This is a genomic window from Microbacterium yannicii PS01 (genome assembly GCF_000304335.1).
Lineage (GTDB): Bacteria > Actinomycetota > Actinomycetes > Actinomycetales > Microbacteriaceae > Microbacterium > Microbacterium yannicii_A.
Map to the genome: position 1 here is coordinate 1 of NZ_CAJF01000004.1, position 56,464 is coordinate 56,464.

Annotated in this window: 50 protein-coding genes and 2 riboswitches (1 of these 52 cut by a window edge); of the genes, 24 read left to right on the forward strand and 26 right to left on the reverse strand. The window is 70.7% G+C overall.

Annotated features, from left to right (window positions below; all coding sequences use genetic code 11):
• The 3 genes from WYM_RS20965 to WYM_RS03155 form a co-directional block, all read right to left on the reverse strand.
• Positions 1–1,874 (reverse strand): sigma-70 family RNA polymerase sigma factor (locus tag WYM_RS20965; RefSeq protein ID WP_019179373.1); only part of this gene is annotated, 1,874 nt, incomplete at its 3' end.
• Positions 1,875–2,125: 251 nt separating this feature from the next.
• A complete protein-coding gene (gene nagA / locus WYM_RS03150; RefSeq protein WP_019179374.1) occupies positions 2,126–3,271 on the reverse strand; it encodes an N-acetylglucosamine-6-phosphate deacetylase in 1,146 nt (381 codons plus the stop codon).
• A complete protein-coding gene (locus tag WYM_RS03155) occupies positions 3,268–4,806 on the reverse strand; it encodes a beta-N-acetylhexosaminidase (protein ID WP_019179375.1) in 1,539 nt (512 codons plus the stop codon). The genes nagA and WYM_RS03155 overlap by 4 nt, the downstream gene beginning before the upstream one ends.
• Before the next feature lie 82 nt (positions 4,807–4,888).
• A riboswitch (ZMP/ZTP riboswitch) is annotated at positions 4,889–4,973 on the forward strand.
• 51 nt (positions 4,974–5,024) lie between these two features.
• Here WYM_RS03155 and glyA point away from each other — a divergent pair.
• Together glyA and WYM_RS03165 are read left to right on the forward strand one after the other, a co-directional pair.
• The gene (gene glyA / locus WYM_RS03160) at positions 5,025–6,299 is read left to right on the forward strand and encodes a serine hydroxymethyltransferase (protein ID WP_019179376.1); all 1,275 of its coding nucleotides are present in this window, start codon (positions 5,025–5,027) and stop codon (positions 6,297–6,299) included.
• A 131-nt stretch (positions 6,300–6,430) separates the two neighbouring features.
• A complete protein-coding gene (locus tag WYM_RS03165) occupies positions 6,431–7,312 on the forward strand; it encodes a bifunctional methylenetetrahydrofolate dehydrogenase/methenyltetrahydrofolate cyclohydrolase (protein ID WP_019179377.1) in 882 nt (293 codons plus the stop codon).
• 14 nt (positions 7,313–7,326) lie between these two features.
• Here WYM_RS03165 and WYM_RS03170 read toward each other — a convergent pair whose 3' ends face one another.
• From WYM_RS03170 to WYM_RS03215, 10 genes are all read right to left on the reverse strand, one after another.
• Entirely contained in the window at positions 7,327–8,400 is a 1,074-nt protein-coding gene (locus tag WYM_RS03170; protein ID WP_019179378.1) for an RNA polymerase sigma factor, read from the reverse strand.
• A complete protein-coding gene (locus tag WYM_RS03175; protein WP_019179379.1) occupies positions 8,379–8,759 on the reverse strand; it encodes a YciI family protein in 381 nt (126 codons plus the stop codon). The genes WYM_RS03170 and WYM_RS03175 overlap by 22 nt, the downstream gene beginning before the upstream one ends.
• Positions 8,760–8,833: 74 nt before the next feature.
• Complete coding sequence (locus WYM_RS03180; protein ID WP_019179380.1) at positions 8,834–9,403, reverse strand: hypothetical protein; 570 nt, start codon at positions 9,401–9,403, stop codon at positions 8,834–8,836.
• Positions 9,404–9,470: 67 nt separating this feature from the next.
• A complete protein-coding gene (locus WYM_RS03185; RefSeq protein WP_019179381.1) occupies positions 9,471–10,268 on the reverse strand; it encodes a transglutaminase-like domain-containing protein in 798 nt (265 codons plus the stop codon).
• A gap of 71 nt (positions 10,269–10,339) precedes the next feature.
• On the reverse strand, positions 10,340–11,161 hold the full coding sequence (locus tag WYM_RS03190) for an HpcH/HpaI aldolase family protein (RefSeq protein WP_019179382.1): 822 nt from the start codon (positions 11,159–11,161) through the stop codon (positions 10,340–10,342).
• Positions 11,146–11,931, reverse strand: coding sequence for a 2-keto-4-pentenoate hydratase (locus WYM_RS03195; RefSeq protein ID WP_019179383.1), 786 nt, complete (start codon positions 11,929–11,931; stop codon positions 11,146–11,148). The genes WYM_RS03190 and WYM_RS03195 overlap by 16 nt, the downstream gene beginning before the upstream one ends.
• A 99-nt stretch (positions 11,932–12,030) precedes the next feature.
• Complete coding sequence (gene hpaD / locus WYM_RS03200; protein ID WP_019179384.1) at positions 12,031–13,197, reverse strand: 3,4-dihydroxyphenylacetate 2,3-dioxygenase; 1,167 nt, start codon at positions 13,195–13,197, stop codon at positions 12,031–12,033.
• A gap of 126 nt (positions 13,198–13,323) precedes the next feature.
• The gene (gene hpaE, locus WYM_RS03205; RefSeq protein ID WP_019179385.1) at positions 13,324–14,907 is read right to left on the reverse strand and encodes a 5-carboxymethyl-2-hydroxymuconate semialdehyde dehydrogenase; all 1,584 of its coding nucleotides are present in this window, start codon (positions 14,905–14,907) and stop codon (positions 13,324–13,326) included.
• 25 nt (positions 14,908–14,932) lie between these two features.
• A complete protein-coding gene (locus WYM_RS03210; protein WP_019179386.1) occupies positions 14,933–15,616 on the reverse strand; it encodes a GntR family transcriptional regulator in 684 nt (227 codons plus the stop codon).
• Positions 15,609–17,192, reverse strand: a complete 1,584-nt coding sequence (locus tag WYM_RS03215; RefSeq protein ID WP_019179387.1) for a fumarylacetoacetate hydrolase family protein — start codon at positions 17,190–17,192, stop codon at positions 15,609–15,611. The genes WYM_RS03210 and WYM_RS03215 overlap by 8 nt, the downstream gene beginning before the upstream one ends.
• A gap of 178 nt (positions 17,193–17,370) precedes the next feature.
• Between WYM_RS03215 and WYM_RS03220 the strand changes: the two genes are divergently transcribed.
• Together WYM_RS03220 and WYM_RS03225 are read left to right on the forward strand one after the other, a co-directional pair.
• Positions 17,371–18,765: an MFS transporter gene (locus WYM_RS03220; protein WP_019179388.1), complete on the forward strand. Its 1,395-nt coding sequence runs from the start codon at positions 17,371–17,373 to the stop codon at positions 18,763–18,765.
• A 188-nt stretch (positions 18,766–18,953) separates the two neighbouring features.
• The gene (locus tag WYM_RS03225) at positions 18,954–19,232 is read left to right on the forward strand and encodes a DUF3253 domain-containing protein (RefSeq protein WP_019179389.1); all 279 of its coding nucleotides are present in this window, start codon (positions 18,954–18,956) and stop codon (positions 19,230–19,232) included.
• A gap of 61 nt (positions 19,233–19,293) precedes the next feature.
• Here WYM_RS03225 and WYM_RS03230 read toward each other — a convergent pair whose 3' ends face one another.
• Positions 19,294–19,914, reverse strand: coding sequence for a TetR/AcrR family transcriptional regulator (locus tag WYM_RS03230; RefSeq protein ID WP_019179390.1), 621 nt, complete (start codon positions 19,912–19,914; stop codon positions 19,294–19,296).
• 98 nt (positions 19,915–20,012) lie between these two features.
• Here WYM_RS03230 and WYM_RS03235 point away from each other — a divergent pair, with 98 nt between their 5' ends.
• From WYM_RS03235 to WYM_RS03280, 10 genes are all read left to right on the forward strand, one after another.
• Positions 20,013–20,750 (forward strand): enoyl-CoA hydratase/isomerase family protein, encoded by a 738-nt coding sequence (locus WYM_RS03235; protein ID WP_019179391.1) that lies wholly within the window; start codon positions 20,013–20,015, stop codon positions 20,748–20,750.
• Entirely contained in the window at positions 20,747–21,658 is a 912-nt protein-coding gene (locus tag WYM_RS03240) for a 3-hydroxyacyl-CoA dehydrogenase family protein (protein ID WP_019179392.1), read from the forward strand. Before WYM_RS03235 ends, WYM_RS03240 begins: the two co-directional genes overlap by 4 nt.
• A 17-nt stretch (positions 21,659–21,675) precedes the next feature.
• Positions 21,676–23,790 carry a phenylacetic acid degradation bifunctional protein PaaZ gene (gene paaZ, locus WYM_RS03245; protein ID WP_019179393.1) on the forward strand — a complete coding sequence of 705 codons (2,115 nt, stop codon included), beginning with the start codon at positions 21,676–21,678 and terminating at the stop codon, positions 23,788–23,790.
• Positions 23,787–24,215, forward strand: a complete 429-nt coding sequence (gene paaI / locus WYM_RS03250; RefSeq protein WP_019179394.1) for a hydroxyphenylacetyl-CoA thioesterase PaaI — start codon at positions 23,787–23,789, stop codon at positions 24,213–24,215. The genes paaZ and paaI overlap by 4 nt, the downstream gene beginning before the upstream one ends.
• 100 nt (positions 24,216–24,315) lie before the next feature.
• Complete coding sequence (gene paaA, locus WYM_RS03255; protein ID WP_019179395.1) at positions 24,316–25,329, forward strand: 1,2-phenylacetyl-CoA epoxidase subunit PaaA; 1,014 nt, start codon at positions 24,316–24,318, stop codon at positions 25,327–25,329.
• Positions 25,329–25,652, forward strand: a complete 324-nt coding sequence (gene paaB, locus WYM_RS03260; protein ID WP_019179396.1) for a 1,2-phenylacetyl-CoA epoxidase subunit PaaB — start codon at positions 25,329–25,331, stop codon at positions 25,650–25,652. The genes paaA and paaB overlap by 1 nt, the downstream gene beginning before the upstream one ends.
• The gene (gene paaC, locus WYM_RS03265) at positions 25,649–26,563 is read left to right on the forward strand and encodes a 1,2-phenylacetyl-CoA epoxidase subunit PaaC (RefSeq protein ID WP_019179397.1); all 915 of its coding nucleotides are present in this window, start codon (positions 25,649–25,651) and stop codon (positions 26,561–26,563) included. The genes paaB and paaC overlap by 4 nt, the downstream gene beginning before the upstream one ends.
• Positions 26,557–27,111, forward strand: a complete 555-nt coding sequence (gene paaD, locus WYM_RS03270; RefSeq protein WP_019179398.1) for a 1,2-phenylacetyl-CoA epoxidase subunit PaaD — start codon at positions 26,557–26,559, stop codon at positions 27,109–27,111. Before paaC ends, paaD begins: the two co-directional genes overlap by 7 nt.
• Positions 27,111–28,334: a 1,2-phenylacetyl-CoA epoxidase subunit PaaE gene (gene paaE / locus WYM_RS03275; protein WP_019179399.1), complete on the forward strand. Its 1,224-nt coding sequence runs from the start codon at positions 27,111–27,113 to the stop codon at positions 28,332–28,334. The genes paaD and paaE overlap by 1 nt, the downstream gene beginning before the upstream one ends.
• Before the next feature lie 10 nt (positions 28,335–28,344).
• Positions 28,345–29,106, forward strand: coding sequence for an enoyl-CoA hydratase/isomerase family protein (locus WYM_RS03280; RefSeq protein ID WP_019179400.1), 762 nt, complete (start codon positions 28,345–28,347; stop codon positions 29,104–29,106).
• Positions 29,107–29,124: 18 nt separating this feature from the next.
• Here the strand turns inward: WYM_RS03280 and WYM_RS03285 are convergent, their stop codons facing one another.
• Positions 29,125–30,777, reverse strand: coding sequence for a thiamine pyrophosphate-binding protein (locus WYM_RS03285; RefSeq protein ID WP_019179401.1), 1,653 nt, complete (start codon positions 30,775–30,777; stop codon positions 29,125–29,127).
• Positions 30,778–30,920: 143 nt separating this feature from the next.
• Between WYM_RS03285 and WYM_RS03290 the strand changes: the two genes are divergently transcribed.
• Positions 30,921–31,229, forward strand: a complete 309-nt coding sequence (locus tag WYM_RS03290; protein WP_019179402.1) for a hypothetical protein — start codon at positions 30,921–30,923, stop codon at positions 31,227–31,229.
• A gap of 47 nt (positions 31,230–31,276) precedes the next feature.
• Here WYM_RS03290 and WYM_RS03295 read toward each other — a convergent pair whose 3' ends face one another.
• The gene (locus WYM_RS03295) at positions 31,277–31,987 is read right to left on the reverse strand and encodes an IclR family transcriptional regulator (RefSeq protein ID WP_019179403.1); all 711 of its coding nucleotides are present in this window, start codon (positions 31,985–31,987) and stop codon (positions 31,277–31,279) included.
• A gap of 127 nt (positions 31,988–32,114) precedes the next feature.
• Between WYM_RS03295 and WYM_RS03300 the strand changes: the two genes are divergently transcribed.
• The 3 genes from WYM_RS03300 (at position 32,115) to WYM_RS03310 (ending at position 36,986) form a co-directional block, all read left to right on the forward strand.
• Positions 32,115–34,028, forward strand: a complete 1,914-nt coding sequence (locus WYM_RS03300) for an FAD-binding monooxygenase (RefSeq protein ID WP_019179404.1) — start codon at positions 32,115–32,117, stop codon at positions 34,026–34,028.
• A gap of 147 nt (positions 34,029–34,175) precedes the next feature.
• Positions 34,176–35,660, forward strand: coding sequence for an NAD-dependent succinate-semialdehyde dehydrogenase (locus tag WYM_RS03305; protein ID WP_019179405.1), 1,485 nt, complete (start codon positions 34,176–34,178; stop codon positions 35,658–35,660).
• An 84-nt stretch (positions 35,661–35,744) separates the two neighbouring features.
• Positions 35,745–36,986: a maltokinase N-terminal cap-like domain-containing protein gene (locus WYM_RS03310; RefSeq protein WP_026059506.1), complete on the forward strand. Its 1,242-nt coding sequence runs from the start codon at positions 35,745–35,747 to the stop codon at positions 36,984–36,986.
• Between the two features lie 21 nt (positions 36,987–37,007).
• Here the strand turns inward: WYM_RS03310 and treS are convergent, their stop codons facing one another.
• Positions 37,008–39,320: a maltose alpha-D-glucosyltransferase gene (treS, locus tag WYM_RS03315; protein ID WP_019179407.1), complete on the reverse strand. Its 2,313-nt coding sequence runs from the start codon at positions 39,318–39,320 to the stop codon at positions 37,008–37,010.
• A gap of 134 nt (positions 39,321–39,454) precedes the next feature.
• On the opposite strand from treS, the gene WYM_RS03320 reads away from it, so the two are divergent.
• On the forward strand, positions 39,455–40,534 hold the full coding sequence (locus tag WYM_RS03320; protein WP_019179408.1) for a winged helix DNA-binding domain-containing protein: 1,080 nt from the start codon (positions 39,455–39,457) through the stop codon (positions 40,532–40,534).
• A 52-nt stretch (positions 40,535–40,586) separates the two neighbouring features.
• Here the strand turns inward: WYM_RS03320 and WYM_RS03325 are convergent, their stop codons facing one another.
• Positions 40,587–42,023: an XRE family transcriptional regulator gene (locus WYM_RS03325; protein WP_019179409.1), complete on the reverse strand. Its 1,437-nt coding sequence runs from the start codon at positions 42,021–42,023 to the stop codon at positions 40,587–40,589.
• Between the two features lie 115 nt (positions 42,024–42,138).
• Between WYM_RS03325 and WYM_RS03330 the strand changes: the two genes are divergently transcribed.
• Positions 42,139–44,019 (forward strand): phosphoenolpyruvate carboxykinase (GTP), encoded by a 1,881-nt coding sequence (locus tag WYM_RS03330; RefSeq protein WP_019179410.1) that lies wholly within the window; start codon positions 42,139–42,141, stop codon positions 44,017–44,019.
• Positions 44,020–44,116: 97 nt separating this feature from the next.
• Here the strand turns inward: WYM_RS03330 and WYM_RS03335 are convergent, their stop codons facing one another.
• The gene (locus WYM_RS03335; protein ID WP_019179411.1) at positions 44,117–46,135 is read right to left on the reverse strand and encodes an ABC transporter ATP-binding protein; all 2,019 of its coding nucleotides are present in this window, start codon (positions 46,133–46,135) and stop codon (positions 44,117–44,119) included.
• Between the two features lie 25 nt (positions 46,136–46,160).
• The gene (locus WYM_RS03340; protein ID WP_040569010.1) at positions 46,161–46,376 is read right to left on the reverse strand and encodes a transcriptional regulator; all 216 of its coding nucleotides are present in this window, start codon (positions 46,374–46,376) and stop codon (positions 46,161–46,163) included.
• Positions 46,377–46,508: 132 nt separating this feature from the next.
• Here WYM_RS03340 and WYM_RS03345 point away from each other — a divergent pair, with 132 nt between their 5' ends.
• Genes WYM_RS03345 through WYM_RS03355 form a run of 3 tightly spaced genes read left to right on the forward strand, consistent with a single transcriptional unit; the run spans position 46,509 to position 49,164 of the window.
• Positions 46,509–47,450 carry an ABC transporter ATP-binding protein gene (locus tag WYM_RS03345; protein WP_019179413.1) on the forward strand — a complete coding sequence of 314 codons (942 nt, stop codon included), beginning with the start codon at positions 46,509–46,511 and terminating at the stop codon, positions 47,448–47,450.
• A complete protein-coding gene (locus tag WYM_RS03350) occupies positions 47,447–48,331 on the forward strand; it encodes an ABC transporter permease (protein ID WP_019179414.1) in 885 nt (294 codons plus the stop codon). The genes WYM_RS03345 and WYM_RS03350 overlap by 4 nt, the downstream gene beginning before the upstream one ends.
• Positions 48,328–49,164, forward strand: coding sequence for an ABC transporter permease (locus WYM_RS03355; protein ID WP_019179415.1), 837 nt, complete (start codon positions 48,328–48,330; stop codon positions 49,162–49,164). Before WYM_RS03350 ends, WYM_RS03355 begins: the two co-directional genes overlap by 4 nt.
• Positions 49,165–49,233: 69 nt before the next feature.
• Here the strand turns inward: WYM_RS03355 and WYM_RS03360 are convergent, their stop codons facing one another.
• The 6 genes from WYM_RS03360 to ribD form a co-directional block, all read right to left on the reverse strand.
• Positions 49,234–50,706, reverse strand: coding sequence for an MFS transporter (locus WYM_RS03360; protein WP_019179416.1), 1,473 nt, complete (start codon positions 50,704–50,706; stop codon positions 49,234–49,236).
• A gap of 153 nt (positions 50,707–50,859) precedes the next feature.
• Positions 50,860–51,210 (reverse strand): hypothetical protein, encoded by a 351-nt coding sequence (locus WYM_RS03365; protein WP_019179417.1) that lies wholly within the window; start codon positions 51,208–51,210, stop codon positions 50,860–50,862.
• Between the two features lie 116 nt (positions 51,211–51,326).
• Positions 51,327–51,809 (reverse strand): 6,7-dimethyl-8-ribityllumazine synthase, encoded by a 483-nt coding sequence (ribH, locus tag WYM_RS03370; RefSeq protein WP_019179418.1) that lies wholly within the window; start codon positions 51,807–51,809, stop codon positions 51,327–51,329.
• Positions 51,806–53,098: a bifunctional 3,4-dihydroxy-2-butanone-4-phosphate synthase/GTP cyclohydrolase II gene (locus WYM_RS03375; protein WP_019179419.1), complete on the reverse strand. Its 1,293-nt coding sequence runs from the start codon at positions 53,096–53,098 to the stop codon at positions 51,806–51,808. Before WYM_RS03375 ends, ribH begins: the two co-directional genes overlap by 4 nt.
• Complete coding sequence (locus tag WYM_RS03380) at positions 53,095–53,781, reverse strand: riboflavin synthase (protein ID WP_019179420.1); 687 nt, start codon at positions 53,779–53,781, stop codon at positions 53,095–53,097. The genes WYM_RS03375 and WYM_RS03380 overlap by 4 nt, the downstream gene beginning before the upstream one ends.
• The gene (gene ribD / locus WYM_RS03385) at positions 53,781–54,845 is read right to left on the reverse strand and encodes a bifunctional diaminohydroxyphosphoribosylaminopyrimidine deaminase/5-amino-6-(5-phosphoribosylamino)uracil reductase RibD (protein WP_019179421.1); all 1,065 of its coding nucleotides are present in this window, start codon (positions 54,843–54,845) and stop codon (positions 53,781–53,783) included. The genes WYM_RS03380 and ribD overlap by 1 nt, the downstream gene beginning before the upstream one ends.
• 79 nt (positions 54,846–54,924) lie before the next feature.
• Positions 54,925–55,098: riboswitch (FMN riboswitch) on the reverse strand.
• Between the two features lie 139 nt (positions 55,099–55,237).
• On the opposite strand from ribD, the gene WYM_RS03390 reads away from it, so the two are divergent.
• A protein-coding gene (locus WYM_RS03390; RefSeq protein WP_019179422.1) for a glycerol-3-phosphate dehydrogenase/oxidase crosses the window boundary here: on the forward strand, positions 55,238–56,464 show its 5' portion. Its footprint extends 510 nt past the window's final position; only the first 1,227 of its 1,737 coding nucleotides appear in the window; the start codon lies at positions 55,238–55,240; its stop codon lies off the right edge, out of view.

A 56,464-nucleotide genomic window follows, 5' to 3' on the forward strand; every position in this document is an offset into this window, starting at 1 on the left:
GGGGTTGCGCCGTTGCCGTTGCTGTTGCCGGCTCCGCTTCCGTTCCCGGCGCCGCTTCCGTTGCCGTTGCCGACGACGGGGTTAGCGCCGTTGCCGTTGCCGTTGCCGGCGCCGCTTCCGTTGCCGGGGTTCGCTCCGCCTCCGCTGCCGTTGCTGGGGTTCGCCCCGCCGCCGCTGCCGTTGCCGACGCCGGCGTTCGCGCCCGGCCCGTTGCCGTTGCCCACGCCGGCAGGGGTGGTGCCAGGCCCGTTGCCGGTCGTTACGGTCCCGGAGCCGGCGGAATCCGGTCGGGCTGCCCCGCCCGCCGCGCCGGTGGCGGTCGCTCTGCTCCCGTCGGGACCGCGGAGGTTCCCAGCACCGAGACCGTTCGCGCCGCTGCTGCCCCCGCTGATGCCGTTGCCCGATGCGCCGGTCGTGCCCGGATCGGCTGCCCCGCGCCCGCTCTCGCCGCCGGCCTGGCCGCCGCCGGGTTCAGCGAGAGCCTCGTAGGGGAGCGTGGGGAGGTCGGCAGGCCCGGGTCCGGACCGCGTGTTCAAGACCGGCAGGTCGCCGGCCACGGCCCCTGCTTCCCGGCCGGAATGCGAGGGCACCGATTCCGATTTCGGCGAGTCATCGACGCTCGCCGGCGTGGATCCGATGTCTGGGAGGACGACGGCTGCCGCGACCACGGTGCCGGCCACCACCAGTCCCGCAGCGGCGAGTCCGACGGCGCTGACGGTCGCCGTCGCCGACCCCGCCGCGGCGGTCACGGCCAGCGTGGACGCGGCGACGGCGCCGGCACCGGCGCCGAGCGTGCCGGCGGTGGCTCCCGCCACCGCTGCCGACGTCGACGTGCCGGCCGCCATGCCGGCTCCGGCCCCTCCGGCCGAGCTCGCACCGAGGAAGCCGACCGTTCCCGCTGCGCTGACCGTCCCGGCTGTGCCCACGGTTCCCCCTGAGACTGCCGCCATCACGCAGGACGGCATCGCCGCGACCGCGACGGCAGGGGCGCTCGCGCCGTGCAGGGCCGCGAGGTAGCCGGCGGTGCCGGTGGCGCCGATGGCCAGCGGCAGGAGCACGAGGGCGAGGCGGTTCGATACCTCGCGAGCCTCACTGGCGACGATCCCGCATCGCGCGCACGTCGCGAGGTGCCGTTCGACCTTGCCGCCGTCGCGGCGACCCAGGTTGTGCCGGGCGAACGCCGCCAGACGCTCGATCGTCCACTGGCACTCGGAACCGTCGGCGACCGACCGCAGATGCGCCTGAACCCATGCCTCTCGAAGCCCTTCGCGGGCGCGGAAGGTCAGCTGGGCCACCGCCGTCGGCCTCATGGCGAGCAGCGGCGCGATCTCGGCAGGCTTCATCCCCTCGATCTCGGAGTACCAGAGCACCTCCTGCCAGCGCGCCGGAAGGCTGCGGAAGGCCTGATAGGTCAGGCTCCTGTCGAGCGCGGCGTCGGTCGCGTCCTCCCGTGTCGCCGGGTCCTCGAGCTCTTCCAGCTCCTCGTAGGCGGTCTCGCGGCGCGCCCGTCCCCACGTGGCCGCGGTGTTGCGGATGCTCGTGAACAGATACGCGCGGAACGATCCGGTGGGGCCGCGTCCGGTGACGATCGACTGGTATATGCGCGTGTACGCCTCCTGCACCAGGTCGTCGGCGTCGAAGCTCGACGTGATGTTGCGCGCCACGGTGACCCCGGCCCGGTAGTGGCGCCGCCAGAGCTCGCCGAACGCGGCGGCGTCGCCGGAGCGCGTTCGCAGGATGAGATCGGCGTCGGCGAGTTCGACGGCGTCGGCCTCGCGCACTTCTTCGTGGTCCATCTCTCCCTCAGGCGGTGCCGGATGCGGCTCGATGATCACCGCATCCCGTGCGGCCAGCCGGCCGACACGTCGCTTCATTCTCGCTCCGGTTGTCCGGTTTGGCCAAGGGGAGCGGGCGGGCCCCCGGGCTCCGTGACCTTTCCTGCGATCTCGCGTAATAGACCGCTGTACCCGGTGTCTCTCAGTTCAGAGTGGCACCGCTCGTGCGTGGGGCATGGCGGCGGAGCCGCCGCGGCATCGCCGCGGACCAGGCGGGGCTCGGAGGGAACTCGGGGGAGGGACCTCCGGCCCCGCCTTCACCCTTCGCCCGGTTCGCCCGGTGTGGAGGTTCAGGCGGTGACGCCCTCGATCCACACCGATCGGACGCGCAGCAGCGGATCGAGCAGCACGGCATCGGCGACGCCGCCGAGGTCGAGCCTGCCGAGGTCGGGCCGCCCGATGGCACGCGCGGGTACGGAGGTCACGGCCGCCACCGCGGCAGCCAGGGGCACTCCGGCGTCCACCACGCGCCGCAGAGCCGCATCCTGCGTGAGCGTCGAGCCGGCGATGGAGTCTCCGATCTCGAGGCGGGCGACGCCGTCGGTGACGATCACGCCCAGGCTGCCCAGTTCGTAACGGCCGTCCAGGTGGGATCCGGCGGCCGCCATCGCGTCGGTGACCAGTGCGATGCGATTCCCGGCGGCGGCGAACATAGTGGCGATCAGGTCGATGTCGACGTGCACCCCGTCGGCGATCACCTCGAGCGTCACGCGGTCGTCGCGCAGCGCGGCGACGACCGGACCGGGCGCCCGGTGGTGGATGCCGGGCATCGCGTTGAAGGCGTGGGTGAGCATCGTCGCGCCGGCGTCGAACGCGCGCCGAGCCGTGGCGGCGTCCGCATCGGTGTGACCCACCGCGACGGTGACCCCCGTACCCGTGAACCGGCGGATCGCCTCCTCGGCGCCCGGCAGCTCGGGTGCGAGCGTCACCTGGCGGATCGTCCCGCGTCCCGCCTCGATGAGACGGTCGACGGATGCCGCGTCCGGCGTCCGCAGGAGCGCCTCGTTGTGCGCGCCCTTGTGGCCCGGATCTAGGAAGGGGCCCTCGAGATGCGAACCGAGGATCGTGCCGTCGACCTCCGCGAGGTCGGCGACCATCGCGGCGCGGGCGGCGAGGACGTCGATGGACGCGGTCACCAGGGAGATCACCGCCCGTGTGGTTCCGTGCTCGCGATGCAGCGCCCGCGCGATCCGGATCGCGTCCGGTCCGTCGTCGTAGGCGGCGCCGCCGCCGCCGTGCCCGTGGATGTCGACGAAGCCGGGCACGAGGCATCCGCCCTCGCCGTCGATGATGTCGCGCGCCTGCGGCCGGCCGCGTCCGCTCCCGAGCGCGGTGATGCGACCGCCGTCGAACAGCGCCCACCCCTCCGCGGAGTCGGCAGCCGGGTGGACCGCGGACGAACCGAGGATGCGGACGGAATGGACCAGAGTGCTCATTCGGTGACCCACGGGATCTCGTCAGAGCGATGGAAGCCGATGCCGAGCCGGGTCCACAGCGGTCCGAGGCTCGCGACCCGCGCGCGGAACGACTCCCATGTTCGCAGGTCGCTCGTTCCGGTCGCCGGGGACCAGGCCGCCTCGGCAGCCGCAGCGATGCGGGGAAAGGCCATCGTGTCGATGTCGTCGGGGGTGCGGATGGTCTCGGTCCACAGCGGCGCCTCGACACCGAGGACGTCGTCCTCGTCGATGCCGGCGACCACGTCGGAGGGCTCCCATGCGTACGCGCGCTCGACGCTGGTGGGGCCGTTCGCCCACGTCAGCCCGAGCTGCCGCCCCGCCGGAGTGCTCGGGTCGAGGGGATACTTCATGTCGAGGTAGATCGCATCGGCAGGGGAGAGGATCACCTGCCCGCCGTGGGCGACGAAGGCGCGCGCGCGGTCGTCCGCGCCGTCCGTCGGAGCGACGTACCCCCAGTACTGGCCGACCGTGGAGTCGGCGATGCCGTCGGCGGCGCCGGCCTCGTGCCAGGCGATCGGGATCTTGCCGAGGTCGGAGATGATCGCGGTGGCCCGCGCGACGAACAGCGCGAAGTCCTCCGGCGCCGTGCCGAGGGCCTCGTCGCCCCCCAGGTGCAGGTACGGACCCGGCGTCATTCCGGCGAGCTCGCCGAACACATCGGCCACGAAGTCGTACGTGGCCTCGTCGTGGATCTTCAGCGACGAGAAGCCCACCGCCATCCCCTCGTAGGCCGTCCCCGCCGTGGGCAGCCCGCCGCCGTACTCGTGGGCGACCTGGCGGATGCTGTCGCTCAGCACCGGCTCCTCGGCCAGCTCCGGATAGGCGAGACCGACGGCGTGCGTGTGACCGGGCATGTCGAGCTCGGGGACCACGATCATGTGGCGGGATGCCGCGTACTCGACGATCTCGCGATAGTCGGCCTTCGTGTAGAAGCCTCCCGGGTCTGCGCCGACGGCCGTCGCGCTCGCCACCTCGGTGAGCCGCGGGCGCGAGTGCAGCTCGATGCGCCAGCCCTGGTCGTCGCTCAGATGGAGATGCAGCACGTTGAACTTCAACGAGGCGGCTCGGTCGATGTATCCCTTGACGGTCGGCACGGGGTGGAAGTGCCGCGCGACGTCGAGCATCACGCCGCGGTAGGCGAAGCGCGGCGCGTCCTGCGCCGTGACCGCGGGAATCATCCACCCGTCGCCGTCGCGCGCGATCAGCTGTCCGAGCGTCTGAACGCCGTAGAACAGCCCGGCTGCGTCGGCGCCGGTGACGGTCACGGTCTCCGCGTCGACGACGAGCCGGTACGACTCCGGTGCTCCGCGATCGGCGCGCGCCTCGACCCCCAGGATGACTCGGCGCGCTGCCTCGGGGCCGGCGTCGAGCATCAGCCCGGTGCGGGCCTCGATCACACGGCGCAGCGCGACCGCGGCATCCGGATCGCCGTCGATCGCCGTCGCCGGAACCAGCGGGAACGAACCGGCCGAGGGCTCGATCGAGGCGGGTGCGGGGACGACGGGCAGCGACACGGTGACTCCATTCCGTCGCCTCCGGCGACGACACATGTAAAGCGTCCTAACAAAAGCGGCGAGGCCAGCTTATCCGTTATGCTCGGACGGTCGCGACTGGCGTTGAGGTGGGCCACCACCGGGGAGCGACCGACAACGGCATTCGACCGCACGCCTGGGCCGATGTGAATCCCGGCACCCCCGTGCCGCACCCGAAAGCCGTTAGTCAGGAGATCGTCATGACCGATCAGTTCTTCAACGCCCCGCTCTCCGAGGTTGATCCCGAGATCGCTCAGGTCCTGGAGCGCGAGCTCGAGCGTCAGCGCGGCTACCTCGAGATGATCGCCTCCGAGAACTTCGTGCCGGTCTCGATCCTGCAGTCGCAGGGCTCCGTGCTGACGAACAAGTACGCCGAGGGCTACCCCGGCCGGCGCTACTACGGCGGCTGTGAAGAGGTCGACGTCGCAGAGGAGCTGGCGATCCAGCGCGCGAAGTCCCTCTTCGGGGCCGAGTTCGCCAACGTCCAGCCGCACTCGGGCGCCACGGCCAACGCCGCGGTGCTGCACGCCATCGCGCGGCCGGGCGACACGCTGCTCGGGCTGTCGCTCGACCAGGGCGGCCACCTCACCCACGGCATGAAGATCAACTTCTCGGGTCGCCTCTACAACATCGTCGCGTACGGCGTTGACCCCGAGACCTCCACGGTCGACATGGACGAGGTCGCGCGCCTGGCCCGCGAGCACCAGCCCAAGGTCATCATCGCCGGATGGTCGGCGTATCCCCGGCAGCTGGACTTCGCGCGCTTCCGTGAGATCGCCGACGAGGTCGGCGCCTACCTCTGGGTCGACATGGCGCACTTCGCCGGCCTGGTGGCGGCGGGCCTGCACCCGAACCCGGTGCCGCACGCGCACGTCGTGTCGTCCACCGTGCACAAGACGATCGGCGGCCCGCGTTCGGGCTTCATCCTGACCAACGACGCCGACCTCGCGAAGAAGATCAACACGGCGGTCTTCCCGGGCCAGCAGGGCGGGCCCCTGATGCACGTGATCGCCGCGAAGGCCACCGCGTTCAAGCTCGCCGCGACACCCAAGTTCGCCGAGCGCCAGGAGCGCGTCCTGAGCGGCGCCCGCATCATCGCGGAGCGCCTGTCGCAGCAGGATGTGAAGGATGCCGGCATCGCGGTCCGCTCGGGCGGCACGGACGTGCACCTCGTGCTCGTCGACCTGCGCAACGCCGAGATCGACGGCAAGCAGGCCGAGGACCTGCTCCACGACATCCACATCACCGTCAACCGCAACGCCGTCCCCAACGACCCGCGACCGCCGATGGTGACATCGGGTCTTCGCATCGGCACGCCTGCGCTCGCGACCCGTGGCTTCGGGGACGCGGAGTTCACCGAGGTCGCGGACGTGATCGCCCGTGCCCTGCTTCCCGGCGCCGACGTGCCCGCGCTGCGAGAGCGCGTCGCGGCGCTGACCGCCGCGTTCCCGCTCTACCCCGGCCTCACCCACTGAGCGGAAACCCCGCCACACCCGCCCCGCCCTTTCGACGAGACTGCAACGGAGCGCCGAGCCGGCGATGACTCACCGCTGTCCCGGCCTCCGATGAGGTCTCGCGGAAGAGGCAGTGAACAGGAGACGCACCCATGACCGCACAGAAGCTCGATGGGAAGGCGGCTGCGGCCGCGATCAAAGAAGAGCTGCGCGCCCGTGTCGCGGCGCTCGCCGAACGCGGCATCACCCCCGGCATCGCCACGGTGCTGGTGGGAGCCGATCCCGCTTCGCAGCTCTACGTGGGCATGAAGCACAAGCAGTCCGAGGCGATCGGGATGAACTCGATCCAGCGCGAGCTGCCGGCCGACGCGACGCAGGAGCAGGTCGAGCAGCTGATCGACGAGCTCAACGCCGACCCGGCCTGCCACGGGTACATCGTGCAGCTGCCGCTGCCGGGGCACCTCGACACCGACGCGATCCTCGAGCGCATCGATCCCGACAAGGACGCCGACGGCCTGCACCCCACGAACCTCGGGCGTCTGGTGCTGAACGTCAACACCCCGATCACCTCGCCCCTGCCCTGCACACCCCGCGGGGTCATCGAGCTGCTGCTGCGCAACGGCTACGACCTCAAGGGCAAGCACGTCGTCATCGTCGGGCGGGGCGTCACGATCGGCCGCTCGATCGGCCTGCTGCTCACGCGTCGCGAGTACAACGCGACGGTGACGCTGACCCACACCGGCACGACCGACCTCGCACATCACCTGCGCCAGGCCGATGTCGTCGTGGCCGCAGCGGGCGTCAAGCACATCGTCCGCGCCGAGGACCTCAAGCCCGGCGCCGCCGTGCTCGATGTCGGGGTGACGCGCGAAGACGACCCCGAGACCGGCGCATCCAGGGTCTTCGGCGACGTGCACCCCGACGTCGCCGAGGTGGCGGGCTGGCTCTCGCCCAACCCGGGCGGTGTCGGGCCGATGACGGTCGCGCTCCTGATGACGAACGTCGTCGAAGCCGCGGAGCGGCAGGCGGGCTGAGGCACCCGGCGGTCTCAGGCCAGACGCGCCTCGGCCGCGGCGAGGGCCGCACGCGCGCCCTCGGTCGGGGCGATCGCGACGAGCCCGCGGTACAGCTTGACCAGCGCCGCGGCGTCGAGCCGGCCGGTGCGGGCGCGGTCGCAGTGCACCGCCTGGATCGCCGCCTCGAGCTGGAACCTGCCTATCGGACGGCCGAGCGCCGAGGCGCGGCGCAGGAGCGCGGCGGCCTCGGTGATGAGGGCCCGGTCCCACAGCCCCGGGTCCTGCTCGTCGAGCGGCGGCCACGGCCGCGCGGCGCGCGCCGGCGCGCGGGACTGAGCATAGGTCAGCAGCGCCGCGAGACCCCACGCCTCGGGCTCGTCCTCCAGAAGGGAGGCGAGCAGGACGGCGAGCCAGCGGGCCTCATCGGCGATCGACTCGCGCGGCTCGTCGCCCTGATCCAGCCATCCGATCGCGTACGCGCCGTAGATCGCCTCGAGCACCGCCGGCAGACGATCGGGCATGTCGGCGCGGGTCGGCACGCGGAACGGGATGCCGGCGTCGCGGATGCGGCGTTTTGCGCGCACCAGGCGCTGCGCCATCGTGGCCGGTGCGAGCCCGAACGCCCGAGCGATGTCGGCGGCCTCGAAGCCCAGCACCGTCTGCAGCATGAGCGGCGTGCGGACGCCTGCGTCGATCGCGGGGTGCGCGCACGTGAAGAGCAGCTCGAGGCGCTTGTCGGGAATGGCTTCGCGCCGTTCCAGCACATCGGCCGCATCGAGCCGGTCGGACTCGGCGAGCGTCGCCTCGAGGGCGTCGTCGAGGGGCACGCCGGTGCGATGCGCGGCCGAGCGCAGGATGTCGCGCAGGCGGTTGCGGGCCACGGTGAACAGCCAGCCTTCCGGATTGACGGGGATGCCGGCATCCGGCCACGTCACGAGCGCTCGCTCGAACGCGTCGCCGAGGGCGTCCTCGGCGAGCGCCACGTCGCCGGTCGATGAGGCGACGAAGGCCAGGATGCGGCCGTACGATGTGCGGGCGGCGAACTCGGCCGCCGCCCGCACATCGCCCGGCGCGACAGGTGGCATCAGCCCGCGAAGGCCGTCCACGCGCCATCGAGGAAACGCGTCATGGTGGGGCGGATCTCGACGTGGCCCCAGCTCACCGAAGGCGCCTTGCCGGCCCAGCCGATCGCGGCGTCGAGATCCGAGACCTCGATCACGAAGGTGCCGCCGATCTGCTCCCTGGTGTCTGCGAACGGCCCGTCCTGCACCCGGAGCGTGCCGTCGGGCGCGCTCACCGTGGTCGTGGCCGACGAAGGCTGCAGCACCTCGGCAGAGACGAGCACGCCCGCCTCGTCGAGCGCCGCCGCGTACTCGTCGAACTCGCGCATGCCTTCCGCGAGCGCCTCCGGGCTGAGGTCGTCCGGGAGCATCTCGGGGTAGTGAAGCAGAAGCGTGTATCGCATGATGTGTCCTTTCGTCGAGGAGGTGACACTTCCCTGACGATCCGACTGCCGTCCGATCGACAGCCCGGCCCGGATCAGCCCTTGCCGAGCTCGTCGAGCATGCGCCGCTGCTCGTCGGTGAGCCCGTCGCCCCGTTCGCCGCGACCGGCCGATGGGTCGCGCTGCGGCACCGGCGGCGTCGAGCTCGACGAGACCGCATCGGCGTTGCGTGCGCGCGTCGCCCGGTCGTAGAGCGCGCCGGCGTGCGACTCGACCCGGTCGTCGACGGCGGCGTAGACGGCCCAGCCGATGAGGAGGATGCCTGGCGGGATGACGTAGCCCCAGAAGGAGCCGAGCAGTCCGCCGCCGATGTGGACCCCCGACAGGACCACGGTGGCGATCCAGACGAGGAAAGCCACCGCGAGCGCGAGCAGGAACTCGACGACCTTCTCGCCCGCCCGCGTGCGCCGGTTCGCCGACCGAGCGGCCATCGACCGGAACCACTTCTCCACGAACGGTTTCACCCAGATGACGAGGGCCGTCATGACGATCCCCGCCCACAGGGCGGCCCAGCCGACCCTGGCTGGGGTGAGGAAGCCGACGAGAAGCAGCACGACGATGTTGAAGACCAGCAGCGACACGAACCGCACGACCCACTTCTTCATGCCCTCACTTTGCCACGACGAGCAGGGGGCCACAGACCCACCGCGCTGCGCAGCCGGGCGCCGCGGGTCAGGTCAGCGACACGAGCTGAGTGATGTCGTCGTCGGGAAGGGCGTCGGCCGTCGCGGTCACGGTCAGCTCGACGAGGTCGGCACGACCCGACGCGACCGTGAGGAACGCGGTGTCGGCGGCATCTCGACCCGTGGCGATGCGCACGAGCGTCGAGCGCGGTGCGAGGGTGGTCGCGTCGACCACGCGCCACGCGTCGCCGATCCAGGCCTCGGCGACGGCGTGGAAGTCCATCGGCGTGAGCCCGGGCGCGTACGCAGATGTCATGCGCGCGGGGATGTTGAGACCGCGCAGCAGGGCGACGCTCAGGTGGACGTAGTCGCGGCACACCCCCTGGCGAGCCAGGAGCGTTCGTGTCGCGCCGTCGGTGGGCAGCGACGACCCCGAGACGTACTGCAGCCTTGTGCCGACCCACGACGAGACGGATGCCAGAAGCTCCGCGGGGTCGTTGATGCCTTGGAACTCCGCCCACGCGGTCGGGCCGAGGGCGTCCGACTCGGCGTAGCGGCTCGGCCGCGTGTAGACGAGGAGGTCGCTCTCCGTTGCTGGGAGCGGCTGCGCCTGACCCGTCACGGTCGCCGAGTACTCAGCGATGAGGCGCCCGGTTCCCGTGCTGACGCGGTGCAGCCGCGTGCCGTGCGCGTCCGACACGACGTGCCAGTCGAGCGACGTGCCGTCGAGCGTGGCCGTGAAGATCTCCTGCGACGGCTCGTACTGGTCGGCCGCGGCGATCGCGAAGATCAGGTCGGCGGGCTCGGTGATATCGAGGACGATCCGGCTGGAGACATCTCGCTGCATGGGTCGAGCGTGTCACGCCTCACGGGCGTCGGCGACCACTTGACACCATTGCGCGCGAGGGGAGCGGCCGCTCAGTACGACCCGCGCGTCCGCGAGTCGCCGGGGCCGCCGCCGAATCGGGCGGCGAGGGCCTCCGATCCACGCGCGAGCAGGGCCGTGTCGGCACCCACGATCACGAACGACGCGCCCGCGGCGAGGTAGTCGTCGGCTGCCGACGGATCGAACGCGTTCACGCCGACCGGCTTGCCCGCCGCGCGCACCGCCTCGAAGGTGCGCAGCGCCGCGGCCACGACATCCGGGTGCGTCTGCTGCCCGAGCAGGCCCATCGACGCCGCCAGGTCGCTCGGCCCGACGAACACGCCGTCGACCCCGTCCACCGCGGCGATCTCGCCCGCCGCTTCGACCCCCGCAGTCGTCTCGATCTGGACGAACAGCGACACGTGCTCCTCGGCGTCGGACAGATAGTCGTCGACGCGGTTCCAGCGGGCCGACCTCGCGAGCGCGGAGCCGACGCCACGGGTGCCGCGCGGGGGGTAGCGCACGGCAGCGACGGCGGCCTCGGCATCCGCCCGTGTCGACACCATCGGCACGAGCAGGTTCTGGGCTCCGAGATCGAGAACCTGCTTGATGGTGACCACGTCGCCGATCGGCACGCGCACGACGGGAGTCACGGGGTATGCCGCGACGGCCTGCAGCTGGGCCAGCACGGATTCGAGACTGTAGGGGGAGTGCTCCATGTCGATGAGCACCCAGTCCAGGCCCGAGCCGGCGCAGATCTCTGCGACCAGGGGCGATCCGGAGCAGACCCACATCCCGGCGAGGGCCCCTTCGTCCGGGCTCAGGGCCCGGGCGGCCAGCGCGTGGCGGAAGGTCGGTGTCAGACGAAGCGGCATGTGATCTTTCCCATCGGTCCGTAGTCGCACAGCACCTCGTCGCCGCGCTGCACCCACATCGGCCGGGTGAACGAGCCGGCGAGGATGATCTCGCCGGCTTCGAGCCGTGCGCCGTGCTGGTGGAACTTGTTGGCCAGCCATGCGACGCCGGTCGCGGGGTGGCCGAGGACGCCGGCAGCGACCCCCGTCTCTTCGATCTCGCCGTTGCGCGAGAGCACCCCGGGCACCCAGCGCAGGTCGATCTCGTCGGGGCGCTTGCGGACGTCGCCGAGCACCATCGCTCCGTACGCGGCGTTGTCGGCGATCGTGTCGACGATCGTGCGGCCCTCGAGCTCGATGTGCGAGTTCAGCACTTCGAGCGCCGGAACCGCGTGATCGATCGCGGCGAGGGCATCGTCGAGCGTGCAGTCGGGACCTTCGAGCGGGCTCTTCAGCACGAACGCCAGCTCGACCTCGATCCGCACGTTCGAGAAGCGATCGACCGCGATCTCGGCGCCGGACGAGTACACCGTGTCGTCGAACATGACGCCGTAATCGGGCTCGCTGATGCCCGTCGCCTGCTGCATGGCCTTCGACGTGAGCCCGATCTTGCGCCCGACGAGCCGCCGGCCCGAGGCGAGCATTCCATCGCGCCACCGGCCCTGGATCGCGTACGAGTCCTCGACGGTCGCCTCCGGGTGGCGGGCGGTGATCCTCGGGATCACGCCATGCGTGCGGTCTGCCTCGGCGAGCTCGTCGGCGAGCTGAGCGATCACTTCGGGTGACAGCATCCGTCTGTCCTCTCTTTCCTCCGGGCCTTCACCGTCTACGGATGGAACACGCCCTGGGCGAGCGCTGGACTCGCGGCGTGTCTCGTCCGTGAACGGACGCTAGAGCTGGTTGCCGAGCTTGTACTCGCCCTGCTTCCAGCTGGGCAGCTGCTCGTCCTTGTCGTCGGGGCGAGTGTACGAGAAGCCGTCGGCGCCGATGGTGACCGCCATCTCCGACTCATCGGTGCGGGCGACGACCTGCTGCGGCTTGCCGTCGAGGTCGAGGACGACGGATGCCTCGGTGTACCAGGAGGGGACCACCGGGTTCCCCCACCAGTCGCGGCGCTGGTTGTCGTGGACGTCCCATGTGACCACCGGGTTGTCGGGGTCGCCGGTGTAGTAGTCCTGGGTGTAGATCTCGACGCGGTGGTCGTCCGGGTCGCGCAGGTACAGGTAGAACGCGTTGCTCACGCCGTGACGGCCGGGACCGCGCTCGATCGCGTCCGAGCGGCGCAGCGCCCCGAGCTTGTCGCAGATCGCGAGGATGTTGTGCTTCTCGTGCGTCGAGAACGCGACGTGGTGCATGCGCGGCCCGTCGCCGCCGGTCATCGCGGTGTCGTGCACGGTGGGCTTGCGCCGCATCCACGCCGCGTACACGGTGCCCTGCTCGTCCTGGATGTCTTCGGTCACGCGGAAGCCCAGGCTCTGCATGAAGTTCACCGCGCGAGGCACATCGGGGGTGACCTGGTTGAAGTGATCCAGCCGCACGAGCGCGCCCGGCGTGTACAGGTCGTACCGCCACGCCAGCCGCTCGACGTGCTCGACATCGTGGAAGAACTCGTACGGGAACCCGAGCGGGTCGACGACGCGCACCGAGTCGCCGATGCCCTTGGTGTAGCCGTCGGGGTTGCGGCGCACCTCGCAGCCGAGCTCCTCGTAGAACGCGACCGCCGTGTCGAGGTCTTCGGGAGTCCGCACCCGGTACGAGAACGCGGCGACGGCGGCGACCGGCCCCTGGCGCAGCACCAGGTTGTGGTGGATGAACTCCTCCATCGACCGCAGGTACACGGTGCTCTCGTCCTCCTCGGTCACGACGAGGTCGAGGACGTCGACGTAGAAGGCGCGGGATGCCGCGAGGTCCGTCACGACGAGTTCCATGTACGCGCACCGCAGGATGTCGGGCGGCGGGCTCGTCGGCGTCGGGACGGGGTTGTCGGTCCGGATCGGCGCCTCCTGGCTGACGTAGAAGCCGGAGGAGGTGAGTGTCATGTCATCGCGGTGGGTCATGTCGTGTCCTTGTCGTCTGTCGTGGGCCGGCGGTCTCGAGCCGTCGGATGCGGCCGGGTGCGCCACGCTGCTGCGGCCATGTGCGACGGGTGGGCGAGGATCGCGCGGAGGTGGGATGCCGGGGGCTCAGGCCTGCACCTTCGCCGCGGCGTCCGCCTGCTCGGCCGCGTCGGTCCCTGAGCTCGCCGAAGGGTCGGCCTTGCCGAACGTCGGGTTGTGCGCGGGACCGAGCGTGATGTGCACGGCCTGCTGGTCGGTGTAGAAGTCGATCGAGCGGTAGCCGCCCTCGTGCCCGAGTCCGGAGGCCTTCACGCCGCCGAACGGGGTGCGCAGGTCGCGCACGTTGTTCGAGTTGAGCCACACCATGCCGGCCTCGATGGCCTGCGAGAAGTTGTGCGCGCGTCGCAGGTCGTTCGTCCACACGTACGCGGCGAGGCCGTACTTCACGCCGTTGGCGAGCCTCAGCGCCTCATCGTCGGTGTCGAAGGGGGTGATCGCGACGACGGGTCCGAAGATCTCCTCCTGGAAGATGCGGGCGTCGGGGGCGACGTCGGCGAACACCGTCGGACGCACGAAGTTCCCGCCCTCGAATCCGTCGGGTCGCCCGCCGCCGGCGACGAGGCGCGCCTCGCTCTTGCCGATCTCGATGTACGACATCACCTTGTCGTAGTGCTCGGGGTGCACGAGCGCGCCGACCTCGGTCTTCGGGTCGTGCGGGTAGCCGACGACGACGCGCTCGGCCTGCGCCGCGTAGCGCTGGACGAACTCGTCGTAGACCGATCGCTCGACGAGGATGCGCGAGCCGGCGGTGCAGCGCTCGCCGTTGAGGGAGAAGACGCCGAAGATCGTCGCGTCGATCGCCGCGTCGAGGTCGGCGTCGGCGAAGACGACCGCCGGGCTCTTGCCGCCGAGCTCCATCGACAGGCCCTTGAGGAAGGGTGCGGCGTTGCCGAAGATGATCTGCCCGGTGCGGCTCTCGCCGGTGAAGGAGATGAGCGGAACCTCGGGGTGCTTCACCAGCGCATCCCCGGCATCCTCTCCCAGGCCGTTCACGAGGTTGAAGACGCCCTGCGGCAGCCCCGCCTCCTCGAAGATGCCCGCCCACAGCGACGCCGACAGCGGCGTGAACTCCGCGGGCTTGAGCACCACGGTGTTGCCGGTGGCCAGCGCCGGGCCGAGCTTCCACGACTCCAGCATGAAGGGCGTGTTCCACGGCGTGATGAGGCCCGCGACGCCGATCGGCTTGCGGTTGACGTAGTTCATCTGGCGGCCGGGCACCTTGTAGGCGTCATCGGCCTGCGCCACGATCAGGTCGGCGAAGAAGCGGAAGTTCTCTGCCGCCCTCCGGGCCTGGCCGAGCGCCTGGGTGATCGGCAGCCCCGAGTCGAACGACTCGAGCTCGGCGAGCCGGGCGTCGCGCGACTCGACGATGTCGGCGATGCGGTGCAGCACGCGCGAGCGCTCCCGCGGCAGCATGCGCGGCCACGGTCCCTCGGTGAACGCACGGCGCGCGGCGGCGACGGCGCGATCGATGTCGGCCTTCTTGCCCGCGGCGGCACGGACGTACGTCTCGTTCGTCACCGGGTCGAGCACGTCGAAGGTATCGCCGTCGACCGAGTCGACGAACGCGCCGTCGATGTAGTGCTGGATGTGCTCCGGCAGGTCGGCGGGCACGTGGCGCACGTCGACGGCGATGCTCGTGTCTGTCATGGGTGTGCTCCTTCGCGGGAGAGGGTCAGAAGGCGGGCAGCCCGAGGGCTTCGTCGGGATGCTCGTGGATCATGTAGGCGTCGAGGGTCGCCGACCGGTGACGGCGGGCGGCCTTCTCGATCTCGCCGAGCGGGGCGCCGGACTCGATGAGCTGCAGGATGTTCTCGTGCTCGTGCACCGACTCCTGCGCACGACCGGGAACGAAGCTGAAGGTCGAGTCGCGCAGGTGCCCCAGGCGCGCCCACTCGGCGTTCACGAGCTCGAGCATGCGCGGGTTGGCGCACTTCATGAACAGCGCCGCGTGGAACTCCTGGTTCAGCGCGGTGAAGGCACGCGGGTCGAAGTGCCCGAGCGTCTCGATCATGAGGTCGTTGATGCGGCGGGCATTGCGGATGTCGTCGGGGGTGAGCCTGCGGGCGGCCAGCGCCGTCGCGGCTCCCTCGAGGATCGACAGCGCCTGCATGCTGTGCCGGTACTGCGAGTCGTCGACCATCGACACGCGCGCCCCGACGTTGCGCTCGAACATCACCAGGCCCTCGGCCTCGAGCTGGCGGATCGCCTCGCGCACCGGCACCACGCTCATGTCGAGGTCGGTCGCGATCGAGCTCAGCACGAGGCGGTAGCCGGGCGTGAACTCCTGCCGCGCGATGCGCTCCTTGATCCAGTGGTACGCGCGCTGCGACTTGCTCTGCGTGTCGAGGTCAGCCACGGTCGTCTCCCGCCTGCGCGGCCTCGTAGCGGGCGCGCCACTCGGCATTCATCGGGAAGAGGCCGTCGACGGGGTGTCCCTCGGCGACGCGCGCGGCGATCCAGGCGTCTTCGTCCTCCTGCGCGAGCGCGGCATCCACCACTTCTTCGGCGATCGCGACGGGGATGACGACGACCCCGTCGGCATCGCCCACGATGACGTCGCCCGGCTGCACGGTCGCTCCGCCGCACGCGATGGTCAGGTCGATGTCCCACGGGACGTGCCTGCGGCCGAGGACGGCCGGGTGCGCGCCGGCGGCGAAGACCGGCAGCCCGACGGCGGCGACGGCCGCGGCATCCCGCACCCCTCCGTCGGTCACGATCCCGGCAGCGCCGCGCGCGTGGGCGCGGATCGCGAGGACGTCCCCGAGGGTGCCCGACCCGGCCTCGCCGCGCGCCTCGATGACGATGACCTCGCCCTCACGGACCGCGTCGAACGCGCGCTTCTGGGCGTTGTAGCCGCCGCCGTGCGAAGCGAAGAGGTCTTCGCGGTTCGGGACGAATCGCAGCGTGCGCGCGGTGCCCACGAGCTTGGGGGCGCCATCCGAAGACGACGGCTGCAGCGACTTCACCGCGTCGATGTGCACGTTGTTCAGTCCGCGCTTGCGCAGCTGCGCCGACAGGCCGGCCACCGGCGCCGCCTCGAGCTTGGCGCGGAGCTCGTCGCCCAGAACAGGTGTTCCGCCGGAGACAGGGGAATCGACGTCGGATGATCCTGCGTGCGCCGGAACACCTGTTCCGGGCGAGACCGGCGCGGGCGCGGACCCGTCGTCGCGCGGCAGCCCGGCGGCCTCGCGCGAACCCCACGCCTCGGCGCGCTGCAGGTCGTCGACCGCAGGGAGCGAGCCGAGCTCCGGGTCGAAGGGAGCTCCACCCTGCACGACCGTCGTCACGAGCCGCCCCGAGGTGGGCCCTCCGGGCGCGTCGACCTCGACCTCGACGACATCGCCCGGCGCGGCCACCGACGAGCCGGCCGGCGTGCCGGTGAGGATCACGTCGCCGGGCTCGAGAGTGAAGTGCTGCGACAGGTCGGCGACGAGCTGCGCGAGCGGGAAGATCATTCCGGCCGAGCTGTCGTCCTGGACGAGCTCGCCGTTGAGCCAGGTGCGCACGCGGAGGCCGCTCGGGTCGACCTGCCGGGCGTCGATGAGCGCGGGTCCGAGCGGCGTGTAGCCGTCTCCGCCCTTGGAGCGGACGTTCGAGCCCTTGTCGCTCGCGCGCAGGTCGTAGAGCCCGAAGTCGTTGGCGGCGGTCACCGCGGCGACGTGCGACCAGGCCCGGGTGAGCGGCACCCGCCGCGCAGGGGCCCCGATCACGAGCGCGATCTCGCCTTCGAATGCGAGCAGCTCGGTGCCGGCGGGGCGCTCGATCGTGCTTCCGGATGCCGCGACCGAGCTCGACGGCTTGAAGAAGTAGGACGGGTGCTGCGGCCGGCGTCCGCGCTGGTCGGCGCGTGAGGCGTAGCTCAGGTGGATCGCGATGATCTTGCCCGGTCGGCTGGGGAGGGCCGCGAACCGCGGGTCTGCGGCATCCGTCATCTCTGGCATGAGCTTCCTCACTCGTTCGACCTGTTGCGTCGTATCCGAAATCGTATATGATCGTCCACACTCCGGCAACCACCCTCGAAAAGTCGCCGCGGCCGACGACCTCGACATGGACGCGTCGGCACCAGAGCACCAGCACTACGGCATCAGCACCAGACAAAGGAGTCACGCAATGAGCGCTTCGCAGCCATCCCGGCCCCATCCCGGCGGGTTCACGCCGACCGGCACGATCGCGGCCTCGACCGATCGGCGCCGGGTCGTCTTCGCGACCGTCGTCGGCACCACCGTCGAGTGGTACGACTTCTTCATCTACGCCACCGCGGTCGGCCTGGTCTTCGGTGAGCTGTTCTTCGCGCCGCTCGGCGCCAACAGCGCGCTCATCGCGTTCGCGACCGTCGGCGTGAGCTTCCTCTTCCGGCCTCTCGGCGCGTTCCTCGCGGGCCACTTCGGCGACAAGTACGGGCGCAAGGTCGTGCTCATGTGGACGCTCATCCTCATGGGTGCCGCCACCGCCCTCATCGGCGTGCTGCCCACCTATGAGGCGATCGGCATCGCCGCGCCGATCCTGCTGGTGCTGCTGCGCATCCTGCAGGGCATCTCGGCCGGCGGCGAGTGGGGCGGGGCGGTGCTCATGGCCGTCGAGCACGCACCGAAGTCGCGACGCGGGGCCTTCGGCGCCTCGCCGCAGATCGGCGTGCCGCTCGGCCTGCTGCTCGCGTCGGGAGTCATGGCGCTCATGACCGTGATCGCTCCGGGCGACCAGTTCCTCGCGTGGGGCTGGCGCATCCCGTTCCTGCTCAGCGTCGTGCTGATCCTCGTCGGCTACTACGTGCGGCGCCGCGTCGAAGAGAGCCCCGTGTTCGCCGAGCTCGCCGAGCGCAAGGAGAAGGCGCGGATGCCGATCGTCACGCTCTTCCGCAAGCACGCCCTCCTCGTGCTCATCGCCGCCCTCGTCTTCGCCGGCAACAACGCCGTCGGGTACATGACGACCGGCGGCTACATCCAGGGCTACTCGACCAACCCCGAGGGGCCCCTCGCGCTCGAGCGCGGACCCGTGCTGTGGGCGGTCACCGGCTCGGCCGTGACCTGGCTGCTGTCGACCCTTGCGGCCGGCTTCATCTCCGATCGCATCGGGCGCCGCACGACCTACATCATCGGCTGGATCCTGCAGCTCATCGGTGTGTTCACGCTCTTCCCGCTCGTGAACACCGGCAACATCTGGCTGCTCTTCCTGGGTCTCGCGATCCTGACGATCGGCCTCGGGTTCACCTACGGGCCGCAGGCGGCGCTGTACTCCGAGCTGTTCCCCGCCTCGATCCGCTTCTCGGGCGTCTCGATCTCGTACGCGATCGGCGCGATCCTCGGCGGGGCGTTCGCCCCCACCATCGCGACGGCGCTCGTGCAGGCCACCGGCTCGACCATGGCGGTGACGTGGTACCTCGCCGGCATGACGATGCTCGGCCTCATCGCGACGCTGCTGCTGCGCGACCGCAGCGGCATCCCCCTCGGCCCCGACCACGAGGCCGAGCAGTCGGTCAGCCCGATCTACGGAGTCGCCAGGGTCTGAGGCATCCGCCTCGTCCACACGATCGGAGATCGTCGGCGGCACGCCGCGTCGCGAGCGCGCGGCCCGGCGTGTCCGCCCCGATCTCCGATCGTGTGCACGCGTGAAGCAGGAACGTCTGGCGCGGCACCAGCGCGATGCCCGGGTGCGGACGCGCCCGGCTCGGGGTGAGGCGGGTGCAGACTGAGGGGATGACGGCTGCCGGGGCGGGGGAGGAGTCGGCGGATCGCCGCCTCGAAGCGGCGATCCTCGACCTGCTGGATCGCCGCGCGGCGTCGTCGTCGATCTGCCCGTCCGACGCGGCCCGCGCCGTGGCCGCAGAGGGAGACTGGCGCCCGCTCATGGAACCGGCGCGGCAGGCTGCTCAGCGGCTCGTGCAATCCGGAGACGTCGAGATCACGCAGGGCGGCGACGTCGTCGAGCTCTCGGACGTGCGTGGACCCATCCGCATCCGCCGCCGCCGGAGGTGACGCCGAGGCGTTCGCGACAGAGCGACCGCGCCGCGGCCCTGACCGGCGTCCGCTTCCTCGCTCAGCGCGTGCGCATGCCGTCGACCGCGATCGCGACGACGTCGTGCGCGAGGCGGTCGCGGTCGGCGGGGCCGCCGACGCGATACCACTCGACGAGCGAGTTGACCATGCCGAAGACGAGCCGCGTCGCGACCGCGCCGTCGATGTCGTCCCGCACCTGCCCCGCGCGCTGCGCCTCGACGACCAGCGCCGTCACCCGATGGTCGAACGCGCGCCGTCGCTCGAGAGCGGTGCGCTCGACGTCGCTGTTCCCGCGCACGCGCAGAAGGAGGGTGACGTAGGGAAGCTTGTCGACGAGCACCTCGACCGCGCCACGCAGCACCGCGGCGAGCCTTTCGGCGGGGCTGCCCTCCGAGGCGTCAGGTCGCTCCAGCACGTTCTCCAGCCCGTCGAGGGCCTCATCAAGGGCGAGCGAGAGCAGCTCCTCCTTCGAGGCGAAGTGGTGGTAGAGCGCCGACTTCGTCAGTCCCAGCCGGCTCGCCAGATCCGAGACCGACGTGGCGTCGTACCCCTGCTCGTTGAAGAGCGTCACTGCCACCTCGAGCACCTGGGCGCGATCGTAACCGGGGCGTCCGCGCCGCGGCGCAGACCGCACCGGCTCGGAGCCCGTGGTGGTCGACATGGCCCCCAGTCTGGCACCTGAGGCTCCCGCTCCTCGCATTACTGAACGATCGGTCGCTAATATGGTTCGGGCGCACTGAGGCGGACAGGAGGACCACGATGACGGAGCCGCTGCTCGTCGATCGTCGGCCCGACCGTGTGGTCGTGACGCTCTCCCGACCCGAGGTGCGCAACGCCATCGACCAGGCGATGATCGATCGTCTGCACGAGCTCTGCGACGAGCTCGAGAGACAGCCGCGCACGCTCATCCTGATCGGCAGCGACGGGGTCTTCGCCTCGGGTGCCGATATCGCGCAGCTGCGCGAGCGGCGCGCCGACGACGCCCGGCGCGGCATCAACACCCGGGCGTTCCAGCGCATCCGAGCGCTGCCGATGCCCGTGATCGCCGCGATCGACGGCTATGCCCTCGGCGGCGGCGCCGAGCTCGCCTACGCCGCCGACCTTCGCATCGCGACGCCCCGTGCCCGCATCGGCAATCCCGAGACCGGGCTCGGGATCATCGCGGCCGCCGGCGCGACGTGGCGCCTGCCGCAGATCGTCGGCGAGGCCCGGGCAGCCGAACTGCTGCTCACCGGGCGGACCCTGGATGCCGGGACCGCGCTGGCCTGGGGGCTCGTGTCGGCGCTGCACGAGCCCGATGACCTCCTTCCCGCGGCTCACGCGCTCGCGGATCGCATCGCCGCGAACGATCCCCGCGCGACGCAGCACACCAAGGCCGCGCTGCTCGCGCCGCCGGCGGCGCATCCCGACCTCGAGCTCGAGCTGCAGGCCGAGCTCTTCGACAGCCCCGAGAAGGAGCTACGGATGACCGCGTTCCTCGACAGGAAGCGGCGATGACCGCCGGCGTCCCCGCGCGGGTGGGCGTGATCGGCGGCGGCCGCATGGGCGCCGGCATCGCGCATGCCTTCGTGCTCGCCGGCGCTGAGGTCGTCGTCGTCGAACGCGACGCCGACGCGGCAGCCGCGGCATCCGCTCGCCTCGTCGAGAGCCTGCGGCGCAGTGTCGAGCGCTCCGCGACCGAACGGCCCCTCGCCGACCTCGAGCGGGCAGTGACGATCACCACGGCCTCTGCCCGCAGCGTGGGCGCGGCGCGGGGAGCGTCTGAGCTCGAGCCCCCTGGCTCCGCCCTTGCCGGCTGCTCACTCGTGATCGAGGCGGTTCCCGAGCAGCGCGAGCTGAAGCACGCTGCGCTCGCCCACGCCGAAGAAGTGCTCGACGACGCTGCGGTGCTGGCGACCAACACCTCTTCCATCCCGATCAGCGACCTGGCCGCTGCGCTCGCGCGCCCCGAGCGATTCCTCGGGCTGCACTTCTTCAATCCCGTGCCCGCCTCGCAGCTGGTCGAGATCGTCGTCGGCGAGGCGACGGACCCCGCCCTGGTGGACCGGGCCCGCGGCTGGGTGACGGCGATCGGAAAGACGCCCGTCGTGGTGCGCGACAGCCCCGGGTTCGCCTCGAGCCGGCTCGGCGTCGCGCTGGGCCTCGAGGCCATCCGCATGGTCGAAGAGGGCGTCGCCTCGCCGGCCGACATCGACGCGGCGATGGAGCTCGGATATCGGCATCCGGTCGGCCCCCTGCGCACGACGGACCTCGTCGGCCTGGATGTGCGCCTCGGCATCGCCGAGCAGCTGCACGCACGGCTCGGCGACCGGTTCGCACCGCCGCAGCTGCTGCGCCGGATGGTCGCCGACGGACGGCTGGGCCGCAAGAGCGGCCGCGGCTTCTACGAGTGGAGCGAACAGTGACGATGGATCGGGCAGTGATGACGGACCCCACAGTGACGACGGACCAGGCAGCGACGACGGACCAGACAGGCGGCGGCCTCCTCCCCAGCTACGTCCTCGACCGATGGTGGACGCCGGTGGGCGACGCCGAGGCGATCACCGTGCGCGACGCGTCGACGGGCGAGCCGGTCACCCGGGTGAGCACCGCCGGGCTCGACATCGGCGAGGTGCTCGCATTCGCGCGCGAAACCGGTCAGCGCAGCCTCGGTGCGCTCACCTTCCACCAGCGGGCGGTGCTGCTCAAGCAGTTCGCGACGGCGCTCACCGAGCGCAAGCAGGAGCTCTACGATCTCTCCAAGCGGGCGGGAGCGACCGAACGCGATTCGCTCAACGATGTCGACGGCGGCATCGGCGTGCTCTTCACCTACTCGTCGAAGGGCCGCCGCGAGCTGCCGAACGGTCAGGTGTACCTCGACGGGCCGATCGAGCCGCTGTCGAAGGACGGCTCGTTCCTCGGCCGTCATGTCTACACCCGGCTGCCCGGCGTGGCCGTGCAGATCAACGCGTTCAACTTCCCGATGTGGGGCGCTCTCGAGAAGTTCGCTCCCGCCTTCCTCGCCGGCGTGCCGAGTGTCGTCAAGCCTGCGACGCCGACCGGCTACGTCGCCGAGGCCTGGGTGCGCATCCTCGTCGAGACGGGCCTGCTCCCCGCCGGTGCGCTGCAGCTGGTGAGCGGGAGCGTTCCGGGGCTCTTCGAGCACCTGGGCCTGGGCGACCTCGTGGGCTTCACCGGCAGCGCATCGACGGCCGAGCGGCTGCGGGCGCAGGCCGCCGCCGGCGTGCGCTTCACGACCGAGACCGACTCCATCAACGCCTCGGTGCTCGGTCCCGATGTGGCACCCGGCACGCCGGAATTCGACGCCTACGTCAAACAGCTCATGGTCGAGCTCACCACGAAGGCCGGTCAGAAGTGCACCGCGATCCGCCGCGCGATCGTCCCCCAGGGAACGGTCGACGCGCTGGTCGAGGCGGTGCGCGCCAAGATCGCCGAACGCGTCGTGCTCGGCGATCCGCACGCCGCCGGTGTCACGATGGGACCGCTCGTCTCACTCGATCAGCGCGACGAGGTGCTGCGCGCGGTGGCCGAACTGCGAGCGGCCGGTGGCCGGGTGCTGCTCGGCTCGACCGACGCCCCTGAGGTCACCCTTGCCGACGGGTCTGTCGGCGTCGCCGGCGACGGCGCGTTCGTCGAGCCGCTGCTGATCGGCTTCACCGATGCCTCGGCCGCCGCCGTCCACGACGTCGAGGCCTTCGGGCCGGTCGCCAGCGTGCTGGCCTACCGGACGGTCGACGAGGCCGCCGACCTCGTCGCCCGCGGCGGAGGGTCGCTCGTGACGAGCGTGGCGACGAGCGATCCGGCCGTCGCCACGACGCTGCTCTCGCGCATCGCGGCCTTCAACGGGCGACTGCTCTTCCTCGACCGCGACGATGCGCGCTCGTCCACGGGCCACGGGGCGCCGGTGCCGCACCTCGTCCACGGCGGGCCCGGACGCGCCGGCGGCGGCGAGGAGCTCGGGGGCATCCGCGCCGTGCTCCACCACATGCAGCGCACGGCGGTGCAGGGCTCGCCCGAGATGCTCACGGCGCTGACCGGCGTCTGGCATCAGGGCGCGGCGTCCCGCAGCGACCGTCATCCGTTCCGCAAGTCGCTCGCCGAGCTGGCGATCGGGGATCAGGTGGTGTCGGCGTCGCGGGTCGTCACCCTCGACGACATCGAGACCTTCGCGCAGTTCACCGGCGACACCTTCTACGCGCACACCGACGAGGAGGCCGCGGCGGCGAACCCGTTCTTTCCCGGACGCGTCGCCCACGGGTATCTTCTGGTCTCGTGGGCGGCGGGCCTGTTCGTCGACCCGGACCCGGGCCCCGTGCTCGCCAACTACGGGCTCGAGAATCTGCGCTTCGTCACGCCGGTCTCGCCGGGCGACGAGATCCGGGTGGTGCTCACCGCGAAGCAGATCACCCCGCGCGAGACCGACGAGTACGGCGAGGTGCGCTGGGACGCCGTGATCCGCAACCAGCGGGATGAGCTCGTGGCGACCTACGACGTCCTCACGCTGGTCGCGAAGACCGTCGCCGAGGTGGTTGTGTGATCGACCCGGCTGCGCATTTCGCGGGCGAGCGCGCGATGCTGCAGCGCGACCACGCGTCGGCGGCGCTCGGCATGGTCGTGCAGCGCGACGAGCCGGGAGAGGCGATCGTGTCGATGCCCGTGCGCGTCGACATGACCAACGGGTTCGGCCTCACCCACGGCGGGCTGGTGTTCGCTCTCGCCGACACCGCGTTCGCGATGGTGTGCAACGACGGCGACGCGGTCACCGTGGCTTCTGGAGCCGACATCTCGTTCCTGAAGGCGACCCGCGCGGGCCAGACGCTGACAGCTCACGCGCGGCGGCGGTCGGCATCGGGGCGGACGGGCCTCTGCGACGTCACCGTCACCGACGAGGCCGGCGATGTCGTGGCCGAGTTCCGCGGCCGATCGTTCACGACGAGTCGCCCCCACTCCTCTCCCGGGTGACCTCCTCTGTCGAGGTACGGACTTCTTGCCGAGGCATCCGCCCGGGCTTAGACTTACTGAACGAACGGTCTGTAAATAGGTCCGTACCAAGGAGTCGACGATGACCACCGCACACGCCTTGAGACCGGCTCACGATCCCGGGACGGCCGCGGACGACGAGAACGACGAGCAGGCGGCGTTCGATGCGCTGATCGAAGCCGATCAGCGCATCGAGCCACGGGACTGGATGCCGGCTGCGTATCGCAAGACGCTCGTCCGCCAGATCTCGCAGCACGCGCACTCCGAGATCATCGGCATGCAGCCCGAGGGCGCCTGGATCACCCGCGCGCCGAGCCTGAAGCGCAAGGCGATCCTGCTGGCGAAGGTGCAGGACGAAGCCGGTCACGGGCTCTACCTCTACTCGGCCGCCCAGACGCTGGGGATCACCCGCGACGAGATGACCGAGCAGCTCATCGACGGCCGCGCCAAGTACTCGTCGATCTTCAACTATCCGGCGCCGACGTGGGCCGACATGGGGGCGATCGGCTGGCTGGTCGACGGCGCCGCCATCTGCAACCAGGTGCCGCTGTGCCGCGCCTCGTACGGCCCCTACGGACGGGCCATGGTGCGCATCTGCAAGGAGGAGTCGTTCCACCAGCGGCAGGGGTTCGAGATCCTGCTGTCGCTGATGCGGGGCACCCCGGCGCAGCAGAAGATGGCTCAGGATGCCGTCGACCGCTGGTACTGGCCGAGCCTGATGATGTTCGGGCCACCCGATGACCAGTCGCCCAACTCGGCGCAGTCGATGGCCTGGAAGATCAAGCGGTTCTCGAACGACGAGCTGCGTCAGCGCTTCATCGGCATGCTCGTGCCGCAGGCCGAGGTGCTGGGCGTCACGCTGCCCGACCCCGAGCTGCGGTGGGACGAGGAGGCGGGCCGCTGGCACACCAGCCCCATCGACTGGAGCGAGCTGCAGGCGGTGATCTCGGGCCACGGACCGCTGAACTCCGAACGCATCCGTCACCGTCGCGATGCGCACGAGGCCGGCGCGTGGGTGCGCGAGGCCGCGACCGAATACGCCCGCAAGCAGGCGGCCGCGCAGTCCCGGTCCCTGAACCCGTCGAAGGTGGCGTGATGACTGCTCCGGGCGGTTCGACAGGCTCACCGACCGAGCGGCGCGAGTCGTGGCCGCTGTGGGAGGTCTTCGTGCGTGCGAGCCGCGGCCTCAGCCACGTGCACGCCGGCTCGCTGCACGCACCCGACGCCGAGATGGCGCTGCGCAACGCGCGCGACCTCTACACGCGACGGGGCGAGGGAACGTCGGTGTGGGTCGTGCCCGCCGACGCCATCACGACGAGTGATCCCGACGCCAAGGGCGCCTTCTTCGAAAGCCCCGCCGGCAAGAACTATCGTCACGCGGTGTACTACACCGCCTCCGAGGGGGTGCCGCACCTGTGACCGCGACGTCGGCGCCGGGCTCCGGACGGAATCCGTCCGGTGGGGCGCATCTCTCGGGCCCCGCCGGCGCGAACGATCCCGGAACCGCGGAGGCAGCCGATCCGCACGGCGACGTCACCGTCGAGCGGGTGAAGCTGTCGGCCGAGCTCGCGGGTGCGGAAGGGCGTGCGGCGACCGCCGATGTGGCCGAGTACGCGCTGTGGCTGGGCGACGACGCGCTCATCCTGTCCCAGCAGCTGGGCGCGTGGGTGGCGCGCGCCCCCGAGATCGAGGAGGACGTCGCGCTCGCCAACATCGCGCTCGACCTGCTCGGCCACGCTCGATCGCTGCTGCGGTACGCCGGCACGTTCGACGGTCGCAGCGAGGACGACCTCGCCTACTGGCGCGATGAGCCGCAGTTCCGCTGCGCGTGGCTGTTCGCCCAGCCCAACGGCGACTTCGCCCAGACGATCGCGCGAGCGCTCGCGGCATCCGTCTACCACTTCGAGCTCTACTCCGCTCTGCAGGAATCGTCCGACCCGACACTGGCCGCGATCGCGGCGAAGGCCGTGAAAGAGGTCGAGTACCACCGCGACCACGCCGTGCAGTGGACGCTGCGACTCGCCGACGGCACCGACGAGTCGCGGCGGCGGATGATCCGCGCGGTGCGCGACGTGTGGCCGTATGTCAACGAGCTGTTCCGCGACGAGCCGCTCATCGACCGCCTCGATGGCGTGGCCGTGCGACCGTCGACGCTGCGGTCCGGCTTCGACGCCGTCGTCACCGCGGTGTTCGCCGAGGCCGACCTCGAGGTGCCGGAGGCCGCCGTGTCATCGGGCGGGGGCCGCCGCGGCGTCCACTTCCCCGCACTGGGGTTCCTCCTCGCCGAGATGCAGGTGCTCGCCCGCCAGCACGAGGGGGCGACATGGTGATGCTTCGACAGGCTCAGCAACCGGTGGGCGAGGCTCAGCAACCGGTGGGCGAGGCTCAGCAACCGGAGGGGGCTGCCGCCGTGCGGGCGTGGGAGGTCGCGGCAGCCGTTCCCGACCCCGAGGTCCCCGTGCTCACGATCGAGGACCTCGGTGTGCTGCGCGAGGTCACGGTCGAGGGGGAGCGCGCGGTGGTCACCATCACGCCGACTTACTCGGGGTGCCCGGCGATGGACGCCATTCACGACGACGTGGTGCTCGCGCTGACGGCCGCGGGCTTCGCCGAGGTCGAGGTGCGGCTGACGCTCGCGCCCGCGTGGACGACGGACTGGATGACGGATGCCGGCAAGCAGAAGCTCCGTGCGTACGGCATCGCCCCGCCGACAGGGCGTGCCGCCGCCGGTCCGATCCGGCTGCAGCTGGCGGTGAAGTGCCCGCGATGCGGCTCGCTCGACACGCGTGAGCTGGCGCGGTTCGGGTCGACATCCTGCAAGGCGCTGTACGAGTGTCGCGCATGCCTCGAGCCCTTCGACCACTTCAAGGTGCACTGATGCGGCCGGAGGAGGCGCTTCGACAGACTCAGGGACCGGGAAGACCGGATCCGACGACGCAGCGCGTCGCCGAGACGCTGCTCTCCACGGCCGTCGGCGGCCCTCGGGAGCGCAAGCGGCGTGCGCGCTTCCACACCCTGCGCGTCGCGGCCGTGCGGGCGCTCACCGATTCGTCCATCGAGGTGACGTTCGCCATCCCCGAACAGGTGCGGGGCGAGTTCGACTACCTCGCCGGTCAGCACGTGGCACTTCGGACCGAGCTCGACGGTGCGGAGGTCCGCCGTTCGTACTCGCTGTGCCGCGCGGTGGATGCCGGCGGCGGCGGCGACGGGCCGCGCACCATCAGCGTGGCCATCAAGCGGGACGAGGGCGGACGCTTCTCGACGTGGGCGCAGACCGAGCTGCGGCCGGGCGACGAGATCGACGTCATGAGCCCGCAGGGCTCGTTCACATCGGCGCTGGCCGAGCTCGACGGCGCGCATGTCGCCGGCATCGCCGCGGGTTCGGGAATCACCCCGCTGATGGCGCTCGCCGCAACGGTGCTCGGGCGCTCCGAGACCTCGAGGTTCACCCTGGTGTACACGAACCGCTCGACGACGGACGTCATGTTCCTCGAGGACCTCGCCGACCTGAAGGACCGTTACCCGGCGCGGGTGGCGCTGCACCATGTGCTCTCGCGCGAGCAGCGCGCGGCGCCGCTGCTGTCGGGCCGCATCGACGAGGACCGGCTGCGGCGCATCCTCGACGCGCTCGTGCTTCCCGAGACGATCGACGAGTGGTTCCTATGCGGGCCGTTCGAGCTGGTGCAGCTGTGCCGCGACACCCTCGCCGACATCGGCGTCGACCCTGCGCACGTCCGCTACGAGCTGTTCACGACGGGTGAGGACGGGCGCGCCGAGCCCGCCGCCGGACGCCCGGTCGTCGTGCGCGACGACGAGCCGGTGCGGGCCATCGAGTTCACCCTCGACGGCCAGTCGGCGACGGTGCGGAGTCCGGTCGCCGCGAACGAGTCGATCCTCAACGCCGCGCTGCGCGTGCGGTCGGACGTGCCCTTCGCGTGCGCTGGCGGTGTGTGCGGCACCTGCCGCGCGCGGCTCGTCGAGGGTGCCGTCTCGATGACCGAGAACTACGCGCTCGAGCCCGACGAGCTGGACCGCGGCTACGTCCTGACGTGCCAATCGCATCCCACGACCGACCGCGTCGTGGTCGACTACGACGTGTGAGGAGGATCGCATGATCGAGCTGTCCGTTCACGGCGACGTGGCCGAGGTCGTTCTCAACGCGCCCGAGAAGCTCAATGCCCTCTCGCTGCGCGAGCTGGGGGAGATGGATGCCGCGTACCGCAGCGCGGAAGAGGCGGGGGTGCGGGCGCTCGTGCTGCGCGGCGAGGGGCGCGCCTTCTGCGCGGGCCGCGACATCGCCGGCGTAGACCCGGTGACCGACGACGTCCCGGAGTACCTCGCCGGTGTCGAGACGCTGATGCGGCGCATCGCCGCCTTTCCGGCGCCGACGTTCGCCGCCGTGCACGGCGCATGCCTCGGTGTGGGTCTCGGCCTCGCGATCGCCACCGACGTCGTCTATGTCGCCGACGACGCCAAGATCGGCTCACCGTTCGCCAGTCTCGGCGCGATGCTGGACTCGGGCGGCCATGCGCTTCTCTACGAGCGCCTCGGCGCACACCGCGCGCTCGATCTCATCTACACCGGAGAGCTCATGTCGGGCGCCGAGGCCGTCGCCGCCGGGCTGTTCAGCCGCGCGATGCCGGTCGAGAGGGTGTTCGACTTCACCGAGCAACGGGCGTCGGTCGCGGCATCCGGCCCCACCGCTGCCTTCGTCGCCTCGAAGCGCCTCATCGCCCGCCTGCGCGGCGAGCGGCTATGGGAAGCCGTGACCGAAGAGGCGCGCGGGCAGGAGGCACTGCGTGCGACGGCGGACTACCGCGAGGGATTCGCCGCGTTCCAGCAGAAGCGCCGGCCGGACTTCAAGGGCGAGTGACGCCGCAGAGGTCGCCGATCAAGAGTTCACGCGGATGATCTCGCGCTGGTAGGGCGCGACGACCGTGCCCGAGATCCGGCAGTCGAGCACCAGGAAGCGACGGGATGCCGCGGGCTCGGCGTTCCATGAAGCCAGACGGTCCAGATCGGCCAGGCTGCGGACGACGACGCCCTCGGCCCCGACGCCCTCGCCGAGCGCAGCGAAGTCGACCTCCGGGATGAGCATCGGCTCCTGTGCGAGTCCCTTGAGCCCGTAGAGGTTGACCTCGGCACCGTACGCCGCGTCGTTCCAGACGACGGCCATGCCCCGACCGGCGGCGACACGGACCGCGGACTCGAGGTCTGCGAGTGCCATGAGCCCGCCGCCGTCGCCCGTGGTGAGCACGACCGTCGACGACGGTCTCGCCAGCGCGGCGCCCGGCACCGACGGCCAGCCGAGGCCGATCGACTGGAACGCCGTGCCGACCATCATCATGCGATCGGGGGACGCGACGGGCCAGTACATGTTCGCCCAGCCGATGAAATGACCGCCGTCCGAGACGACGACGCGGTCCTCGGGCAGCAGCTCGCCGATGCGTCCCGCGACCGAGCGGGGGTCGAGGCGGCCGTCCGGCGCGAGGGCGCCCCCGGTGTCCTGCCGGCGCGCCTGGGGCACGTCGACCGACTGGCGCCAGTCGCTGGGCCCCGCCGCGATCGCGCGGACGTCATGGGCGATCGCCTCGGCGACCAGGCGCGCATCGCCGCGCACGTAGCCGGCGACGTGGGGATGGGTCGCCGTGGGCGCGATGTCGATCTGGAACACCCGCGTGCCCGGGGCGAACAGGTCGCCGAAGCGCATCGTGAACTGGTTGAGGGATGCCCCGAAGACCACGGCGACATCGGCATCGCGCACGAGCTCCATCGCGCGCTCGGCGCCGAAGCCGCCGGTCACGCCGAGGTCGAACTCGGCTCTCGGGAAGACGCCGCGACCGAGTGCGGTCGACGCCGTCAGCGCACCGGTGGCGTCGGCGAGGGCGCCGAGCGCGTCGCCGGCTCCCGAGATCCAGGCGCCGCGACCCGCCAGCAGGAACGGCCGCCGGGCACCCGACAGCGCCTGGGCGATCTCGCCCACGGTGGCGCGGGAGAACTCCCCGGCCGGCGCGAGCGGCTCGGGCAGGCGCGGGTCGGGGGCGTCGGGCACCGGGCCGGCGTCGCGCGACGCCACGTCGTAGGGGATCGCGAGCACGGTGGGCACGCGGTAGGTGAGCGCGTGCTCGATGGCGATGACGGTCGTGGCCGCGGCATCCGCTCGTCCTACGGTGTAGGTGCGCGCGCCGACCGCCGATGCGAGCGCGATCTGGTCCACGTCCCAGGGGCGCGGCCCCGACGTCGGCTCGTCGCCGACGACGAGCACCAGGGGGACGTGGGCCTGCACCGCCTCGGCGAGGGCCGTGATCGTGTTGGTGAAGCCGGCGCCGTACGTCGCGGTGGCCGCGGCGAGGCGACCGGACGCGCGGTGGAACGCATCGGCGGCGACGACGCCGCCCGCCTCGTGCCGCACGGCGGTGAAGTGCACATCGGTGGAGCGCTCGAGCGCATCGAGGAAGTAGGCGTTGCCGTTGCCCATCACACCGAAGACGTGGTCGATGTGGCGGGCGAGGGTGAGGGCGACGTGGGCGGAGACGGTGGGCATGACGAACCCCTGGAGACTTCAGACGGAGAAAGGCCGTATGTGTCTCGCGCGTGCGCGCGGCGTGCCCTTTTTTCGAGCACCGGCGGGCTCGTTCCCACCGGACGAGAACGAGTATAGGCACGCGATCACGGCATGATGGAGCGATGAAGACGATCCAGTTGCGCCGGTACACGCTCGTCGAGGGGGAGTACGACGCGTTCGTGGCGTGGTGGAAGGGCTGCATGCCGCGCGTGCGCCCCGCCGCCGGCTTCACGATCGAGTTCGCCTACGGACTTCCCGAGACCAGCGAGTTCGTGTGGGCCGTGAGCGCTGAGGGCGACGAAGAGGCATTCCTCGCGCTCGAGAAGGAGTACATGGCCTCGGACGCCCGCGCCGAGGTCTTCGCAGGCGTGCCGCAGCGGGTGGCCGAGTACAACATCCGCTTCGTCGAGGACGCCGCGCGCGCCTCGTAGCGCCCCAGGCCCCCTTGTCTTCGCTTGGATGAAACGAGGCCCCGGCGTCAGCCGCCGAGCGCCTCGCGGATCGCTGCCGCGGAGGACCTGAGCCGCGCGGCGATCTCGGCGTCGTCGTGCGAGCTGGCGACGTAGACCACCGCGAGTGCGGCAGGTTCGCGGCCGCGCAGTGCAAGGGGCACCGCGACGGCGCGCAGGGTGGGGATGACCTCGTCGTGGCTCGTCGCGTAGCCGCGAGCGGCGGCATCCCTCACCTCGTCGGCCAGCACGGCAGACACGTCAGCCGGCCACGACGCCTCGGCGAGCAGTGACAGGATCGCCTTGCCGGGAGCGCCGCGGGTGACCGGATGCCGGGTGCCCGGCCTCTGCGCGACCGACGCCACGGCGTGCCGGGGCTCCACGGACGCGAGGGTCACGCACTCGTCGTGGTCGCGCACGGCGAGGAAGCACGTCATCCCGAGCTCGTTGGCGAGGGCGGTCAGCTCGGGGAGCGCCTCGGCCTGCAGATCGTGCGCCACCCCGGCGGCCAGCGCCGCGAGCCGGGCGCCCAGCTGCACGCGACCCGCCGTATCGCGGATGACCAGGCCGTGGTCCTCGAGCGTGCGCAGCAGCCGGTACGCGACCGATCGGTGCACGCCCAGGCGCTCGGCGAGGTCGTCGATCGAAAGCGGCCCGCGGGCATCGGCGAGGACCTCGAGGATCCGGATGCCGCGACTCAGGGTCTGCGAGGCGGGTGCGGTGGTGGCAGCGGCTGGCATCGATCCTCGAGTCTTGCCCGCGCACGGGCGGTCGTATACGATCTGTTCAATAGTAGAACGGTGTGTTCGAATATAGAACATACCGATCAACACCGCAAGGACCCGACGCCGCTGTCCAGGAGGACCGATGCAGTTCCACCACCACGGGTACGTCTCCGGCGAACCCCGCATCCAGGGCGCCGCCGGCACCGGCATCGACCGCCCCGCGGATCTTCCGGACGAGATGGATGTGCTCATCGTCGGGTCGGGACCCGCCGGCATGCTGCTGGCGGCGCAGATGTCGCAGTTCCCGGGTGTGACGACACGCATCATCGAGCGGCGGGACGGACGCCTGGTGCTGGGCCAGGCCGACGGCATCCAGCCTCGCAGCGTCGAGACGTTCCAGGCCTTCGGCTTCGCCGAGCGAATCGTCGCCGAGGCCTACAACATCGCCTACATGAACTTCTGGGGCCCCGACCCCGAGAACCCCCGAAACATCGTCCGCAAGACCCGCACCGAGGACTACGCGCTCAAGATCAGCGAGTTCCCGCACCTCATCGTCAATCAGGCGCGCGTCCTCGACTACTTCGCCGAGTCGGCGGCGCACGGCCCGGGCCGCATCGTCCCCGACTACGGCATCGAGTTCGCGGGACTCACTGTGCAGCAGGACGGCGACCACCCGGTCGAGGTGCGGGTGCGGTACGTCGCGGGGGAGCGTGCCGGCGAAGAGCGCACCGTGCGTGCGAAGTACGTCGTCGGCTCCGACGGCGCGCGGAGCGGAGTCCGCGAGGCGATCGGACGCCGGCACGTCGGGCAGTTCGCCTCCCACGCGTGGGGTGTCATGGACGTGCTGGTCAACACCGACTTCCCGGACTGGCGCACCAAGTGCGCGATCAACTCCGAAGCGGGCAACATCCTGCACATCCCTCGAGAGGGCGGCTACCTCAGCCGCATGTACATCGACCTCGGCGAGGTCGCCCCCGATGACGACCACCGCGTGCGGCAGACGCCGATCGAGGAGGTCATCCGCCGGGCCAACGAGATCCTCCACCCGTACTCGATCGACGTGAAGCAGGTCGCCTGGCACAGCGTGTACGAGGTGGGGCACCGTGTGACCGACAAGTTCGACGACGTCGATGTCGACCAGAGCCATGATCCGCGGGTGTTCCTCACCGGCGATGCGTGCCATACGCACAGCGCCAAGGCCGGTCAGGGCATGAACGTCTCCATGCAGGACGGCTTCAATCTCGGCTGGAAGCTCGGTCATGTCCTCTCCGGCCTCAGCCCCGCCTCTCTTCTGGCGACGTACTCCGCCGAGCGGCAGCCGGTCGCCCAGCAGCTGATCGACTTCGATCGCGAGTGGTCGGCGCTCATGGCGCGCAAGCCCGACGAGATCTCGGACCCGCACGATCTCGCGACCTACTACCTCGCGACCGCCGAGTTCCCGTCGGGGTTCATGACTCAGTACGGTCCCTCGATGATCGTGACGGACGCCGCGCACCAGGCGCTTGCCGAGGGGTTCCCCCTCGGCAAGCGCTTCGCATCCGCCGAGGTGGTCCGCGTGTGCGACGGCAACGTCGTGCATCTGGGACACCACGCGAAGGCCGACGGGCGCTGGCGCATCTACGCGTTCGCCGACGCCCCCGCCGCCGGGGAGCCGTCCGGACTGGCATCGTGGGCCGAGTGGCTGGGGTCGCCGGATTCCCCGGTCGCGCGCTTCACGCCGCCCGGCGCCGACCTCGACGCGGTGTTCGACGTGAAGGCGATCTATCAGCAGCGCTTCGAAGACGTCGACATCGCGCGTGTGCCCGAAGTCTTCCTTCCCCGGACCGGCCCCCTGGGGCTGACGGACTGGGAGAAGGTGTACGCGGCGGCCCCCAGCGCGTGGAGCGACGTCGACATCTTCGACGAGCGGAACCTGTCGCGCGATGGCGTGGTCGTCGTGGTGCGACCCGACCAGTACGTCGCCGCGGTGCTGCCCCTGGAGGCGACCGACGAGCTCGCCGCGTTCTTCGCGCAGAGCATGACCCCGCAGCGGGAGCCGTCAGGCGTCCTCCGCTGAACCCGTCCTCGCCGGCGAATCGGAGCGCATAGGTGTACAACGCGTATATCCGTGACACCGGCCGACGGCGGGCAGAATGGCCCCGAACAGATCGACACGACGGGATGCCGCGAGGCGCGGCATCCCGAACCCACGAGGGAGTCCCGCATGACGGACATCGCAGTGACCCAGAACCGTGAGACCGAGCTGCTGGCCTCCGTTCCGGACGGACTGTTCATCGGCGGACAGTGGCGCCCGGCGTCGGGCGAGAAGACGCTCAAGGTCTACGACCCGTCCAACGGCGAAGTCGTCAAAGAGATCGCGAACGCCTCGCCCGAGGACGGCAAGGCGGCGCTGGACGCGGCGGTCGAGACGTTCCCGGCGTGGGCGGCGACTCCGGCGCGGGAGCGGGCCGAGATCCTCCGTCGTGCGTTCGAGCTGCTGCAGGAGCGCAAGGAGGACTTCGCGCTTCTCATGACGATCGAGATGGGCAAGCCGCTGGCCGAAGCGCGCGGTGAGGTCGCCTACGGCGGCGAGTTCCTTCGCTGGTTCAGCGAGGAGACCGCGCGCGTGCAGGGCCGGTACGGCGCGAACCCCGAAGGCACCGGCCGGATGATCGTGTCGCAGCACCCGGTGGGTCCCTGCTTCCTGATCACCCCCTGGAACTTCCCCCTCGCGATGGCGACCCGCAAGATCGCTCCGGCGCTCGCCGCCGGCTGCACCGTCGTCATCAAGCCGGCCGAGCTCACACCGCTGACCACGCTCGCGTTCGCGAAGCTGCTGGAGGACGCCGGTCTGCCGGCCGGCGTGGTGAACGTGTTCACGACCTCGACCTCGGGCGCCGTGTCGGAGCCGATCATCCGCGACCCGCGGCTGCGCAAGCTCTCGTTCACCGGCTCGACGCAGGTGGGGCAGCGGCTGCTCGAGCAGGCGGCGCAGGGCGTGCTGCGCACCTCGATGGAGCTCGGCGGCAATGCGCCGTTCGTGGTGTTCGACGACGCCGACCTCGACAAGGCGGTCGACGGCGCGATGCTTGCGAAGTTCCGCAATATCGGCCAGGCGTGCACCGCCGCGAACCGGTTCATCGTGCACCGCTCCGTGCAGGACGAGTTCGCCCGCCGGGTCACCGAGCGCGTGCAGGCCATGAAGATCGGGCGGGGGACCGAAGAAGGCGTGAGCATCGGCCCGCTCATCGACGACCGTGCGGTCGAGAAGGCCTCGACTCTGGTGCAGGATGCCGTCGACCGCGGCGCGTCCGTCGCCACCGGCGGCAAGGCGCTGGACGGCCCCGGCACGTTCTACGAGCCGACCGTCGTGACCGACGTGCGGCCGGGGTCCGACATCCTGCGCGAGGAGATCTTCGGACCGGTCCTCGCGATCATCCCCTTCGACACCGAGGACGACGCCGTTCGCCTCGCGAACGACACCGAGTACGGCCTGGTGTCCTACGTGTTCACCGAGAGCCTCTCGCGCGGACAGCGCATGATCGAGCGGCTCGAGACCGGGATGATGGGCCTGAACGTCGGCGTCGTCTCCAACGCGGCGGCTCCCTTCGGCGGGTGGAAGATGTCGGGTCTGGGGCGCGAGGGCGGCGCCGAGGGCATCCACGAGTACCTGCAGACGAAGTACACGCTCACCGCCAACCCGTTCTGACGCGAGCCGGATCCGGGCCTTACGCCTTTCGTGTTCGCGCGTCCAGCCCTTTTCTCCGGGTGCCTGAACCCGACAAGGTGAAGTGTGAGCTTCACGGATGATCTGGGCGCCTGGGTGGCGCGGCAACGGTGGTATGCGGGGAAGAGCCACGCTCCAAGGTTCAGGGTCCTCGATGCCCAGCCGGTGCCGGAGGCCACGCGCTACCTGCTGATGGACGACGCGGGAACGCGCCCTGCGCTCTACCACGTGCCCCTCGCGGTGGTCGCCGAACCCGTCGAGCCGCAGGCCGTCGTCGGGCGCGACGGCGCCGGCTATGTGATCGACGCGACCCGGCACCCGGGTTTCGCCACCGGCATGCTGGCGGAGATGGGAGTCGACGTCAGCCGGGTCACCGGCTCGCGGATGCTCACGGGCGAGCAGTCCAATACGTCCATCGTGTTCGACCAGGACGGCGAGCCGACGATCATCCTGAAGCTCTTCCGCACCCTCCACCACGGCGAGAACCCCGACGTGACGGTCCAGCGCGCGCTGAGCGACGCGGGGTCGCCGTACGTGCCGCGATTCCTCGGGAGCATCGACGCCGAGTGGCCCGACATCGGTCGCCGTGCCGGCGTCGCGCACGGGACGGTGGCGTTCGCGCAGGAGTTCCTTCCCGGTGTGCGGGACGGGTGGGCCGTCGCTCTCGAGGCTGCGGCGGATCAGCGGGACTTCACGCAGGCCGCACGCGATCTCGGAACCGCCGTCGCCGGCGTGCATGGCGCTCTCGGCGCGGCGCTGGAGACGGCGGATGCCGGAGCCGACGCGGTCGCGGCGACCGCGGCGGCCTGGCGACGACGGCTCGGGATCGCCGCCGCCGAAGTGCCGGCGGTCGCGGATCGCGTCTCGGCGATCGACGCCGTGTACCGCACGGCGCTGGAGCGCCCCTGGCCGCGGCTGCAGCGCATCCACGGCGACCTTCATCTCGGTCAGGTGCTCGCCGTACCCGCCCGCGGGTGGCGCATCGTCGACTTCGAAGGCGAGCCCCTCCGGCCGATGGAGGAACGTGCCGTGCCCGATCTGCCTCCCCGCGATGTCGCCGGGATGCTGCGGTCGTTCGACTACGCGAGCGCCGTCGCCGGCGCACCCGATGCACGGGCCTGGGCGGCGGCGTGTCACGCGGCGTTCATCGACTCCTACGCCGCCGCTCCCGGCTCCGTGCCGCTCGATCCCGCGCTGCTGCAGGCGCTCGTGCTCGACAAGGCGGTCTACGAGTCGATCTACGAGGCGCGCAATCGCCCGGACTGGCTCCCGGTGCCCCTGGCGGGCATCGACGCCGCCCTTGCCTGAGTAGCTCGGCGGGGGCCGACCCTACTCGCCGGCGGGCTGCTCGGTCTCCGTCTCGGGGGATCGCAGCAGCAGGAACATCGCTCCGTAGGCCGCCAGCGAGACGGAGAAGCTCCGCAGGTCGTCGACGTACCCCACCGTCTCGCCCGAGGCGGCGTCGACCACCTCGCTTCCCGGAACGAGCTGCTCCGAGCGCACGGTGCCTTCGGTCGACTCGTGCGAGAAGTTCAGCACCGTCACCTGTGTCGGTGCGTCGGCGTGCGGGTCGCCGTCGTCGAGGCGATGGACGAGGACGAGCATCCCGGCGTGCGCGACCTCGGGGATGTCGATCTGCGACGCCGTGGCGATGCCGAACTCCCGCCGAAGCTCGAGGATGCCGGCCAGGCGCGAGGCGAACGACTCCGGATCGTCCAGCTGGGCGGGAAGAGCGCCGTAGAGCGCGCGGCCGCGGGGCATCCCGGCCGCGGAGCGCGTCGCGTCCGGATCGACGTCGAGCAGATCGTGCGCGCCGCGCTCGATCCACCGGGTGTCGCCGGCTGCGATCAAGTCGGCGACCTGGGTGGCGGGGACGGTCAGCATGCCGGTGAGGTCCCATCCGGAGAGCGCGAAGACACCCGGCTGCCACGCGTTGTAGGCGCACAGCAGAAGGTGCGCATCGCGGATGGCGGGCAGGTCCTCTTCGCCGATGTCGTCGAGTCGTGCGATGCCCCGCGTCGCGGCGATGAGCGAGGCCGTCGTGCACGCGATGCCGTTCTGTGTGAACACGCGGTTGTAGTCGGCCGTGCCGGTGAGGCCCTCGGTGAGATCGGCGCGCACCTCCTCGGCGAGCTGCGAGCCCGAGATCTCGCGGCCGCGGAAGCGGAACAGTTCGTCACCGTGCCGGGTCGCCCAGTGGACGAGCTCGTAGGTGAGCTCGTCGTGGTTCTGCATCCCGTGGACGAGCTGCACGGGCTGCACCCCGAGCTGGAGCGAGGTCGTGAGTGCGAGCCGCAGGAACTCCGTCTGTCCCGTCGCGAGGGCGTGGTGGTAGCCCGGGCGTCCGATGAAGTCGTACGAGAGATCGGCTCCGACCGCCCCGGTGTCGCGGATGTCCTCGATCGTGAGGTTCAGCTCCTGGAACGTGAAGCCGCCGACCTTACGCACCATCCCGGCGATGATGTGGTTCGCCGCGTGCGAGAGCGGATGACCCTCCGACCAGGCCGGAAGGCCCTCGGCGCTCTTCTCGACGCCGAGGAATCCGTTCGCGTCCAGGCGCAGCGCGCTCGTGCCGAGCTCGCCGAGCGAGTGCAGCGCGTCGCCGATGACCAGGCGCATCCCGGCGAAGGTCGGGTCGAGCCAGTTGATCGAAGGCTGCCCCTGCTTGAAGTAGTGGAGGTAGACCCAGCGACGCGTGATGCCGTCGGGGCCGATCACGGGAGCGGTCGCACTCCAGTTCGTCTCCTTCACGCCGGGGGTGTAGAAGATGACGCGCTGGAGCGCGCCGATGATGTAGCCGTGCCCCGCGAGCTCGTGCTCGGTCGCGGGGTCGAGGTTCACGCTGTCGGCGCCCTCGGGCACGTCGGGAAGGAGCGACCAGTCCTCCGGCGGGATCTCGATCATGTGGTAGATCCCGGGGTAGTCCTTGAACCCCATCTCGGCGAGGCGGAAGTCCGCACCCTTGCCGGTATGGCCGGGAACGATGTCGTCGATGATGCTTCCGCCGTGGGCGTCCGCGACGTCGCAGAGGGAGCGGAACTCGTCCTCGGCCCCGAAGGCCGGGTCGATCTGGGTGCTGATGCGATCGAAGTGCCCGTCGACGCTCGGGGTCTCGAGCCATCCGGCGATCCCGCCCGCTCGCTTGACCGGGCCGGTGTGGATCGCCGTGATCCCGATGCGATCGAAGGCCGCCCACAGGCCCTCGTCGCCCAATGCCGCGAGGAAGGACTGCCCGGGCCGGGTGATCAGCGAGATCGGGTACGCCGTGAACCACACGTCGCTGGTCGCGATCGCTCGGCGTGCGTCAGGGCGGGCGTAGGCGTTGCGCCACATCGTGGGCTGCCCCGAGAGCTGGCGAGCGAGGACGTCGGCGTCCTTGAGCATCGCCTGCCGCACCAGCCATTCGACGTACGACGGGTTGGTGCCGTTCGCCGTGCGCGGGTCGGTCCGGATGCGGCGCACACTGCTGCCGCGGAGGTGGTCGCGCGGACGGAGCCGCCGCGGTCGCGCGGGATACCGCTGCTCGTCGTAGCTGATCTCGGGAGTCTCGGTCTCGGACTCCTCAGCGTCGGCCGCATCCACTCCGGCCAGATCGATGGGGCCGGTGTAGAGGTCTTCGGGCCATTGCTCGTCGCGCGCCATCCCTCCACGTTAGAGGCCCCGTTTTCCTGCCACGAGGGACTGGTGCCAGCCGTCTCGAACGATTATGGGCATCGGGCCACGCTGCGGCAGAAGAGCGGACGCATACTGTCCGGAGCGCACGCCATGATGGGGGCATGGAGAACTCCGCGGTTCGGGAGGAGCGGCTCCGGTCGCACCGGCTGAGCGCCCCCGCCGCCACCATCGCCGATGCCGCGCGGCACATGCTCGCGACCCAGGGGCAGGAGTTCTGGGGTGGCCGCTGGGCGGTCGCGTCGCGCACACGCGGCGCACCGAGCCTGCGCGATGTCGACGCGGCCTTCGATCGAGGCGAGATCGTGCGGTCATGGACGATGCGCGGCACCATCCATGTCATCCCCGCCGAAGACCTCGCGTGGGTGCTGTCGATCACCGGGGAGCGGCAGGCGCGGCAGGCTGCCGGCGTCCGTCGCGCAGAGTCCATCGACGCCGATGAGATCGACCGAGCCCAGCGCGCCGCCGTCGCCGCGCTCGCAGGCGGCAACCGGCTGATCCGCCGAGAGCTCGCCGAGGTCTGGGAGACGGTCGGCGTCTCGACCGCGAAGCAGCGTGGCTACCACCTTCTGGTGGCGCTGTCTCTTCGGGGTGTGGTCTGCCAGGGGCCGGTCGTGCCGCGCGCGGGCGGACCGACGCGCGAGCAGTACATCGTGCTGGCGGATGAGTGGATCCGTTCCCCGGTGACGCCGCCTGATCCGCTCGCCGAGTTCTTCCACCGCTACATCGCCTCGCACGGACCGGCCGGGCCGCGCGACTTCGCGTGGTGGACGGGCCTGCCGCTCGGGGTCGCTCGCAAGGCGGCGGACGCGGCATCCGATCGCCTTCGCGTCGTGGGAGAGGAACCCGAGCCGCAGTACGTCGTCGGCGACCCGCCGCCGCCGCTCTCGGGTGCCGCCCCTCCGGTCCTCGCGCTGCCGCCCTTCGAGGAGTACTACCTGTCGTACGTCGACCGCACCGTGCCGTGCGCACCGGAGTTCCTCAGGGCGATCGGGCCGAGCATGAACGGCATCGTGCGACCCATCCTCGTCGCCCGCGGCGAGATCGTCGGCGTCTGGACGCACTCCGTCGCCGTCGGGCGGCACGCCGATCACCCGATCCCCGAGCTCTTCACCCCGGGTGCCGCGAGCGACGACGAGGTGTCCGCCGCCCTCGCCCGCTACCGGGACTTCATCACCGCCTAGCGTTCGCCTCCACCGGAGATCCTGCGGCCTGCACGAGCTCGCGCCCCGCGCGTCAGGCGTGCCGATCGAGGAAGTCGTAGACCTCGTTGTCGTCGACGCCGGGGAAGGCGCCGCGGGGGAGCGGCGAGAACATCTGCATGTGCACGCGCGCGCTCGGCCACGCCTTGCCCGACCAGCGCTGTGCGACATCACCGGGTGCGCGACGGCAGCAGGTCTCGTCGGGGCAGGTGGAGGTCGCCCGCTTCTGCGTCTCGCGGCCGCGGAACCAGCGCGCGTCGTCGAACGGCACGCCGACCGTGATCGAGAACTCGCCGTCCGAGGTCGCGCCGGTCTGGGTCGAGCACCAGAACGTGCCCGCGGGCGTGTCGGTGTACTGGTAGTGCTCGGTGGTGCGGTTCTGCTCCGAGAACGCCGCCCGTGCCGAGAACCTGCGGCATGCGACCTGGCCGTCGACGGCGCCGGTGACATCCATCGGCAGCGGCAGATCGTCGTTCTCGTACACCCGCGTGATCGCGCCCGAGCCGTCGACGCGAAGGAAGTGCAGGCGGATGCCGAGATGCGTGGTCGCGAGATTGGTCAGCCGCATTCCGGCCGCCTCGTGCGTCACGCCGAACGCGTCGCGGAAGTCCTCGACCGCGAGATTGCGGTCCTTCTTCGCCTGCTGCAGGAACGCCACGGATGCCGTCTCGGGCATCAGGCAGCACGCCGCGTAGTAGTTGATCTCGAGTCGCTGCTGCAGGAAGTCGGCGTAATCGGTCGGCCGGCGATGCCCGAGCAGGCGATGGGCCATCGCTTGCAGGGCCATCGAGCGCAGGCCATGACCACCCGGGATCGAGGCCGGCGGCAGGTAGATGCGGCCGTGCTCGAGGTCGGTGATCGACCGCGTGGAGCGCGGCAGGTCGCTGGCGTAGATGAGCTCGAATCCGAGCTTCTCGGCCATGATGCTCACCGTGCGGTGGGTCAGGGCACCGGACACGTGCCCGGCCGCCTTCAGCTGCTTCTCGGCGAGCTTCTCGATATCCGGAAGATAGTTGTCGTGCTCGCGCATCTTCAAGCGAAGCTCGGTGTTCGCCCGGCGGGCCTCTTCGGGAGTCGCGATGGCCTCGCGCTCTCGGCGCTGCAGTTCGCGGTGCAGTCCGAGGATCGACTCGAGCGTCTCGTCGGCCATGCCCTTGGTCACCTTGACCGGCGCGATGCCGAGCTGACGGAACACCGAGCTGGACTGCGCACGCTCGAGTTCGATCTCGAGGGCCGCCCGCCGATTGGGCGGCTCGGCGGAGAGGAGCTCGCCGACGTCGACCCCCGTGACGCTCGCGATCGCCTGGAGGAGCGACAGCTTCGGCTCTCGCTTGCCGTTCTCGATGAGGCTCAGCTGGCTTCCGGCTACACCGACAAGAGCGCCCAGCTCGTCCAGTGTGTAGCCGTGCGCGATGCGCTGATGGCGGATCCGGTGGCCGAGCGTCGAGAGCTCCAGGGACGTGGGCGGCATTCTTTGATGCTAGCGAAAGAATCGCAACTCTTGACGCCACGTTTCACGCGAAGACGGGTTCAATTGCGGGGAAAGTGGATGCAGAACGTGATTCTGCATCAGGAGGAGCGACACCATGGCCCTGGCCGACATCTTCACCCGCACCGAAGGCTCCGCCCCCGCACGCCCCACCATCTCGCGGACGTATGGCGATCTTCCGGCGATCCAGGGTGAGGGCATGGCTGCCCTCGTCGCGTGGGTCGACGAGATCGCTGCGCTCACCCAGCCCGCTCGCGTGCACTGGGTCGACGGCTCCCGCGCCGAGAACGACGCGCTGCTGCACGAGATGGTCGACGAGGGCAAGCTCATCAAGCTCAATCCCGAATGGCGGCCCGGCTCGTACCTCGCGCGCTCGCACCCGAGCGACGTCGCCAGGACCGAGGGCCGCACCTTCATCGCCTCGGAGCGCGAAGAGGACGCCGGGCCCACGAACAACTGGATCGCCCCCGACGAGATCCGCGAAACGATCACCCCCCTCTTCGAAGGGTCCATGCGCGGGCGCACGATGTACGTCGTGCCGTTCTCGATGGGCCCCGTCGGCGGACCGCTGTCGCACATCGGCGTGCAGGTCACCGACAGCGCGTACGCGGTGAGCTCGATCGGCATCATGACCCGCGTAGGCACCCCGGTGCTGCGCGAGATCGCCGGCGGTGCGCCCTGGGTCAAGACGGTTCACTCCGTCGGAGCTCCTCTCGCGCCGGGCGAGGCGGACGTCGCATGGCCCTGCAACGACGAGAAGTACATCGTCCACTTCCCCGACACCCTCGAAGTCTGGTCGTTCGGCTCGGGCTACGGCGGCAATGCGATCCTCGCCAAGAAGTGCTTCGCTCTGCGTATCGCGTCGGTGATCGGCCGCAACGAGGGCTGGCTCGCCGAGCACATGCTCCTCATCCGCGTGATCGACCCGGCCGGCCGCGCCTACCACCTGGCCGCGGCCTTCCCGTCGGCGTGCGGCAAGACGAATCTCGCCATGCTGCGGCCCACGATCCCGGGCTGGCGCGTCGAGACCCTCGGCGACGACATCGCCTGGCTGCGTCCGGGCGATGACGGGCGCCTGTGGGCCATCAACCCCGAGGCCGGATTCTTCGGCGTCGCCCCGGGCACCGGGGAGTCGACCAACGTCACCGCGGTCGAGACGCTGTGGGGGAACACGATCTTCACCAACGTCGCGCTGCGCCCCGACGGCGACGTGTGGTGGGAGGGGCTCACCGACGAACCGCCGGCAGAGCTCACCGACTGGGAGGGCAACCCCTGGACCCCGGCATCCGGTCGTCCCGCCGCCCACCCGAACTCGCGGTTCACCGTCGCGGCGACCCAGTGCCCGCAGATCGCCGACGACTGGGACGCACCCCAGGGCGTGCCGCTGGACGCGATCCTCTTCGGCGGCCGCCGGGCCACGAACCTGCCGCTCGTCGTCGAGGCGACCGACTGGACCCACGGCGTCTTCATGGGATCCAACGTCTCGTCCGAGCGCACCGCCGCCGCCGAGGGCACCGTCGGAGAGCTGCGCCGCGACCCGTTCGCCATGCTCCCGTTCTGCGGGTACAACATGGCCGACTACTTCGCTCACTGGCTCAAGGTCGGGCAGAAGCTGCGCTTCGACCGCGCGCCGCGGGTGTTCCAGGTCAACTGGTTCCGAAAGGGCTCGGACGGCCGCTTCCTGTGGCCGGGGTTCGGCGACAACTCGCGGGTCATCGACTGGATCATCCGCCGCATCGAGGGCGAGGTCCCGGCCGTCGACAGCCCGATCGGGCGCCTCCCGCGGACGTCGGACCTCGACCTCGAGGGCATCGACGTGGCGCAGGCCGACCTCGACGAGCTCTTCGCGATCGACCGCGACTCCTGGATGCGCGAGGCCGACCTCACCGAGGAGTTCTACCGCACCTTCGACGGCAAGGTCCCGGCACCGCTGTGGGCCGAGCTGGCCGCGCTGCGGTACCGCCTGCAGCGAGCCTGAGCCCCGCGCCGCTCCCGCTGCGCCGCGCACCACAGACCGGCGCCCGGCCCTCTTCTTGGCAGAGGGGCCGGGCGCCTATTTCATGCGCGGGCGCCGCTCACACGAGCAGCTGGTGCTTGGCGAGGTCGCGGTACAGCGGAGTCGTCGCAACGAGCTCGGAGTGCGTGCCCTGGCCGACGACGACACCGTGGTCGAGCACGACGATGTGGTCGCTGTCGACCACCGTCGAGAGCCGGTGGGCGATCACGATGAGCGTGCGCCCGGCGGCGACGGCGTCGATCGCCTCGCGCATGCGCTGCTCGTTCAGGCCGTCCAGCGACGAGGTGGACTCGTCGAGCAGCAGGATCGGGGGAGCGGCCAGCAGCGCGCGGGCGATCGCCAGGCGCTGACGCTCGCCACCTGACAGCATGACGCCGCTCTCGCCGACCGGAGCGTCCAGGCCGAGCGGGTTGCGGTCGAGGACCTCGCCCAGATTGACCGCGCGCAGCACGGCTTCGCATTCCGCATCGGATGCCTCGGGCGAGGCCAGCCGCAGGTTGTCGCCGATCGTCCCCGCCAGCGTCGGCGCGTCCTGCTCGACGTAGCCGAGCTGGGCGCGCAGCATCGCGCGATCCATCGTGCGCACGTCGGCGCCGTCGAGCAGGATCGCACCACCGGTGGGGTCGTAGAACCGCTCGATGAGCGCGAGCGTCGTGCTCTTGCCGGCGCCCGACGGACCGACGAGGGCCACTCGCGCGCCGCGCGGCACCGCGAACGACACCCCCCGCAGCACCTCGCCGTCGGTGCGGGCGGATGCCGCGGCATCCGTCGCCTCGCGCTCGGGCAGCGCGATCGCCGACGTCTCGACGTGCGCGTTCTCGAGCACCGCGCGCGCCTCGGACGCCGCCTTCCGCCGCGCCTCGACGACGTTCTCGGGGTAGCGGAATCGGACGTCGCGGAACTCGATCGCCGGGACGGAGCCGTCTCGGCGTTCCCGGGTCGGCAGCCCGTCGGTCTCTTCCTGCGCCGCCCCTTCGCGCAACGTCGCCGCCAGCGCCGCGTCGTCCTGCGACTCGGTCGGCAGGTCGAGGACCTCTTGGATGCGGCCGAGCGCCCCGAGCGCCTGGTTCACCGACGTGATGGCGCCGAAGAACGAGCCCAGGGGCGCGATCAGCAGGAACAGGAACATGATGAACGTCACCAGGCTCGCGATCGTGATGGCCCCGGTCGCGACCCGGTAGCCGCCGAGGCCGATGACGACGAGCAGCGACACTTGCAGCGCGATCCCGGCGATCGGCACGACGAGCGCCGAGACCTTCGCGATGCGCACGCCGACGCGATAGGCGTCCGTCGCCCGCGCGGTGACGGCCTCGGTCTCGCGGTCGGCGGCGCCCGCGGCGCGCACCGTGCGGATCGAGCCGACGGCCCGCTCGACGCCCGACGCGAGCTCGCCCACCTTCTCCTGCTGTTCGGTCGAGGCGGTGCGGATGCGGCCGCTGAGGGCGACCACGCCCACGACCGACACACCGATCACGAGCACGATGATCCCGAGCAGCAGCGGGTCGATCAGCGCCATCGCGACGATCGCGCCGACGAACAGCAGTGCGTTGCCGATCGAGTCGGCGAGTCCCTGGGTGAGGGCCGAGTACAGCAGCGTCGTGTCGCTGCCGACGCGCGAGACGAGGTCGCCGGTGCGACGGGCGTCGAACTCGCTGATCGGCAGGTGCAGGATGCGCGCGATGAGCTTGCGGCGGCTGGAGTACACCACGGCAGTGCCGGTGCGCTGCAGCAGGTAGTGCTGCCAGCCCGAGATGAGCGAGCCGACGACGACGAACGCGATGAGCGCCCAGATGAGGATGCCGAGCGGGAGCTCGTTCTGCACCCGCTCGATGACCTGGCCGACCAGAAGCGGCTGAACGAGGGTCGCGACCGCGCCGAGCACGCTCAGCACGGCGACGGCGACGAGAGTGCCCTTGTGCTCGAAGATGTACGGCAGCAGCTGCCCGAAGCTGGCGCGGGGGCCCTCCGGGACTTTGCCGCGCGGTCCGCGGCCTTTCGTGGATGCCGGCGCGGCAGCCGTGGTCGGCTCGGTCGTCGGCTCAGGGGAGGGGGCCTCGTCGAGTTCGGCGGAGGGCATGGGTCTACCTCGTTCGTGAAGGGGGTTACTTTCGACCGTACTTCTTGTGGACGGCCTGTCGGCTCACTCCGAGCGCGCTGGCGATCGCCTGCCACGAGAAGCCGAGGTTGCGCGCCTTGCGCACCTGGACCTCCTCGGCGCGGGCCAGCTCGCGACGGACCTCGGCCAGGCGATGGAGCTCAGCCAGCGGCTCGCGTTCGGGGACGGCGCCGATCAGGGTGCGGATGTCGTCGCCGCTCATCGTCTCGTCCTCCCGGATCGGCTCGGGGATGCCGGTGTCGAGGCATCCGTCGTCAACCATAGTTGACGCCCCACTCTGGCGTCAACTACGGTTGACGAACGCGGCGTCGTGGACGGGCGTTAGGGTAGTCCGGTGCCTGCCCCCGTGATCGCTGCGAACAACCTCGTCAAGGCTTACAAGCTCAAAGGCAAGCCCGACTTCCTGGCGGTCGACGGGCTGTCGTTCGAGGTGGCTCCTGGCGAGTCGTTCGGCCTGCTCGGTCCGAACGGCGCCGGCAAGTCGACGACGATGAAGATGATCGGAGCGGTCTCGACGCGCACGGCCGGCGACCTGTCGATCCTGGGGCTCGATCCCGACCGCTACGGACCCGAGATCCGCTCGCGACTGGGAGTCGTGCCTCAGCAGGACAACCTCGACGGGGAGCTCAACGCCCGCGAGAACCTCTACATCTACGGGCGGTACTTCGGGCTTCCGGGCAAGGTCTGCGCGCAGAAGGCCGATGAGCTCCTCGCCTTCGCCGCCCTCGAGGACAAGGCCAAGAACAAGGTCGACCAGCTCTCCGGCGGTATGAAGCGCCGTCTCACCATCGCCCGCGGTCTCATCAACGACCCGCGCATCCTGCTTCTCGACGAGCCGACCACGGGACTCGACCCGCAGGCGCGGCACGTGCTGTGGGACCGCCTGTTCCGTCTCAAGGAGCGGGGCACGACCCTCGTGCTGACGACGCACTACATGGACGAGGCCGAGCAGCTGTGCGACCGGCTCATCGTCGTCGACAAGGGCAGGATCATGGCAGAGGGCACGCCGGCGTCGCTCATCCGCGAGCACTCCAGCCGCGAGGTGCTCGAGGTGCGCTTCGGCTCCGACCGCAACCAGCAGGTGGCGGGCCAGCTCGCCGGGATCGGCGACCGCGTCGAGGTTCTGCCCGACCGCGTCCTCGTCTATGCGCACAACGGCGAGGCGGCACTCGAGGAGGTCACCCAACGCGGCCTCAACCCGATCACGAGCCTCGTGCGCCGCTCGAGCCTCGAGGATGTGTTCCTGCGTTTGACCGGAAGGTCGCTGATCGAATGAGCGCCCGCCCCGAAGAGTCGCCCGTCACCACGGATCCGGCGCTGGACGAGCTGCGCGCCGAGGCCATGGAGTGGGGTCGCAAGCCGCGCTCGCGCGGCACCTGGTACGTCACCGAGCACATGGTGCGCGCGATGCGCGCCTACGGCTGGACCATCATCGTCGGCGCGCTCGGGCAGCCGGTGCTCTACCTGCTGGGGCTGGCCGTCGGCCTGGCCGCCATCATCGACGCGCCGATCGAGGACGGCGGGCAGACGGTGCCGTACCTGGTGTTCGTCGCGCCCGCCCTTCTGATGACCTCGGCGATCGCCGTCGCCTCCGAGGAGTTCACCTACCCGGTCATGGCCGGATTCAAGTGGCGCCGCTACTTCTACGGCTTCAACGCCTCTCCGCTGTCGTCGAGCCAGATCGCGAACGGCGTCGTCGCAGGCGCGGGCGCTCGCATGGCCCTCACGGTCGTGCTGTACTTCGCCTTCATCGCTCTGTTCTTCGCGATCCTCCAGCCCGGCGCCATCGTGCCGGCGACCGCGTGGCTGTCCGTCTTCATCGGCCTGCTCGCCGGCCTGTCGTTCGGCATTCCGCTGATGGCATACGCCGCGACCATCGAAGACGACAAGGGGCAGTTCGCGCTGGTTCAGCGGTTCATCTTCATGCCGATGTTCCTCTTCTCGGGCACGTTCTACCCATTGGCGAACATCGGCTGGCTGCAGTGGATCGGCTGGATCTCTCCGCTGTGGCACGCCACAGAGCTCGGCCGCCTGGTGACCTACGGCAAAGAGATCGAACCGCTCCTCGTGGTCGTGCACGTGGCCTATCTGCTTCTGCTGACGGTCGGCGGGCTGATCATCGCGCGTCGCCTGTTCGAGAGGAGGCTGGCGAAGTGAGCGTCGGGCAGGCCCAGGACAGCACGGCGACGGCCGCGGTCCGCACCGGCGGCGTGCGGGCGCTGTGGGCCGGGAATCCCCAGTCGGTCGTGCAGCGCGGCCTCATCGCCGCGCGCTCGTCGAGCTGGATCGTCGTGCTGTCGGGCTTCTTCGAACCGGTCTTCTACCTCGCCTCGATGGGCATCGGCCTGGGCTCCATCATCGGCGAGGTCGAGACCTCCAGCGGCGTGGAGGTCTCGTACGCCGCATTCATCGCGCCGGCGCTCCTCGCCGTCTCCGCGATGAACGGCGCGATCTACGACTCGACGTGGAACGTCTTCTTCAAGCTCAACTACGGCAAGCTCTACGAGGGCATGCTGGCGACCTCCCTCGGCCCGCTCGATGTCGCGCTGGGCGAGATCCTCTACGCGCTGCTGCGCGGCCTGCTCTACGCCACCGGCTTCATGGTCATCATGCAGCTGCTGGGGCTGAACCTGGCGTGGACGGCGATCCTCGCCATTCCCGCCGTGCTGCTCATCGCCTTCGGATTCGCCAGCCTCGGAATGGCGGTCACCAGCTACATGAAGACCTTCCAGCACATGGACTGGATCAACTTCGTGCTGCTGCCGATGTTCCTCTTCTCGGCGACCCTGTACCCGATCTCGATCTACCCGGACTGGGTCGAGGGGATCATCATGGCGTTCCCGCTCTGGCACGGCGTCGAGCTGGTGCGCGGGCTGACCACCGGCATCCTCACACCCGACATGCTGTGGCACGTCCTGTACTACGCGGTCATGATCGCCATCGGCCTGGTGTTCACGACGAAGCGGCTGCGCGCCCTCTTCCTGGACTGAGGGACGCGAACGACGGATGCCTCGGAGCAGCGCTCCGAGGCATCCGTCGTTCGTGTGGTCCGCGCGAGATCAGAGGGATCCGGTCGCGCCGACGCCGAGGTTGTCGTCGTAGTCGACGTTCTTGGTCTCAGGCGAGAGCACCAGTGCGATGAAGGTGAGCACGCCCATCGCCGACAGATACAGGCCGACGAGAACGGGGCTTCCTCCCGACGCCGCCCAGAGTGCGACCGCGACGATGGGCGCGAGCGCCGCACCGAGGATCGACGAGACGTTGTAGGCGACCGCCGACCCGGTGTACCGGACGTTCGTGGGGAACAGCTCGGGGAGCACCGCGCCCATCGGCCCGAACGTCGAGCCCATGAGCATGAAGCCGAAGATGAGGAAGGCCTGGGCGAGCGCTCCGGCGAACTTCGGATCGGCCTGCGGCAGCAGGAACAGGTTGAAGGTCAGGCCGAACACGATGATCAGGCCGGTGACCCACAGCAGGAGCTTCCGTCGTCCGATGGCGTCGGCGATCGGACCCGACAGCAGCGTGAAGATGCCGAAGAAGACCACGCCGATGATCTGCATGATCACGAAGTCGGTGTACCCGAACCCGAGGCCCGGATAGAACTGGGCAGCGAACGCCGCCGCGTCGAACGGCTGGCCGGACGCCTCTGCCGCTGCCCGGGCAGCCGCGGACGCGGTCTCGAGATCGGCGGGCTTCGTGCCGTACGACAGGGTGAAGTTCGTCATCAGGTAGAACAGGACGTAGGTCGCCAGCATGATGAACGTGCCGAGGATCAGGTGCCACCAGTGCCGGCGGAAGACGGTGCCGAGCGGGAACTTGCGGATCGCGCCCTTCTCCTCGGCTCGGACGAACGTCTCGGACTCGACGAGCCGCAGCCGCACCCACAGGCCGATGATCACCATCACAGCCGAGAAGAGGAACGGCACGCGCCAGCCCCACGCCAGGAAGTCGGCGGACCGCTGGCTCGCGCCGTCGGGGTGGGGGAGAAGGAAGTTGATGGCGAGGAACACCGAGTTGGCGATGATGAAGCCGAGCGGAGCGCCCAGCTGCGGGAAGGTGCCGTACCAGGCGCGCTTGCCCGCCGGAGCGTTCTCGGTCGCGACCAGGGCGGCGCCCGACCACTCGCCGCCGAGCGCGAATCCCTGCGCCAGGCGGAGGATCAGCAGCAGCAGTGCCGCCCACCAGCCGATGCCGTCATAGGTCGGCAGGCAGCCGATGAGGAACGTGGCGATTCCCATCGTGAGCAGCGAGGCGACGAGCGTCGCCTTACGACCGAAGCGGTCGCCGAAGTGACCGAACACGATCGCACCGAGCGGGCGCGCGATCATCGCCGCGCCGAACACGCCGAACGAGGCGAGCAGCGCCGTGGTGTCGTTGCCGGTGGGGAAGAACAGGATCGGGAAGACGAGCACGGCCGCCGTCGCATAGACGTAGAAGTCGTAGAACTCGATCGTCGTTCCGACGAGGCTGGCCGCGATGACGCGGGAGCGGGGGTTGGCGGGAGCGGTGGTCGTCGCCGTGGAAGAAGCCATGAAGATGCCCTGGGGGGAGTAGCGGAGCGAGAACGTCCTTGTGGAACGTGTCGGTGTGCGTCCGCTCGGCGCGGGGTGACGCGCCGGGGCAGCGCTGGTCACCGGGCGTGCGGGGGCGTTGTCACCCGGGCACAAACGACCAGTCTAAGCGGCTCAGCGCCAGATCACGCCGAGCCCGGCGTTGAGCAGGGTCAGGATGCCGATCGACCAGAACAGCGCCGGCGCGACGGCGCCGTTCTTGCGCTGGCGGCCGGCCCCGATGCCGAGCAACGCCCCGATGACGAGGAGGACGACGAGCTTCACGCCGATCTTGACGTAGTTGAGGTCGCCATCAATGCCCCAGGGAGCGGCGAGCGCGAGGCCCGCCACGCCGGCGATCGCGAGGCCCCAGTCCATCGGGCGGATGATGCGTCGCCTGCCCACGGCTTCGACGACCCAGGCGCCGAAGAGGACCGCGAAACCGACGAGGTGGACGAGCACGACGATGTGACGCAGGGTTTCCATGCTGGTCACGCTAGGACGATCCCGTATCCGGCGCCAGCGAGGGCCGCCTCACCCGTCCGCCGAGTCCCCGGAACCGGTCACTGGTGTGTGGAACCGGTCACTGAGACCGCTACCGGTCACTGAGCCTGTCGAAGTGCACGAAGGACGAGCGCCGTGCGGATCGCGGCATCCGCCGCCTCGAAGCCCTTGTCCTCCTGCGAGCCGGGGAGTCCCGCGCGGGCGATGCCCTGCGCCTCGTCGTCGAGTGTCAGCACGCCGAAGCCGACCGGCTTGCCCGTGTCGATCGCGACGCGGGTGAGGCCGTCGGTGGCGGCGTTCGAGACGAAGTCGAAGTGCGGAGTGCCACCGCGGATGATGACGCCGAGCGCCACCACGGCGTCCGCGCCTGCGTCGAGCGCCGCCTTCGCCACGACCGGGAGCTCGAACGAGCCCGGGACGCGCACGAGTCGCCAGGTCGCTCCGGCCGCGTCGAGTGCGCGCTCGGCGCCGGCGATGAGGCCATCGGTGATGACGTCGTGCCAGGTGCCGGCGACGACGACGATGTCGAGTCCGGTTGCGTCGACGGGACCAGTGGTGGCCGGTGCGCCCTTGCCGCTCATCGGTCGTCTCCTTCGTGACGCTGAGCGCCGTCCTGCATGAGGGCCAGCGCGTCGGCGAGGTCCTCTTCGGCGATGATGTGTCCCATGCGGTCCCGCTTCGTGGCCAGGTACTGATGGTTGTTCGGGCCGACTCCCACCAGCAGCGGCACCTGCTCGACGATGTCGAGACCGAGCTCGCGCAGCTGGTTGGCCTTGTCGGTGTTGTTGGTCAGGAGCCGCACCTTCTCGATCCCGAGATCGGCGAGGATGCCCGCTGCCGCCGCGTAGTCGCGGGCATCGGCCGGGAGGCCGAGCGCGAGGTTGGCATCGACCGTGTCGAGTCCGCGCTCCTGCAGCGAGTAGGCGCGGAGCTTGTTGATGAGGCCGATGCCACGGCCCTCGTGTCCGCGCATGTAGATGACCACGCCGCCGTCCTGCTCGATCGCGTCCAGCGCAGCCTCGAGCTGCGGCCCGCACTCGCACTTCAGCGAGCCGAAGGCCTCACCGGTCAGGCACTCGGAGTGCACGCGCACCAGCGGCGCGGCGGTCAGCTCGCCCGAGACGACGGCGATGTGATCGGTGCCGGTGACCCGATCCTTGTACGCCAGGAACCGGAAGGAGCCGTGCGAGGTCGGAACACGGGATTCGGCGCGCAGGCTCACGCGGCGCTTGTGGGCGGGGCGCGCAGCGGCCGACACCGGCTCGGTCTCGTCGAGATAGGCGATGAGCTGCTCGATCGTGATCACCGGCACGCCGTCTCGCGCGCCGAGCTCGACGAGACCCGGAAGCCGCATCATCGAGCCGTCCTCGGCCACCACCTCGGCGATCGCGCCCACCGGCTCGAGCCCTGCCAGGCGGGTCAGCTCGACGGCGGCCTCGGTGTGGCCGGCGCGCTCGCGCACGCCGCCCTCGACGGCTCGCAGCGGCAGGATGTGACCCGGACGGATCACGCTGGCGGGCGTCGCCGACGGGTCGGCCAGCACGTTCAGCGTGTGCGCACGATCGGACGCGCTGATCCCGGTGGAATGGCGGTCGGCGGCATCGACACTGACCGTGTACGCGGTGCCGCGTGCGTCCTCGTTGTTCTCGACCATCGGCGGCAGGTCCAGCCGGTCCGCCCACTCGGCGGGCATCGGGGCGCAGATGAAGCCGCTGGACCAGCGCACGGTCCACGCGATCCACTCCGGAGTGGCGAGTTGGGCCGAGAGCACCACGTCGCCCTCGTTCTCGCGATTCTCATCGTCCGCGACGATGACGGGTCGGCCCGCGCGCAGCGCCTCGAGCGCGTCGGGGATCGTGGCAAGGCTCATTCCGAGCCTCCTTCCGTCGGTGCGGCCGCAGCCGCGGGGAACTCAGGGGCCGCCGTCGCAGCGGCGGGGGTGAAGGCGAGCAATCGCTGGACGTGACGTGCCAGGATGTCGGTCTCGATGTTCACGCGGTCGCCGGGCACGCGCGCGCCGAGGGTCGTGGCGGCGAGCGTCTCGGGGATCAGCGACACCTCGAACCACGCCGCGGCCGGCTCGGCACCGGCAGAGGCGGGGCTGGCGGCGCTCACCGTCAGCGAGACGCCGTCGACGGCGATCGAGCCCTTGTCGACCACCAGGGGGGCGAGCTCGCCCGGCAGCCCGATGCGCAGCACGCGCCACTGCGCGCCGGGACGCACTTCGAGCACCTCGCCGGTGCCGTCGATGTGGCCCTGCACGATATGTCCGCCGAGTCGCCCGTGCGCCGCCGTGGCGCGCTCGAGATTGACCGGGCGTCCGGGTGCGACCCCGACGAGCGTGGACATGTCGAGCGTCTGCTTCATGACGTCGGCCGTGAACCAGTCCGGGCCCTGGTCGACGACCGTGAGGCACACGCCGCTGACCGAGATGGAATCGCCGTGCGCGGCATCCGACACGACCCGGGGACCCGCGACCGTCACGCGCACGCCGTCACCCGACGGCTCGACGGCGGTGACCTGGCCGATCTCCTCCACGATTCCGGTGAACATCAGGCGTCTCCTTCTTGTTCGGCGTCGGCCGCGGCGGGTGCGCCGGGCGCTGTCTCGCCGTGAGGGGTGGCGACCACGAGCAGGTCGTCGCCGAGCGGCAGGACGCTCGCCACCGTCAGGCGGCGGGCGTGGGCGATGGTGTCGACGCCGATGTCGCGCACGGCGAGCATGTCGCCGCCGAGGAGGACCGGCGCGATGTACACGAGCAGCTCGTCGGCGAGTCCCTCGCGCAGGAAGGACGCGGCGACCGTCGGCCCGCCCTCCACGAAGACGCGGTGGGCTCCGCGCAGGCGCAGATCGTCCAGCACGGCGACCAGGTCGCCCGAGAACTGCAGGAAGCGGTGCGGGTGGCCGTGCAGCGCGGCGTCGTCGGGCACGGCGCGCGCGCCCAGGACGACCGGCACGGGCTGGTGGTCGCGCAGCGATCCGTCTTCGGCGCGTGCGGTGAGCGCCGGATCGTCGGCGAGCACCGTGCCGGTGCCGACCACGATGACATCGGCGAGCGAACGCCGTCGGTGCACGTCGGCGCGTGCTGTCGAGCCCGTGATCCACTTGCTCGTGCCGTCGGATGCCGCGGCCCGGCCATCGAGACTCTGCGCCCACTTGACCGTCACGTGAGGACGGCCCAGCCGCTGCACAGCGAGCCACGAGTCCAGCAGCTCGTGCCCCTCGCCGGAGAGGAGACCCGACTCCACATCGACCCCGGCCTCGCGCAGCCGCGAGCCGCCGCCCGAGGAGCGCGCGCCGGGATCGTCCACCGCGTAGACGACCCGGGCCACGCCTGCGGCGATGAGCGCTTCGGAGCAGGGTCCGGTGCGACCGGTGTGGTTGCAGGGCTCGAGGGTCACGACGGCGGTCGCCCCGCGGGCCGCGCCGGGGGCGAGTCGCGAGAGCGCGTCGACCTCGGCGTGCGGGGTTCCGGCCCCGCGGTGCCAGCCTTCGGCGAGGACCTCGCCGTCGGGCGAGAGCAGCACGGCGCCGACCTGGGGATTGACGCCCCGCGGGCCGCGCTCGGCGATCGCGAGCGCGCGGCGCATCGCGTCGCGTTCCGCTGTGCTCGCCATCCTGCTCCTCGTCTCGCCGGCTGTGAATTCGCAGCTCGGGCGCTCCGGGGCAGGGGAAGCGGCGGCGCGCGTGACGCCGCCCGTGCTGCCTCCCATCCGGACTAGCGACCGATGCCCTCTCGGACCTCTGTCGCATCACCGTCGGTTCCGGAATTCCACCGGATCGGCCAGGGCGGCATCCGAAACGGATGCTGAGCCTCGGCTCGCGGACTGTCACCGCCGGTTCGGATTCTCACCGACCCCGGAGCACGTTGATGCTCTCGAGTCTAGTCAACGCGCCCCTCGCCGATTCATTCCATGTCATCGCATGCAACGTGCACGCGTGGGACCGGGGCGCGGCGCGTCCCGGTATCGCCCGGCCGACGTAGCCTGGAAGCAGGGAAGGTGAGGCGATGACCACGGCAGGGGCACGCGGTTTCGAGCTGCTTCAGGCGCGTCCGTATGCGGACGTGCTGATCGTCGGCGGCGGCATCAACGGGCTGGCGACGTTCCGCGATCTCGCCCTGCAGGGCGTCGATGTCGCGCTCGTCGAGCGAGCGGACTTCGTGAGCGGCTCTTCGGCCGCCTCGTCGCACATGATCCACGGCGGCATCCGCTATCTCGAGAACGGCGAGTTCCGCCTCGTGCACGAGGCGGTCACCGAGCGCAACGGGCTGCTGCGCACCGCTGCGCACTATGTCCGGCCGCTGCAGACCACGATCCCCATCTTCGCCACGTTCTCGGGCATGCTCTCGGCGCCGCTGCGCTTCCTCCGGCACGGCGGCGGAAAGACACGCGAGCGCGGTGCCCTCCTCATCAAGATCGGGCTCGTCATCTACGACTCGTTCTCGCGCGGCGGCGGCCTGTTCGCCAGCGCCTTCGGGCACGGAACGGTGCCGCGTCACACCTTCCGCGGTCGCAAGCGCTCGCTGCGGGACCTGCCCGAGCTCAATCCGGACGTGAAGTACACCGCGACCTACTGGGATGCGTCGCTGCACGACCCCGAGCGGCTCGCGATCGACGTGCTGCGGGACGGCCGCGCTGCCGGAGGCGATCGTGCGCGCGCCGCGAACTACACGGCGGCGGTCGGCGTCGAGGGCGGCCGCGTCGTGCTGCGCGACGGCGAGACCGGCGCCGAGACGCCGTTCGCGGCATCCGTCGTCATCAACGCGTCCGGTCCGTGGACCGACCTCACCAACCTCGCGCTCGGCGACCCCACCCGTCACATGGGCGGGACGAAGGGCTCGCATATCGTGCTCGACCACCCCGAGCTGCTGGCCGCGACGGGTGGACGCGAGCTGTTCTTCGAGAACGAGGACGGGCGGATCGTCCTCATCTACCCCCTCAAGGGCCGGGTCCTCGTGGGGACCACCGACCTCGAGCACGACATGCGCGACCCGGTCGTCTGCACCGACGCCGAGGTCGAGTACTTCATCGACCTCGTGGCCCAGGTGCTGCCGGCGATCCGCGTCGATCGATCGCAGATCGTCCATCGCTTCGCCGGCGTGCGCCCGCTCCCCGGTCACGGCGAGCTGGCGCCCGGGTTCGTCTCGCGCGACTACCGCATCGAGGCCGCGCCGCTTCCGGGCGGGGATGCCACGGTGCTGAGCCTCGTCGGCGGCAAATGGACCACCTTCCGG

Excerpts from the sequence above, each read along its gene's own strand:
- nagA (WP_019179374.1), bottom strand. The coding sequence starts at position 3,271 with ATGAGCACTCTGGTCCATTCCGTCCGCATCCTCGGTTCGTCCGCGGTC.
- WYM_RS03350 (WP_019179414.1), top strand. The coding sequence starts at position 47,447 with ATGAGCGCCCGCCCCGAAGAGTCGCCCGTCACCACGGATCCGGCGCTG.
- WYM_RS03330 (WP_019179410.1), top strand. The coding sequence starts at position 42,139 with ATGGCCCTGGCCGACATCTTCACCCGCACCGAAGGCTCCGCCCCCGCA.
- WYM_RS03225 (WP_019179389.1), top strand. The coding sequence starts at position 18,954 with ATGACGGCTGCCGGGGCGGGGGAGGAGTCGGCGGATCGCCGCCTCGAA.
- WYM_RS03335 (WP_019179411.1), bottom strand. The coding sequence starts at position 46,135 with ATGCCCTCCGCCGAACTCGACGAGGCCCCCTCCCCTGAGCCGACGACC.
- ribH (WP_019179418.1), bottom strand. The coding sequence starts at position 51,809 with ATGAGCGGCAAGGGCGCACCGGCCACCACTGGTCCCGTCGACGCAACC.
- paaZ (WP_019179393.1), top strand. The coding sequence starts at position 21,676 with ATGACGGACCCCACAGTGACGACGGACCAGGCAGCGACGACGGACCAG.
- WYM_RS03175 (WP_019179379.1), bottom strand. The coding sequence starts at position 8,759 with ATGCGATACACGCTTCTGCTTCACTACCCCGAGATGCTCCCGGACGAC.
- WYM_RS03290 (WP_019179402.1), top strand. The coding sequence starts at position 30,921 with ATGAAGACGATCCAGTTGCGCCGGTACACGCTCGTCGAGGGGGAGTAC.
- WYM_RS03280 (WP_019179400.1), top strand. The coding sequence starts at position 28,345 with ATGATCGAGCTGTCCGTTCACGGCGACGTGGCCGAGGTCGTTCTCAAC.
- WYM_RS03190 (WP_019179382.1), bottom strand. The coding sequence starts at position 11,161 with ATGCCGCTTCGTCTGACACCGACCTTCCGCCACGCGCTGGCCGCCCGG.
- WYM_RS03305 (WP_019179405.1), top strand. The coding sequence starts at position 34,176 with ATGACGGACATCGCAGTGACCCAGAACCGTGAGACCGAGCTGCTGGCC.
- paaA (WP_019179395.1), top strand. The coding sequence starts at position 24,316 with ATGACCACCGCACACGCCTTGAGACCGGCTCACGATCCCGGGACGGCC.
- WYM_RS03340 (WP_040569010.1), bottom strand. The coding sequence starts at position 46,376 with ATGAGCGGCGACGACATCCGCACCCTGATCGGCGCCGTCCCCGAACGC.
- WYM_RS03215 (WP_019179387.1), bottom strand. The coding sequence starts at position 17,192 with ATGACGGATGCCGCAGACCCGCGGTTCGCGGCCCTCCCCAGCCGACCG.
- glyA (WP_019179376.1), top strand. The coding sequence starts at position 5,025 with ATGACCGATCAGTTCTTCAACGCCCCGCTCTCCGAGGTTGATCCCGAG.
- WYM_RS03325 (WP_019179409.1), bottom strand. The coding sequence starts at position 42,023 with ATGCCGCCCACGTCCCTGGAGCTCTCGACGCTCGGCCACCGGATCCGC.
- WYM_RS03295 (WP_019179403.1), bottom strand. The coding sequence starts at position 31,987 with ATGCCAGCCGCTGCCACCACCGCACCCGCCTCGCAGACCCTGAGTCGC.
- WYM_RS03220 (WP_019179388.1), top strand. The coding sequence starts at position 17,371 with ATGAGCGCTTCGCAGCCATCCCGGCCCCATCCCGGCGGGTTCACGCCG.
- WYM_RS03300 (WP_019179404.1), top strand. The coding sequence starts at position 32,115 with ATGCAGTTCCACCACCACGGGTACGTCTCCGGCGAACCCCGCATCCAG.
- hpaD (WP_019179384.1), bottom strand. The coding sequence starts at position 13,197 with ATGACCCACCGCGATGACATGACACTCACCTCCTCCGGCTTCTACGTC.
- ribD (WP_019179421.1), bottom strand. The coding sequence starts at position 54,845 with ATGGCGAGCACAGCGGAACGCGACGCGATGCGCCGCGCGCTCGCGATC.
- treS (WP_019179407.1), bottom strand. The coding sequence starts at position 39,320 with ATGGCGCGCGACGAGCAATGGCCCGAAGACCTCTACACCGGCCCCATC.
- WYM_RS03165 (WP_019179377.1), top strand. The coding sequence starts at position 6,431 with ATGACCGCACAGAAGCTCGATGGGAAGGCGGCTGCGGCCGCGATCAAA.
- WYM_RS03380 (WP_019179420.1), bottom strand. The coding sequence starts at position 53,781 with ATGTTCACCGGAATCGTGGAGGAGATCGGCCAGGTCACCGCCGTCGAG.
- WYM_RS03185 (WP_019179381.1), bottom strand. The coding sequence starts at position 10,268 with ATGCAGCGAGATGTCTCCAGCCGGATCGTCCTCGATATCACCGAGCCC.
- paaB (WP_019179396.1), top strand. The coding sequence starts at position 25,329 with ATGACTGCTCCGGGCGGTTCGACAGGCTCACCGACCGAGCGGCGCGAG.
- WYM_RS03320 (WP_019179408.1), top strand. The coding sequence starts at position 39,455 with ATGGAGAACTCCGCGGTTCGGGAGGAGCGGCTCCGGTCGCACCGGCTG.
- WYM_RS03240 (WP_019179392.1), top strand. The coding sequence starts at position 20,747 with ATGACCGCCGGCGTCCCCGCGCGGGTGGGCGTGATCGGCGGCGGCCGC.
- hpaE (WP_019179385.1), bottom strand. The coding sequence starts at position 14,907 with ATGACAGACACGAGCATCGCCGTCGACGTGCGCCACGTGCCCGCCGAC.
- WYM_RS03375 (WP_019179419.1), bottom strand. The coding sequence starts at position 53,098 with ATGAGCCTTGCCACGATCCCCGACGCGCTCGAGGCGCTGCGCGCGGGC.
- WYM_RS03180 (WP_019179380.1), bottom strand. The coding sequence starts at position 9,403 with ATGAAGAAGTGGGTCGTGCGGTTCGTGTCGCTGCTGGTCTTCAACATC.
- WYM_RS03195 (WP_019179383.1), bottom strand. The coding sequence starts at position 11,931 with ATGCTGTCACCCGAAGTGATCGCTCAGCTCGCCGACGAGCTCGCCGAG.
- WYM_RS03360 (WP_019179416.1), bottom strand. The coding sequence starts at position 50,706 with ATGGCTTCTTCCACGGCGACGACCACCGCTCCCGCCAACCCCCGCTCC.
- WYM_RS03235 (WP_019179391.1), top strand. The coding sequence starts at position 20,013 with ATGACGGAGCCGCTGCTCGTCGATCGTCGGCCCGACCGTGTGGTCGTG.
- paaD (WP_019179398.1), top strand. The coding sequence starts at position 26,557 with ATGGTGATGCTTCGACAGGCTCAGCAACCGGTGGGCGAGGCTCAGCAA.
- paaE (WP_019179399.1), top strand. The coding sequence starts at position 27,111 with ATGCGGCCGGAGGAGGCGCTTCGACAGACTCAGGGACCGGGAAGACCG.
- WYM_RS03285 (WP_019179401.1), bottom strand. The coding sequence starts at position 30,777 with ATGCCCACCGTCTCCGCCCACGTCGCCCTCACCCTCGCCCGCCACATC.
- WYM_RS03365 (WP_019179417.1), bottom strand. The coding sequence starts at position 51,210 with ATGGAAACCCTGCGTCACATCGTCGTGCTCGTCCACCTCGTCGGTTTC.
- WYM_RS03230 (WP_019179390.1), bottom strand. The coding sequence starts at position 19,914 with ATGTCGACCACCACGGGCTCCGAGCCGGTGCGGTCTGCGCCGCGGCGC.